The sequence below is a fragment of the Pseudomonas sp. EL_65y_Pfl2_R96 genome, from assembly GCF_963970905.1.
GTDB lineage: Bacteria > Pseudomonadota > Gammaproteobacteria > Pseudomonadales > Pseudomonadaceae > Aquipseudomonas.
In genome coordinates this window covers 1-56,066 of sequence record NZ_CAXAQH010000038.1, presented here as the reverse complement: position 1 = coordinate 56,066, position 56,066 = coordinate 1, and the positions used below count along the sequence as shown (strand labels likewise).

At 58.4% G+C, this 56,066-nt stretch carries 55 protein-coding genes and 4 pseudogenes (1 of these 59 running past the window's edge); 34 read left to right on the top strand and 25 right to left on the bottom strand.

The genetic code is table 11. From position 1 onward, the window contains the following. From AACY49_RS26580 to thpR, 4 genes are all read right to left on the bottom strand, one after another. A protein-coding gene (locus AACY49_RS26580; RefSeq protein WP_258696222.1) for a hypothetical protein crosses the window boundary here: on the bottom strand, window positions 1-175 show its start. The gene continues 335 nt to the left of window position 1, outside the view; 175 of the gene's 510 nt are visible here — the first part of the coding sequence; its start codon is at window positions 173-175; its stop codon lies beyond the left edge, outside the window. Between the two features lie 156 nt (window positions 176-331). After that, on the bottom strand, window positions 332-781 hold the full coding sequence (locus AACY49_RS26575; RefSeq protein WP_258696223.1) for a hypothetical protein: 450 nt from the start codon (window positions 779-781) through the stop codon (window positions 332-334). Window positions 782-1,148: 367 nt separating this feature from the next. Continuing rightward, a complete protein-coding gene (locus tag AACY49_RS26570; RefSeq protein ID WP_258696224.1) occupies window positions 1,149-1,697 on the bottom strand; it encodes a cupin domain-containing protein in 549 nt (182 codons plus the stop codon). A gap of 298 nt (window positions 1,698-1,995) precedes the next feature. Continuing rightward, window positions 1,996-2,535 carry an RNA 2',3'-cyclic phosphodiesterase gene (gene thpR, locus AACY49_RS26565; protein ID WP_258696225.1) on the bottom strand — a complete coding sequence of 180 codons (540 nt, stop codon included), beginning with the start codon at window positions 2,533-2,535 and terminating at the stop codon, window positions 1,996-1,998. Between the two features lie 125 nt (window positions 2,536-2,660). On the opposite strand from thpR, the gene AACY49_RS26560 reads away from it, so the two are divergent. Then, window positions 2,661-2,855 carry a hypothetical protein gene (locus AACY49_RS26560; protein ID WP_007938782.1) on the top strand — a complete coding sequence of 65 codons (195 nt, stop codon included), beginning with the start codon at window positions 2,661-2,663 and terminating at the stop codon, window positions 2,853-2,855. A gap of 13 nt (window positions 2,856-2,868) precedes the next feature. Here the strand turns inward: AACY49_RS26560 and AACY49_RS26555 are convergent, their stop codons facing one another. Both AACY49_RS26555 and AACY49_RS26550 read right to left on the bottom strand, forming a co-directional pair. Next, a complete protein-coding gene (locus AACY49_RS26555; RefSeq protein ID WP_258696226.1) occupies window positions 2,869-3,222 on the bottom strand; it encodes a DUF1428 domain-containing protein in 354 nt (117 codons plus the stop codon). 16 nt (window positions 3,223-3,238) lie between these two features. Then, the gene (locus tag AACY49_RS26550; protein WP_258696227.1) at window positions 3,239-4,315 is read right to left on the bottom strand and encodes a hypothetical protein; all 1,077 of its coding nucleotides are present in this window, start codon (window positions 4,313-4,315) and stop codon (window positions 3,239-3,241) included. Between the two features lie 527 nt (window positions 4,316-4,842). On the opposite strand from AACY49_RS26550, the gene AACY49_RS26545 reads away from it, so the two are divergent. Then, window positions 4,843-5,112 carry a hypothetical protein gene (locus tag AACY49_RS26545; protein ID WP_258696228.1) on the top strand — a complete coding sequence of 90 codons (270 nt, stop codon included), beginning with the start codon at window positions 4,843-4,845 and terminating at the stop codon, window positions 5,110-5,112. Window positions 5,113-5,141: 29 nt separating this feature from the next. On the opposite strand, the gene AACY49_RS26540 is transcribed toward AACY49_RS26545, so the two are convergent. The 5 genes and pseudogenes from AACY49_RS26540 to AACY49_RS26520 form a co-directional block, all read right to left on the bottom strand. After that, window positions 5,142-5,312 (bottom strand): hypothetical protein, encoded by a 171-nt coding sequence (locus AACY49_RS26540; RefSeq protein WP_339527343.1) that lies wholly within the window; start codon window positions 5,310-5,312, stop codon window positions 5,142-5,144. 271 nt (window positions 5,313-5,583) lie between these two features. Then, window positions 5,584-5,733 (bottom strand): annotated as a pseudogene (locus tag AACY49_RS26535) (glutamine cyclotransferase); the annotation flags it as partial. Window positions 5,734-5,786: 53 nt separating this feature from the next. Then, window positions 5,787-6,299 (bottom strand): hypothetical protein, encoded by a 513-nt coding sequence (locus tag AACY49_RS26530; RefSeq protein WP_339527342.1) that lies wholly within the window; start codon window positions 6,297-6,299, stop codon window positions 5,787-5,789. A gap of 144 nt (window positions 6,300-6,443) precedes the next feature. Then, entirely contained in the window at window positions 6,444-7,613 is a 1,170-nt protein-coding gene (locus AACY49_RS26525) for a Gfo/Idh/MocA family protein (protein WP_339527341.1), read from the bottom strand. Between the two features lie 26 nt (window positions 7,614-7,639). Continuing rightward, on the bottom strand, window positions 7,640-8,563 hold the full coding sequence (locus AACY49_RS26520) for a TIM barrel protein (protein ID WP_339527340.1): 924 nt from the start codon (window positions 8,561-8,563) through the stop codon (window positions 7,640-7,642). Between the two features lie 207 nt (window positions 8,564-8,770). Here AACY49_RS26520 and AACY49_RS26515 point away from each other — a divergent pair, with 207 nt between their 5' ends. After that, window positions 8,771-9,790, top strand: coding sequence for a LacI family DNA-binding transcriptional regulator (locus AACY49_RS26515; protein WP_339527345.1), 1,020 nt, complete (start codon window positions 8,771-8,773; stop codon window positions 9,788-9,790). A 468-nt stretch (window positions 9,791-10,258) separates the two neighbouring features. On the opposite strand, the gene AACY49_RS26510 is transcribed toward AACY49_RS26515, so the two are convergent. Continuing rightward, the gene (locus tag AACY49_RS26510) at window positions 10,259-10,672 is read right to left on the bottom strand and encodes a tautomerase family protein (protein WP_339527339.1); all 414 of its coding nucleotides are present in this window, start codon (window positions 10,670-10,672) and stop codon (window positions 10,259-10,261) included. A gap of 154 nt (window positions 10,673-10,826) precedes the next feature. Between AACY49_RS26510 and AACY49_RS26505 the strand changes: the two genes are divergently transcribed. Together AACY49_RS26505 and AACY49_RS26500 are read left to right on the top strand one after the other, a co-directional pair. Further along, window positions 10,827-11,768, top strand: a complete 942-nt coding sequence (locus tag AACY49_RS26505) for a LysR substrate-binding domain-containing protein (protein WP_339527338.1) — start codon at window positions 10,827-10,829, stop codon at window positions 11,766-11,768. Window positions 11,769-11,922: 154 nt separating this feature from the next. Next, a complete protein-coding gene (locus AACY49_RS26500; protein WP_339527337.1) occupies window positions 11,923-13,638 on the top strand; it encodes an amidase in 1,716 nt (571 codons plus the stop codon). Between the two features lie 52 nt (window positions 13,639-13,690). On the opposite strand, the gene AACY49_RS26495 is transcribed toward AACY49_RS26500, so the two are convergent. Both AACY49_RS26495 and AACY49_RS26490 read right to left on the bottom strand, forming a co-directional pair. Further along, window positions 13,691-14,632: a proline iminopeptidase-family hydrolase gene (locus AACY49_RS26495; protein ID WP_258696235.1), complete on the bottom strand. Its 942-nt coding sequence runs from the start codon at window positions 14,630-14,632 to the stop codon at window positions 13,691-13,693. Between the two features lie 92 nt (window positions 14,633-14,724). Next, on the bottom strand, window positions 14,725-15,486 hold the full coding sequence (locus AACY49_RS26490; RefSeq protein ID WP_320390949.1) for a LuxR family transcriptional regulator: 762 nt from the start codon (window positions 15,484-15,486) through the stop codon (window positions 14,725-14,727). A gap of 181 nt (window positions 15,487-15,667) precedes the next feature. Here AACY49_RS26490 and AACY49_RS26485 point away from each other — a divergent pair, with 181 nt between their 5' ends. The 6 genes from AACY49_RS26485 to AACY49_RS26460 are packed head-to-tail and all read left to right on the top strand — an operon-like array spanning window position 15,668 to window position 21,856. Next, window positions 15,668-16,555 carry a proline iminopeptidase-family hydrolase gene (locus AACY49_RS26485; RefSeq protein WP_258696237.1) on the top strand — a complete coding sequence of 296 codons (888 nt, stop codon included), beginning with the start codon at window positions 15,668-15,670 and terminating at the stop codon, window positions 16,553-16,555. A 3-nt stretch (window positions 16,556-16,558) separates the two neighbouring features. After that, entirely contained in the window at window positions 16,559-17,506 is a 948-nt protein-coding gene (locus AACY49_RS26480) for an ABC transporter permease (RefSeq protein WP_339527336.1), read from the top strand. Further along, a complete protein-coding gene (locus AACY49_RS26475) occupies window positions 17,503-18,357 on the top strand; it encodes an ABC transporter permease (protein WP_339527335.1) in 855 nt (284 codons plus the stop codon). The genes AACY49_RS26480 and AACY49_RS26475 overlap by 4 nt, the downstream gene beginning before the upstream one ends. Next, window positions 18,354-19,340 (top strand): ABC transporter ATP-binding protein, encoded by a 987-nt coding sequence (locus tag AACY49_RS26470; RefSeq protein ID WP_339527334.1) that lies wholly within the window; start codon window positions 18,354-18,356, stop codon window positions 19,338-19,340. Before AACY49_RS26475 ends, AACY49_RS26470 begins: the two co-directional genes overlap by 4 nt. Next, complete coding sequence (locus tag AACY49_RS26465) at window positions 19,337-20,308, top strand: ABC transporter ATP-binding protein (RefSeq protein ID WP_339527333.1); 972 nt, start codon at window positions 19,337-19,339, stop codon at window positions 20,306-20,308. Before AACY49_RS26470 ends, AACY49_RS26465 begins: the two co-directional genes overlap by 4 nt. A gap of 33 nt (window positions 20,309-20,341) precedes the next feature. Beyond that, on the top strand, window positions 20,342-21,856 hold the full coding sequence (locus AACY49_RS26460; protein ID WP_339527332.1) for an ABC transporter substrate-binding protein: 1,515 nt from the start codon (window positions 20,342-20,344) through the stop codon (window positions 21,854-21,856). Between the two features lie 42 nt (window positions 21,857-21,898). Here the strand turns inward: AACY49_RS26460 and AACY49_RS26455 are convergent, their stop codons facing one another. Then, entirely contained in the window at window positions 21,899-22,870 is a 972-nt protein-coding gene (locus tag AACY49_RS26455) for a bifunctional helix-turn-helix transcriptional regulator/GNAT family N-acetyltransferase (protein ID WP_339527331.1), read from the bottom strand. Window positions 22,871-23,107: 237 nt separating this feature from the next. Here AACY49_RS26455 and AACY49_RS26450 point away from each other — a divergent pair, with 237 nt between their 5' ends. The 4 genes from AACY49_RS26450 to AACY49_RS26435 all read left to right on the top strand — a co-directional run bounded on the left by AACY49_RS26450 (window position 23,108) and on the right by AACY49_RS26435 (window position 28,738). Next, complete coding sequence (locus AACY49_RS26450) at window positions 23,108-24,481, top strand: glutamine synthetase family protein (protein WP_258696244.1); 1,374 nt, start codon at window positions 23,108-23,110, stop codon at window positions 24,479-24,481. A gap of 7 nt (window positions 24,482-24,488) precedes the next feature. Then, window positions 24,489-25,880 carry an aldehyde dehydrogenase family protein gene (locus AACY49_RS26445; RefSeq protein ID WP_339527330.1) on the top strand — a complete coding sequence of 464 codons (1,392 nt, stop codon included), beginning with the start codon at window positions 24,489-24,491 and terminating at the stop codon, window positions 25,878-25,880. A gap of 3 nt (window positions 25,881-25,883) precedes the next feature. After that, window positions 25,884-27,044: an iron-containing alcohol dehydrogenase gene (locus AACY49_RS26440; RefSeq protein ID WP_339527329.1), complete on the top strand. Its 1,161-nt coding sequence runs from the start codon at window positions 25,884-25,886 to the stop codon at window positions 27,042-27,044. A 128-nt stretch (window positions 27,045-27,172) separates the two neighbouring features. Further along, the gene (locus tag AACY49_RS26435; protein WP_320390958.1) at window positions 27,173-28,738 is read left to right on the top strand and encodes an amino acid permease; all 1,566 of its coding nucleotides are present in this window, start codon (window positions 27,173-27,175) and stop codon (window positions 28,736-28,738) included. Window positions 28,739-28,796: 58 nt separating this feature from the next. Here the strand turns inward: AACY49_RS26435 and AACY49_RS26430 are convergent, their stop codons facing one another. After that, a complete protein-coding gene (locus tag AACY49_RS26430) occupies window positions 28,797-29,177 on the bottom strand; it encodes a RidA family protein (protein WP_258696248.1) in 381 nt (126 codons plus the stop codon). Window positions 29,178-29,855: 678 nt separating this feature from the next. Here AACY49_RS26430 and AACY49_RS26425 point away from each other — a divergent pair. The 3 genes from AACY49_RS26425 (at window position 29,856) to AACY49_RS26415 (ending at window position 32,712) form a co-directional block, all read left to right on the top strand. Continuing rightward, on the top strand, window positions 29,856-30,215 hold the full coding sequence (locus AACY49_RS26425; RefSeq protein WP_258696249.1) for a DUF6124 family protein: 360 nt from the start codon (window positions 29,856-29,858) through the stop codon (window positions 30,213-30,215). Window positions 30,216-30,418: 203 nt separating this feature from the next. After that, a complete protein-coding gene (locus AACY49_RS26420) occupies window positions 30,419-31,090 on the top strand; it encodes a class I SAM-dependent methyltransferase (protein WP_339527328.1) in 672 nt (223 codons plus the stop codon). Window positions 31,091-31,287: 197 nt separating this feature from the next. Continuing rightward, window positions 31,288-32,712 (top strand): hypothetical protein, encoded by a 1,425-nt coding sequence (locus tag AACY49_RS26415; RefSeq protein ID WP_258696251.1) that lies wholly within the window; start codon window positions 31,288-31,290, stop codon window positions 32,710-32,712. Between the two features lie 26 nt (window positions 32,713-32,738). On the opposite strand, the gene AACY49_RS26410 is transcribed toward AACY49_RS26415, so the two are convergent. Continuing rightward, on the bottom strand, window positions 32,739-33,284 hold the full coding sequence (locus tag AACY49_RS26410; protein ID WP_339527327.1) for a hypothetical protein: 546 nt from the start codon (window positions 33,282-33,284) through the stop codon (window positions 32,739-32,741). Window positions 33,285-33,693: 409 nt separating this feature from the next. On the opposite strand from AACY49_RS26410, the gene AACY49_RS26405 reads away from it, so the two are divergent. The 10 genes and pseudogenes from AACY49_RS26405 to AACY49_RS26360 all read left to right on the top strand — a co-directional run bounded on the left by AACY49_RS26405 (window position 33,694) and on the right by AACY49_RS26360 (window position 42,840). After that, on the top strand, window positions 33,694-34,545 hold the full coding sequence (locus AACY49_RS26405) for a putative selenate ABC transporter substrate-binding protein (protein ID WP_339527326.1): 852 nt from the start codon (window positions 33,694-33,696) through the stop codon (window positions 34,543-34,545). Continuing rightward, window positions 34,542-35,339: a phosphonate ABC transporter ATP-binding protein gene (locus tag AACY49_RS26400; RefSeq protein WP_339527325.1), complete on the top strand. Its 798-nt coding sequence runs from the start codon at window positions 34,542-34,544 to the stop codon at window positions 35,337-35,339. The genes AACY49_RS26405 and AACY49_RS26400 overlap by 4 nt, the downstream gene beginning before the upstream one ends. Beyond that, a complete protein-coding gene (locus tag AACY49_RS26395) occupies window positions 35,333-36,160 on the top strand; it encodes a PhnE/PtxC family ABC transporter permease (RefSeq protein WP_258696255.1) in 828 nt (275 codons plus the stop codon). The genes AACY49_RS26400 and AACY49_RS26395 overlap by 7 nt, the downstream gene beginning before the upstream one ends. Continuing rightward, entirely contained in the window at window positions 36,157-36,924 is a 768-nt protein-coding gene (gene phnE / locus AACY49_RS26390; RefSeq protein ID WP_320390965.1) for a phosphonate ABC transporter, permease protein PhnE, read from the top strand. Before AACY49_RS26395 ends, phnE begins: the two co-directional genes overlap by 4 nt. 116 nt (window positions 36,925-37,040) lie before the next feature. Further along, window positions 37,041-37,216, top strand: a pseudogene (locus tag AACY49_RS26385) (AAA family ATPase); the annotation flags it as partial. A 1,196-nt stretch (window positions 37,217-38,412) separates the two neighbouring features. After that, a complete protein-coding gene (locus AACY49_RS26380) occupies window positions 38,413-39,336 on the top strand; it encodes a hypothetical protein (protein WP_339527324.1) in 924 nt (307 codons plus the stop codon). Window positions 39,337-39,385: 49 nt separating this feature from the next. Continuing rightward, a complete protein-coding gene (locus tag AACY49_RS26375) occupies window positions 39,386-40,036 on the top strand; it encodes a LysE family translocator (protein ID WP_258696258.1) in 651 nt (216 codons plus the stop codon). 312 nt (window positions 40,037-40,348) lie between these two features. Beyond that, a complete protein-coding gene (locus tag AACY49_RS26370) occupies window positions 40,349-41,089 on the top strand; it encodes a Mut7-C ubiquitin/RNAse domain-containing protein (RefSeq protein ID WP_258696259.1) in 741 nt (246 codons plus the stop codon). Window positions 41,090-41,434: 345 nt separating this feature from the next. Next, a complete protein-coding gene (gene sseB / locus AACY49_RS26365; protein WP_339527323.1) occupies window positions 41,435-42,235 on the top strand; it encodes an enhanced serine sensitivity protein SseB in 801 nt (266 codons plus the stop codon). Continuing rightward, window positions 42,232-42,840, top strand: a complete 609-nt coding sequence (locus tag AACY49_RS26360; protein WP_339527322.1) for a hypothetical protein — start codon at window positions 42,232-42,234, stop codon at window positions 42,838-42,840. The genes sseB and AACY49_RS26360 overlap by 4 nt, the downstream gene beginning before the upstream one ends. A 383-nt stretch (window positions 42,841-43,223) precedes the next feature. Here AACY49_RS26360 and AACY49_RS26355 read toward each other — a convergent pair whose 3' ends face one another. From AACY49_RS26355 to AACY49_RS26345, 3 genes and pseudogenes are all read right to left on the bottom strand, one after another. Then, complete coding sequence (locus AACY49_RS26355) at window positions 43,224-44,477, bottom strand: arsenic transporter (RefSeq protein ID WP_339527321.1); 1,254 nt, start codon at window positions 44,475-44,477, stop codon at window positions 43,224-43,226. A 5-nt stretch (window positions 44,478-44,482) separates the two neighbouring features. Beyond that, window positions 44,483-45,784, bottom strand: a complete 1,302-nt coding sequence (locus AACY49_RS26350; protein WP_339527320.1) for an MFS transporter — start codon at window positions 45,782-45,784, stop codon at window positions 44,483-44,485. A gap of 11 nt (window positions 45,785-45,795) precedes the next feature. Next, window positions 45,796-45,966: pseudogene (locus tag AACY49_RS26345) on the bottom strand (diguanylate cyclase); the annotation flags it as partial. A 199-nt stretch (window positions 45,967-46,165) separates the two neighbouring features. Here AACY49_RS26345 and AACY49_RS26340 point away from each other — a divergent pair. Further along, complete coding sequence (locus AACY49_RS26340; protein WP_258696268.1) at window positions 46,166-46,654, top strand: AAA family ATPase; 489 nt, start codon at window positions 46,166-46,168, stop codon at window positions 46,652-46,654. Next, complete coding sequence (locus AACY49_RS26335; protein ID WP_339527319.1) at window positions 46,647-47,093, top strand: MarR family winged helix-turn-helix transcriptional regulator; 447 nt, start codon at window positions 46,647-46,649, stop codon at window positions 47,091-47,093. The genes AACY49_RS26340 and AACY49_RS26335 overlap by 8 nt, the downstream gene beginning before the upstream one ends. A gap of 559 nt (window positions 47,094-47,652) precedes the next feature. On the opposite strand, the gene AACY49_RS26325 is transcribed toward AACY49_RS26335, so the two are convergent. Beyond that, on the bottom strand, window positions 47,653-48,063 hold the full coding sequence (locus AACY49_RS26325; protein WP_339527318.1) for a DUF3224 domain-containing protein: 411 nt from the start codon (window positions 48,061-48,063) through the stop codon (window positions 47,653-47,655). A gap of 178 nt (window positions 48,064-48,241) precedes the next feature. Here AACY49_RS26325 and AACY49_RS26320 point away from each other — a divergent pair, with 178 nt between their 5' ends. Next, entirely contained in the window at window positions 48,242-49,090 is an 849-nt protein-coding gene (locus tag AACY49_RS26320) for an AraC family transcriptional regulator (RefSeq protein WP_339527317.1), read from the top strand. 23 nt (window positions 49,091-49,113) lie between these two features. On the opposite strand, the pseudogene AACY49_RS26315 reads toward AACY49_RS26320, so the two are convergent. Next, window positions 49,114-49,245: pseudogene (locus tag AACY49_RS26315) on the bottom strand (IS5/IS1182 family transposase); the annotation flags it as partial. 65 nt (window positions 49,246-49,310) lie between these two features. Further along, on the bottom strand, window positions 49,311-50,195 hold the full coding sequence (locus tag AACY49_RS26310) for a LysR family transcriptional regulator (protein ID WP_320390977.1): 885 nt from the start codon (window positions 50,193-50,195) through the stop codon (window positions 49,311-49,313). Window positions 50,196-50,308: 113 nt separating this feature from the next. Between AACY49_RS26310 and argC the strand changes: the two genes are divergently transcribed. After that, window positions 50,309-51,238, top strand: coding sequence for an N-acetyl-gamma-glutamyl-phosphate reductase (gene argC, locus AACY49_RS26305; RefSeq protein ID WP_339527316.1), 930 nt, complete (start codon window positions 50,309-50,311; stop codon window positions 51,236-51,238). A gap of 60 nt (window positions 51,239-51,298) precedes the next feature. On the opposite strand, the gene AACY49_RS26300 is transcribed toward argC, so the two are convergent. After that, window positions 51,299-52,090 (bottom strand): response regulator transcription factor, encoded by a 792-nt coding sequence (locus AACY49_RS26300; RefSeq protein WP_258696273.1) that lies wholly within the window; start codon window positions 52,088-52,090, stop codon window positions 51,299-51,301. Between the two features lie 138 nt (window positions 52,091-52,228). On the opposite strand from AACY49_RS26300, the gene AACY49_RS26295 reads away from it, so the two are divergent. Beyond that, complete coding sequence (locus tag AACY49_RS26295; RefSeq protein ID WP_258696274.1) at window positions 52,229-53,332, top strand: polyamine ABC transporter substrate-binding protein; 1,104 nt, start codon at window positions 52,229-52,231, stop codon at window positions 53,330-53,332. A 348-nt stretch (window positions 53,333-53,680) separates the two neighbouring features. After that, on the top strand, window positions 53,681-54,976 hold the full coding sequence (tssI, locus tag AACY49_RS26290; protein ID WP_339527315.1) for a type VI secretion system tip protein TssI/VgrG: 1,296 nt from the start codon (window positions 53,681-53,683) through the stop codon (window positions 54,974-54,976). A gap of 67 nt (window positions 54,977-55,043) precedes the next feature. On the opposite strand, the gene AACY49_RS26285 is transcribed toward tssI, so the two are convergent. Next, window positions 55,044-55,739 carry a tRNA (adenine(22)-N(1))-methyltransferase gene (locus AACY49_RS26285; protein WP_339527314.1) on the bottom strand — a complete coding sequence of 232 codons (696 nt, stop codon included), beginning with the start codon at window positions 55,737-55,739 and terminating at the stop codon, window positions 55,044-55,046. Window positions 55,740-56,066 lie beyond the last annotated feature (327 nt).

Below are 56,066 nucleotides of genomic sequence, written 5' to 3'. Positions count from 1 at the left end.
CTATCCAGGCACGCTTGGTAAAAGCAGGAACAACAAGGATTACACCAAGCAACCTATAACCGATTACTTCAGCAACATTGTTATACCAATGAGGAAGAAAGGGGCGAAGAAGGTATGAAATCAACCATATGGAAATTATCACTTTTACCGATATTACTACTACATCCCACCACATTTACGGCTCCTCAGCATACAGCCATAGACATAACAAAGCATAATGAAGAGGTGGCAGATCCGTACAAACCGATCCGCCCCTCACTTCACTCACCACAAATTCACTGATTTACACGAGTGCGAAAAACCCACTCCTCACACCCACCAAACTGCATAACTACTGAATAAAAGTCAGGTGATCTGAATCTTTTATTTTGTCAGTGCAAGGTGGTTCTAACGAAAAGCCCAACTGGACTTTTGCACCGTTCGAACCCTCGTAAAGCGGGAACTTCCACCCTTCGCACTCACCTTCTGTCACATTAAAAACCACATAGCGATTAAGCGTGACAGGTCCTTTAAAACCTGCATCTGTGTAGAAACCTTCGAACTGATAAGTTTTAAGCTCCGGCTTTTCACCTGATTCCGATGTGCCTTGCTCTTTAACATATAAGTGCCCCGAGTACTTCTCAGGCCCCAGCTTTCGTTCAAATACGTAGTATTTACCCTCACCCAAAAGGCTGACATCTACATCTTCGACCAGCGGTTGATGGATCGAGCCGTACAAAATGTAGCCCCCCGCAAGCAAAGCAACCACTGCTAAAGCAGCGCCAATACCAAATTTACTCATATAACCTCTCCTTGTTTGTGTACATCATTATCGTTAATTGCTGCCGAACGTGGCCAGCAGGGATGGCACTTATCATGTCGTCATCTATACACATGAGGGGCGTCGCAGTTTGCCCCCCACTCAGAACGTGTCGAAGAAAAGATGACAAGTCTACTTTTTAAGTAAATAGATCCACCCTCTTTTCGCCTACCTGTTTTTTGATGGGGTCGTAAGCTTCGTTGACCAGTATCTTTCCATCGTGACGGAAGACGCAGAGTGCGAGGGGGGGGGCGAATGCGTTGTGCGGTCATGAAGTAAAATCCATTTACTTTTAAGAACTCCTGTAGCAACTCCGAAGGCTGCTACAGGTTTACGTCTATTTCAGATATCAGAAGTTAGCCGGCGTATTCGCGCTGATAATCTCCGCCTCATTCGCCCCAATATTGCGAAACCGATGCGGCAGCGTCGTCGGAAAGTAATACCCATCCCCGGCATTCAACACACTGATCTGCCCATCCACCGTCAGTTCAACAGTGCCACGGGTTACGAGCCCGCACTCCTCCCCTTCCGCATGCACGATCGGCTCTTCACCAGAGCTGGCCCCAGGCGCGTACTGCTCGCGCAAAAGCCGCATCTGCCGACTCGGCACCGAAGCCCCGATCAACAACAGCCGCAACCCATGACGCCCCAGATCCGGCTGTTCATTAGCGCGGAACACGTATTGATGCTCGCGAGGCGGTTGGTCGAAGGTGAAGAAATCTGCCAAAGACATGGGTATGCCTTCGAGCAGTTTTTTGAGGGAGCTGACGGAGGGACTGACGCGATTCTGTTCGATCAGGGAGATGGTGGCATTGGTGACGCCGCTACGCCGGGCCAGCTCGCGCTGGGACAGCTTGTAGCTTTCGCGTACTAATTTGAGTCGTGAGCCCGTGTCCATGACAGCCTTATGTGAGAACGACTTAAGGGGTAATGGGGGGTGGGTGGCGGGCGACTGGTGGCCGCGGATCACGCCGTTTCCCGTCCAGGAACCGTGGAAGGCGGGTATTAAATCACGTTTGTTGGTGTTGCTCAGCAGGTTCGATAGGCGGCTGGATAAAACGGCCGTTGGCACTGGTCGTAGTGCTGAAACTGTGGGAGCGGGCTTGCTCGCGAAGAGGCCATCACATTCAACATCAACAGTGACTGACCCACCGCTGCACGGTCAAGCTGAGTTTCGGGCGCTTTTTTTTGTGGGCCTATGAAGAAACCAGCGGCCATTCGGCCAGCGCCCGATACCGGCCTTTATGGGATTCGAACAGCGTGAAACGATCAGCACGCAGAAAAAACTCTGGCGGCGTAGCGGATTCAGGAACCGGCGCCCGGTAGTCGCGCATCAGGGTCAAATGCGGACGAAATTCCCGGCGGCTGTCTTCAAAACCGAACGGCAACATCGCTTGCTCCAGCGCATACACCAACCGCAGCAACTCCGGTGCTGCCTGCGCGGGCGCCAGCAACAAAACCCCGGACCGACGCCAGACGTCCAGTCGATCAAGCATCACCGTCAACGGCACGCCAGACGTGCGGACATTGGCGGCGGCCTTGCAGATACCCGCTATCTGCGCCATACCCACCGCACCGAGAAACAGCAGGGTCAGATGAAAGTTTTCCGCTGGCACCGGGCGCCCGACATTCAGCCCCAGCGCGCTGCGCCATTGGGCGATGGCCCGGCGTTGTTCGGGGGCGCAGTTCAAGGCGAAGAACAGCCGCTTGAACGGCTCACGGGTTTCATCGCTCATGTCTGGCACCTCAAGGCTCGGGGACCCTTTGATTTTACAAAGGGATACCACGCCAGCAAGCGCATTTCTGGCAGCTGCCGGCATGCGCGTTATAGTTGAAGCAACCGAATCGACGGGAGGGCGCCATGCGTCAGGTCATCAGCAAAGAGCCATGGTGGGCCGTACCACCGAAGCCCGGCCAGGATGAGTCCGAGCTGGAATGGGGCTGGCTGGTTCATTACAACGAAGGCGAGCCGCGCTTCGAGTTCATCAAGGAGCGGCCGTCGGACAGCGAGATTCGCAACCGCAAAAGCTGCAGGACCACCCCGACGCCTGAGTGATCCTGCGGCGTCTTCAGGCTTTGACGAGCATATCGAAACCGCCAAAAATCGCCCGCTGGCCGTCGAACGGCATCGGATTGACGTCCGGCTGCATCCGCGGATCGCTCATGAATTTCGCCATGCCGGCATCTCGGGTGACCTTGTCCGGCCAGACGATCCAGGAAAACACCACGGTTTCGTCTTCCTTGAGTTTTACCGCCATGGGAAACGAGGTCACTTTGCCATCGGGCACGTCGTCGCCCCAGCATTCGGCGAGGCTGAGTGCGCCGCTTTCCTTGAAAATCGCGGCGGCGGACTCCGCGTGTTGCTTGAATTTTTCGCGGTTGGCTTTGGGTACTGCCGCGACGAAGCCATCAACGTAAGCCATGATCGTTCTCCTCGGGTTATGGGTTGATCTGCTGGGTAGTCGATTCGGCGTCGCTCCAATCGACAGATCCCGCACCCAGGCCGACCGATGGTTCGACGGGCTGTGCGACAGGCTGGGCCAGGCTGCCCTCGATTTTCCCGGCCATGTACAGCGTTCCGGCCATGACGCCAGTGGTGGGGTTTTGCACCAGCTTCAACCACGCCTTGTCGAATGAATCACCCAGACTACTGCGGATCAGCGCCTCGCTATCGGGCCGGTCGTTGGCCTGAATAATCGCGCGCACCCCCGCCACCCCCACGGAAATCAGCGCCCCGGCCAGTTTCCCCGCCGCTGCCGCCACGGCACTGGCCGCGCCGCGCGGGGCCATTTCGGCTTCCATTCGTTGGCTGGCGCGCTTGGCCACTGGCGCCATGCCGGCGTCCGTCGAGGCAATGCCCTTCTCACCGCCCGCCGCGTGGATCTTGTCGATCAGCGCCGCGTAGGCCGGCAGCGTACTCAGCGGCTCGCTGTGCACCACCTGATACAGCGAAGCGTCACGGGCAGGCGGCGGGCCCAACGCAATCGCCGGAACTTTCTGGACACGCGCGTTGAGCTGCGCCATCGGCACGCCATGACGCTGGGAGATGACCTGAAGTTGCTGGCCGAGCTGCTGCACGTAAAACGCTGTCGCCTGCCCGAGGATCTCGTCGGGATCGATCTCTACCGCCACCGGTTTCAGCACTTTCCGGTGATATTGTTCCAACAGATAGGCCGCCAGGCGTTTGGCCGAGGCATCCTGTTCGCCCCCGGCGCTGATGGCGTACCAGCTGACCTTCAACGATAGCCATTCCTGGGTCCAGTAGCTGCTGAACCACGGAATGAAGACTTCTTCGGTCTGTTCGTGAACCCGCGTGCGCCAGTGCTCCATGGACCCACGGGCGTAGACCCTGGCCTGTTCGGTGGCCTGCTGCGAAGCCGCGACAATTTCCTGGTCCACCTGCTGCCAGGTGCTCTGGGAAACTATCACCGGCGCCACGGCTACCGGGGCACGCGCAGACGTGACGCATCCCGCCAGTACCACCAACACAGCGACGATCAGCGAACGCAGGTTCAAGATCGCGGGGTCCTACAGTCTGCGTCGGACGGAGTGTTCGGCGCTCAAGAACGTACTGATTTGAGTATAGGTCGGGGACGGGGCCCGTCCGTCAGGAAGAGTGATGGCGCCCTCAAAAATTTCATTGCAGGCTCGAAGGCAAACATCGCACCTGTGGCGAGGGAGCTTGCTCCCGCTGGGGCGCGTAGCGCCCCCAAAACCTGCCACCGCGGTGATTCAGATAGATCGCAACAGTCCGTTTTGCGACTGCTTCGCAGCCGAGCGGGAGCAAGCTCCCTCGCCACAATGGATCACCAGAATCCCGATTTCTGTTGCCACCATCATCCACGTCGATATTCACCATCGCCGCGAATGCCTTCCGCAAAAAAACCGTCAGGCGCAGGATCAACCCATCGCCACTCACACCCCGCATCGGAGGGGCACACCATGTTGATCCATCTCCTGACTTGCCTGGCCCTGACGGCCGTGACCCTGACCCTGTTTTCCCGCTTCGTGCTGGATAGCGGTCAAACCGAGGAGTCGACATCATGATTTATTCCGTCAGCCTCGCGTTCAGCTTTCCGGTGTTCGGCAGCAACTACTATTCGCAGCAGGTCGTTTCTCGCAAAGCGCTCGCATTGGTATTCGACAAGCACTTCGAGACTTTGCTGATGCCGGCAGCGACCAACCACTTCAGTAACGAAGTGGTCGGGCTCAACGATCAATTCCGCTTTTTGAATGACGTGCTGGTTGAGCATCTGCTGGAGACTGAAATGACTCAGCGTCCGTCACGGTCGGCACAAGCGTTCACCTTCTGACAGGATGGGCAATGCGGGTTGATGGCGGGTCAGCGCGGGCCGCCACCGGGACCACCACCGAAACCTCCAGGATGGCCAAAACCACCACCACCACCACCACCACCACCACCACCACCCGGCGGGAAGAACATCCAGCAGCCGGACAGGGACGACAACAAGGCGACGACCACCGCCATTTTTACAACTTTGTTCAACATCATCACTTCACTCTCTGTTTAGGCGAGAAAAACAACCTTTCTCGCCCTTTCAGACAGTGTTTACCGGGCTTTGAGCACCGAACCAGTGTAAAGAATGGGTAATGGTTGTATCGGAAAGGACTCATATTCCACAGCGTTTTCAGGGGCCGGCCCTACAGGCGATTGCCGACCCTCCTTGCTGCGGCGCGGCCCCAAGCCTTTCTCAAACTGTGGCAGTCACGCTCGCTGCTTCTGCAAGAGTCTTGATACAACACCGTTTTATAGCCGCAGCCTTTCATTTAGGCCGGCGCACCGCCCTCACCTTCCCGCTATTGCCGCCGCCACAGAAAAACCGATCGTGGCCATCGAACTCAAGCCCCGACACCCCGACGCCCGCCGACATCTGCACACTCTCCAAGACCTCGCCCGTGGCCGGATCGACGCGCAACCGTGCGCGATGGGATTCATCCACGGGCTTCATTCGAAAGGCTCGCACAATCAGCATTTCTCTCGGCACGTCGACAGGCCATGCCTCACCCAACGCTCGGGCAAGCGCGAACAACGCCGGACGCCGGGTGAGTGATACCGACGAGCCGCCGGCGTGTCGAGGATGCGCGAGGCACTTTCGACCTCGGCGGTGAGTGCCGGGATGTCCGCGCGTTGCGCGGCACGCTCGGCCCGATCAGCGGCGTTGACCCAATCGCCGTGGGCCTGAAGTATCTCTCGCGCGGCGTCGAGCGATTTCGCCGGCCAGCCAAGGTCACGCGAGGCCAGCGCGATCTCGGCCTCGGCGACGACACACCGTGCCCGGGCCATGGCCTCCTTCGGACCAAAGGCTCGCGCTGCGCTACGCACCAGCGCCTTTGCTCGCACAAGGTCGCCCAGCTGCGCCATCGCGATGCCTCGAAGCGCGAGTGCAGGTGCGTCGTTGCGCAGGGCTGTGCGGTTCAGCGCGCCGAGGGGATCACCCGTCGCGAGCGCCTGCGCTGCTGCGGTGATCAGCGAATCCATGTGAATCGCGCCACCTGCCCCCCCCACCGTCCGATGTTCGCTGATCAGTCTATCTCACGACTGCGCAGCCGCACGCCGGTTTTAGGGCCGCTTCGCGACCCAACGGGGGCAAGCCCCCCCGCCACAGAGTTGTGCGTCCGTGACTCAGTAATCGACCCAGACCCCGCCAAGGTCCGCGGAATGGACACAGCGTTCGACCCAGCGCACACCTTCGACACCGGCATTGATATCCGGATAACGCAGCGTCGCCAGTTGTTCATGATCGCCGCGGTTGGCGGCATCCATGGCCAGGGCGAAGCGGTAATAGAGGTTGGCCCAGGCGTCGAACAGCCCTTCCGGGTGCCCGGCACCGATCCGGTCATCAAGCAACGCATGGGGATGCAGATAACCCATCCCGCGCTCCAGCACCTGAGCGGGTTGGCCCTGGACTTCGAATGACAACTGGTTTGGCCGCTCGTCCCACCATTCAAGGCTGGCCCTGGAGCCGATCACCCGAATTTTCTGGCCATGCATGGAGCCGGCGTTCACCGCGCTTGACCATAAACTACCCATGGCCCCGCCTTCGTATTCCATCAAGGTGTAGGCATTGTCCTCCAGCGGCGCGCGGCTTTTGACAAAGCTCTGACGCGAGCACAACAGCCGTTTGATCTTGAGGTCGGGCAGCATGACTTCCGACAGGTACAGCGGGTGAGTGCCTACGTCTCCCAGCACATAACTGGGGCCGGCGAAGCGCGGATCGACCCGCCATTTGGTCGCCTCGCTCTGCGCCTCGACCGCTTCACAGTGGAAACCATGGGCAAACTGCATGTGCACCATGCGCACCTCGCCCAAATCGCCCCGGGCGATCATTTCCCGCGCCTGCTCGACCAGCTGATGCCCGGCGTAGCCGTAGGTCACCCCTACCACCCGGTTTCGGGAAAATGCGATGTCCTTCAAGGTTCGCGCTTGCTCAAGGGTGAAGCACAACGGTTTTTCACAGACCACATGCAGCCCCGCTTCCAGAGCGGCCTTGGTGATTTCAAAGTGGGTGCCATTGGGCGTCGCCACGGAAATGGCCTGGATGCCATCCGCCCGCCCCGCTTCCCCTTCAATCAGACTGCGATAGTCGGCATAACACCGCTCGGGGTCGACCCCCAGCTGCACACCAAACTCCCGACCGCGTTGCGGGTCCAGGTCGAAGGCGCCGGCCACCAGTGCAAACGACTGGTCGCGCAGCGCCGCCGAACGATGGATGTAGCCGATCTGACTGTCACGCCCACCGCCCACCATCGCCCAGCGGATCGGTTGAGGAATACGCTTGCTGCCATTGATCATCGATAAGTCCTTCGCATGAGGGGAATTCAGAAACCTGCCCGAGACAGGTAGGCACGGCTGGCAGCCACATCGCACAGACTGCCATGGGCGTTACGTGGATCACGTTCTTGCTCGACGGTGATGTAGCCCTGGTAACCGATCTCGGTGATCAGCTCGCGCAAGGCGCCGTAGTCGATGACACCCTGGCCGATCGGGCACATCACGCCTTTTGCACACGCGGCGAAGAAGGTGATGTGTTCGCCCAGTACCTGATCGAACACGGCCTGATCGATGTCTTTGAAATGCAGGTAATCCAGGCGGTCCGCGTACTGACGCAGGGTCTGCACCGGGTCCATGCCGGCGTAGTACAGATGGCCGGTGTCCAGGCACAGGCCGGCCACTTCACAGGGGATGTCTTCGACCAGTTGGGCCAGTTCGTCAGCGAACTCGATGTAGCCCCCGGCGTGCGGATGAATCACCGTGCGAATGCCGTATTCCGTCCATGCCAGCTCAGCGATGGCGCGGATGTGGGCCATCATGCCGCGCCAGGTATCGGGCGCCAGACGCGGTGCGCGATCAGAATGCCCGGCGGTGTAATCGCGTTCCTCATGCCCCCAATCGATGACCACCAGACAAGGCATGGCAAAGCGTTGCCCCGGCTCCAATGGAATCGCCGGCAATTGCTTGAGCAACGCACAGATATTTCGGGTTTGATTCAGCAGGCTGGGCAGATTGGCGGGGTCGACCAGGTCGTCGAACACCGTGCCGGCCACCACGTGCAAGCCCTGTTCGGCCAGTACCGAGCCCACCGCCACAGCATCCAGTGGAAGGTAACCGTATGGCCCCAATTCGATGCCGCGATACCCCGCTTGCGCCGCTTCGCCAAGGACCTGTTGCCACGCCGGCAGATGAGGATTGTTGACGTCGTCTACGCCCCAGCAACAAGGCGCGGTGGAGATGTGGAGGGTCATGTCAGGCTCCGTTGATTATTGTTATGAGTGGCGTTGTTTCGCTCGCAGAAATCCTAAGGCGGGCAGGTCCACGGCTGCTATAGTCCTTCGGCGATACCTGTCAAAACCCATCAAAAGTTTCAGATAGGCTTTCATTTCATGTCAGAGCATTCTTCGTCAGAGCATTCCTTGTCAGAAGCCGGCAACCCGGTCGGCCGTCGTTCAACCATGGAAGACGTGGCCCTGGCCGCCGGGGTGAGCCTGTCCACCGTGGACCGGGTGATGAACCTGCGGGCCAATGTGCGTGCCGATACCGCGCAACGCATTGCCGAGGCCGCCGCTCGATTGGGCTTCTATGGGCGTAACGTGATCGAGCAACGGGTATTGCAGCAGCGCCCGACCGTGCGGTTGGGGTTTCTGCTGCAAAAGCGTGGCGTGGCGTTTTATCAGGGACTGGCCAAGGCCTTGGCCGATGCGGCGACGGCCAGTGTTCGGGCTCAGGTTCGGGTGATGATCCACTACATCGACGACCTGGCCCCGGCCGCCACCGCAGAACGCATCCTCAAACTGCAAGGTGAAGTCGATGCCCTGGGTGTGGTGGCCGCCGATCATCCGGCCGTACGCGAGGCCATGGCGCAGCTGCGAGCGGCCGGTATTCCCGTGGTCGCTCTTGTGTCCGAGCTGAGCGCCTCGGCCGGTGCCGGTTATGTCGGTGTCGACAACCGCGCCATGGGCCGTACCGCCGGCTGGTTCATCAAGCACCTGGCAGCGCAACCGGGGCCTGTGGCCGTGATGGTCGGCACTCAGCGCTTTCAGTGCCAGGAACTGTGCGAAATGAGTTGGCGTTCTTTCTTGTCGGAACAACCCCAGGATTGGGAATTGCTGGCGACACGCCTGACCCTGGAGGATGAGGAATTCGCCTATGCCGGCACGCTCGATCTTCTGACCAGCCAGCCTGATCTGGTCGGCCTGTATGTCGCTGGCGGCGGTATCGAGGGGGTCATCAACGCCCTGCGCGAACTGAAAACCCAGCACATCGCGCTGCCCGTGGTAGTGTGCCACGACTTGACCTCCATCACCCGGGCGGCCCTGCGTGACGGCATCGTTCAAGCCGTGCTGTCGCATCCTGTCGAGGCACTGGCGCAAACGGCGGTCAGGGCCATGGTGGACGCGGCGATAGACCCATCGTCGGACAGTGCAACGAAGTTCATGCTTTCGTTGCAGATTGATGTGGCTGAAAGTGTTTAGTGGCGGACTGTCGACAGCCCCCTTATTCCCAGGTACGACGTACTCTTTGTAGCAGCTGGCGAAGCCTGCGTTCGGCAGCTGCTACAAAGAATGCGTCGCGACTGAAATTGCTTAAGTGAGCAGCATTGCGCCAAACAGGCGGTTATCTACCTCAACTGCCGCAAAGGTACACAAATCGGTATGGCTTACTTCACCCTGTCAAGCGGGTCAGTAGCCCGCGTTGTCCAGTTCGGTTCATCAAGCTCCGCTCACCGAAACTTGCGCACAGCAACAGTAGGCTAAGCTTTCAGCAGCTCATTGCTCACGATGCTCGCGTCTGCAGGTTTTGGTTTTTTCTGGAGAGCGTCTGCAACAGCTATCTCAGACAGGTCCAGATCATTCATGCAGGACTGACGCGATGACCGAACCCCTCCTCAGTTTCGAAGCACTCCACCATAACGGGTGGAGTGGTGCCTTGCGTTAGCTGACTTACACGGCAGAGGTATTACCGAGCTGTTGCACTAACTCCATTGCAAACTTGCCCGAGCCCACCGACCAGTCTGAATAGTCGTTTTCATGCATGAAGATGAAAAGGTCTTGCGGGCGAACCTGTGCTCGAGCGCCAAGATTGTCCGCAATTTTTTTGTATAGCTCCCGCTTCATCGCATCGCTGCGACCTCTACGCATCGTTATTTCAATCACTATCAACTGGTCGGAACGCGCGACGCCATTAAAGGTACGGCTGTAAAAAAATTGCTCCGGATCGTAGTCCACCACCAGATTGAACAGTTCATCCTGGGGCATACCGATGCTATCCACCAGCGCTTGGTGTATGCCGTCGACGATGCGCTGGCGTTGCTGCGGGCCAGTGCCTTTGATGACGGCTGTTCGAACGAATGGCATGTGAGACTCTCTCAATTTATTTTGGATAGGCGCTTACCACCCCGACAACCCTGGACAGGTAACCAGGCATGCGGACAGTGAGGGGATTCTCCAAAACCGTGATGGGGTTGGAAATCGATTTATGCGCCCGAAGTAATTGAGTTAAAGTCACTTGATGAAACGTCGTCTCCCCCCATTGAATGCACTCCGCTCTTTCGAGGCCGCTGCCCGGCTGGGCAAAATGACGTTTGCCGCCGATGAGCTTTCTGTCACGCCCGGAGCAGTGAGTCGCCAGGTACGCCAGTTAGAGCTGAGTCTCGGGGTGGAACTGTTCGAGGGGCCGAAAAACAAACCGCAGCTCACCGCTGCCGGGAAAGAACTCCTGCCGGATTTGACGGCTGCGCTGGATCGGATCGAGGCCGCCGTAGGCCGAATCAGAGATACTGCGACGGGTATTCTGGACGTGTCTTGCTTCAGCACGTTTACGGTCAAGTGGTTGATACCCCGTCTTTTCGATTTCAATGCGAAGTACCCTGATATCAAGATTCGCTTGAATTCCTTTGTCCACACCACCGATCCTGACCGAGACCGATATGACGTGATGATCACTGCCGAGCAGGGGGCCGTTGAGGGTCAAAAGAATACCCTCCTGCTGTTTCCTGAAAGGTTGGGCATCGTGTTATCACCCGCGTTATCCGCGCGAATCCAACTCACCGAATTAGATTCCATTTTCTTGCATCCGCTGCTCCATACCAAGACTCGTCCGAATGCCTGGACCAGCTGGAGTGATGCGATTGGATATCAGGCTACCGCGCCGGCCGGTGCGGAGTTTGAGCACTACTATTTCACATTGGAGGCGGCGATTGCCGGCCTGGGGATTTGTGTCGCCCCTTGGCATCTGGTGGCCGACGACATTCGTCTTGGCCGTTTACTGGCACCGTTCGGTTTCCACCAAAGTCACTACGCCTATATTGCCAGGCGAAGTCCGGAACCCAACAAGAAGCTGGACCTGTTCTGCACCTGGCTGGCGTGCCAGGCCGAACAGGACAGTTTCCCAGGCTCTCTCTACGGTCAACCGCCTCATCAGTTTCAGAACGCAGAAGTGTTCGGCGAATGACAGAGGGCCATGGGTTCTCCGATACTGTCGCGTAATGCAGTGCAACGAGAACCGATATGAAACCCCATTTTGAGAGAAATGATGTCTCTGAGCCCAAAATCCAGCGTAATGGAAACATTCACCGCGCCCCCCATCAGCAGCCGGCGGTAACAGCATGATCGAAGTCACCGAGGTTTCCATTGCCCAACTGCGTGCTGCCCTCGAATCGGGCCAGACAACGGCGGTGGAGCTGGTCCAGGCATATCTCGCCCGGATCGATGCCTACGACGGACCCGACACGCCCACCGCCCTCAACGCGGTGGTGGTTCGCAACCCCGATGCGATCAAGGAAGCGCAGGCGGCCGATGCCCGTCGGGCCAGGGGCGAAACGTTGGGGCCGCTCGATGGCATCCCCTATACGGCCAAGGACAGTTATCTGGTGAAGGGGCTGACCGCTGCCTCTGGAAGTCCCGCCTTCGCCAGCCTGATTGCTTATCGCGATGCGTTCACCATCGAACGGCTTCGCGCCGCCGGCGCGATCTGCCTGGGCAAGACCAATATGCCGCCGATGGCCAACGGCGGCATGCAGCGCGGGGTATACGGCCGTGCCGAAAGCCCCTACAACGCCGGCTACCTCACTGCCCCTTTCGCATCGGGCTCATCGAACGGCGCCGGTACGGCAACCGCCGCCAGTTTCGCGGCATTCGGCCTGGCGGAAGAAACCTGGTCAAGCGGTCGCGGGCCTGCCTCGAACAATGGCCTGTGCGCCTATACGCCTTCGCGCGGGGTGATCTCGGTGCGCGGCAACTGGCCGTTGACGCCGACGATGGACGTTGTCGTGCCGTATGCCAGGACAATGGCGGACCTGCTCGAGGTGCTCGATGTGGTGGTGGCGGATGATCCCGACACACGGGGTGATCTGTGGCGGATGCAACCCTGGGTGCCCATTCCGAGTGTCGCTTCGGTGCGTCCCGCTTCCTACGGGTCGCTGGCCGCCAATACCGATGCGCTCGCAGGAAAGCGCTTCGGCGTTCCCCGCATGTACATCAATGCGGATCTCGATGCGGGCACCAGCGATGCGCCTGGCATCGGTGGGCCGACGGGCCAGCGAATCAACACCCGCCCCTCAGTGATCGGGCTATGGGAGGAGGCTCGCAAGGCACTCGAAGCGGCCGGTGCCGAAGTGGTCGAGGTCGACTTCCCGCTGGTCTCCAATTGCGAGGGGGATCGTCCTGGTGCACCGACGGTGTTTAACCGGGGCCTGGTGTCCAAAGAGTTCCTTCACCATGAATTGTGGGATCTGACGGCTTGGGCGTTCGACGATTTCCTGCGGGCCAACGGCGATCCAAAACTGAATCGCCTGGTCGACGTGAACGGGCCGCTGATTTTCCCGCACGATCCGGGGACTCTACCCAATCGCGAGGGCGAACTGGCCGCGGGTATGGACGAATATGTGCGGATGGCCGAACGCGGCATCACCCCTTGGGACCAGATCACCACGGTGCCTGACGGACTACGCGGCCTTGAACGGACGCGCCGAATCGATCTGGAGGAATGGATGGATCGGTTGGGGCTCGACGCGGTGATCTTCCCGGCAGTAGCCGACGTTGGGCCGGCGAATGCCGATGTCGATCCGAAGTCTGCGGATATCGCGTGGAGTAACGGCATCTGGGTCGCCAACGGCAATCTCGCCATCCGCCACCTGGGGGTACCCACGGTCACTGTGCCGATGGGCGTCATGCCAGACATCGGCATGCCCGTCGGGCTGACCTTTGCCGGGCGTGCCTATGACGATTCGACGCTGCTTCGCCTGGCTTCGGCGTTTGAGTCGACGGGGGCGAAGCGTTTGATCCCTCCTCGAACCCCATCATTGTCGGGCGGCAAAAAATAGAAATAGTGGGATTGGGGCAGCACACGCTCCAATCCCGCTCGGTAACGGCAAGTCAGAGCCGGGCGGCGGCAACAGGTGTTTGCCAGCCGTCCCCCTTCACGCACTCATCCAGAAACCTCACCACCGTCCCTATGCAGCCGACCCGCTCCTCGACATGAGGCATATGGCTGGAGTGCTCGAACAACGCCCAACGCACGTTCGGGACCTTCTCCAGATAGGGTTTGACCACCGTCGGTGTTGCTTCATCGTAGCGACCGGAAATCACCAACGTCGGTACGTTGATGTGCTGCAAGCGGTCGACAATGGTCCAGTCTTTCAGGCTGCCTATCACATGAAACTCCGTCGGCCCGCTCATGGCGTGGTAAACGGTGGGATCGGCATCGACCTGGGCAAAAGTACGCGCCACCTCATCGGGCCAGGGAATGACGCGACATACATGGTTGTCGTAAAAAACCCTTGAAGCTTCCTGATAGGCAGCCGCTTGAAAAGTCCCGGCCTGTTCGTGCTCCAGCAATGTTTCATGTACGCCGGCGGGCAGTAGCTTTCGTAAACGGTTGGCCTCCTGAACCCAGACACGCATGTCCGAAGGGGAATTGGCGGCGATCAAGGCCCGTAGCCCCGCAGGTTGCCGTACGGCGTGTTCGCTGGCGAGCATGCCGCCCCAGGATTGCCCCAGGAGCGCGTAATTGTCGCTGATTTCCAGATGATCCAGCAGGTTGTCCAGCTCCTCGAGAAACAGCGCTACGTTCCAGAATGAGGCGTCTTTTTCCGGTAGGTGGGTCGAGCGGCCGTTACCCAGTTGATCGTAATGAACCACTGGATACCCACTCGCGGCGATGTCCTTGAACGCGTCGACGTAATCATGCGTGCAGCCCGGACCGCCATGCAGAATCACCAGTGGCGTGCTCTTACCGTCGAAGTGACCCGTGACGCGATACCAGGTCTGATAAAGACCAAAAGGTGCGAAGCCTTCGCGTATTCCGATAGATTCCATTTCTGCGTGCCTTCCCTGAAAAACCGTACGGCACACGATAGCGGGATCAGACCTTCGACATAACTAGAGAAATAGATAGGTTTTGCCCTATTTCAGCTATCGAGCAACCGATAGTGGGTGGCCCGAACCACGGCCTGGACCCGGTTCTTGGCACCGAGTTTATGCATGGCCGAGGTCAGATGAAGGGTGATAGTGGCCAATGAGCGATTCAGTTGGTCGGCAATCTCTGCGCCGGTCAGGCCCTCAGCCGCCCATTTAAGGCACTCGCGTTCACGCTTGGTCAGGTGAATGGGAGGCGAATGAGCCTCCTTGCCCAGCAACGGATAGGCCGCTTCCTGCAAGGCGTGGGAAATCAGGCTGAAATCTGCCAGGGTCTGCCGGGCATCGCGCAGGACGCTGGCGCTGCTACCGATACGCAGCCCCGTCAAGGAAGCAAAACCGCCTCTGGGCAGATGAATCGGGACCGATACCCCACAGGTCATCTGCAAGTCTTCCAGATAGCTCACCACAGGTGCATGGGACTGACCGATGACCGGCTCCAGCAGGGTGTCAGTCCCGGGCTTGTAGGACCAGACAAAGGGTGAAACGCAATTGAGTGCCACCTGCTGAACAGGGTCGATCTGATAGTAACCCTCGGTACACCAACGCGTATGCCAATCGGCTGGAGTGTTGCGCAGCTTGAGCACCGAGGGCGTGATCAACTTGCCTTCGTGGTCCAGCGGCACCGGGCTGTAGTCGTACACCAAGGCATCAAAGCCCAGCTCGTTGGCCAAGAGCAAGGCGCTGTCCATCTGCTCATCCAGGCTCTTGCCCGATAACAGACGGGGATTGAGGTCTGATAGCTTGGTCTGCATCCATTGTGCTCCCTAAACAATTTCAATCCTGAAATTCAGCACGTAGAATGCCACGCCTCCGCGAGGGACTGCCAGATAAAACCTATAACAAATACTAGCTTTTGGGCTCATGACTTACCCAGTAAGGTTGAGCCATTTGGCCAGCATCCGAACCGGTCAGCATCATAAAGGGAGTATTGCGATGTGGCGTGAAGTCGAACCGGACCAGCAGTATAACGTCGAGGTCGACGGCCACAATCTGGTGGTCTACAGCTTTGGCGAGGGCGATGAAGTCCTGCTGTGCCTCAATGGCGGCCCGGGGCTTCCCTGCGATTATCTGCGTGACGCCCATGGCTGGCTCAAGGACAAGGGGCTGCGAGTTGTCGCCTTCGACCAGCTCGGTACTGGAGCGTCTGACAGACCCGAAGACCCGTCCCTCTGGGACATCACCCGTTATGTCGCTGAGGTGGAAACCGTCCGTCAGGCCCTCGACCTGGGCCGAGTGCATTTGATGGGGCACTCCTGGGGCGGCTGGCTGGCGATCGAATATGCCATTTACCACCCTCACGCACTCAAAACCCTGATTCTGGAAAACACCGTAGGCGATATCCCGCACCTGTCTCAGGAACTGGAGCGTCTGCGTGGCGCCCTGGGCAGCGAAACCGTGGCCATGATGCAACGCCATGAAGCCATGGGCACCCTCGATCACCCGCAATACCAAGCGGCTATTACCCTCCTCAACTACCGTCACGTCTGCCGCCTGGACGAATGGCCGGCACCCGTCACGCGCTCTCTGGGCGACTGGAACATGGGGCCCTACACGACCATGCAGGGGCCAAACGAGTTTCTCTACATCGGCAACCTGAAAAACTGGAACCGGCTCCAGGAAATGGCCGATTTCACGATGCCGGTGTTGATTACCACCGGCCAGCACGACGAACTGACGCCCGCCTGTGCAATGCGCATGAAAATGGCGCTCAAGGATGTCGAGTTGCATGTGTTCCCCAACAGCAGCCATATGCCGTTCTACGAAGAACCTCATGCCTACTTTCCGGTGTTGCTGGATTTCCTCCAGCGGCACCGAGGTTAGTCGATGAATCTGTCGCGTTACCGTTTCATCCTGTCACGGCCTCTGCAACTGCTGCCGGTGCTGTTCGGCATCAGCCTGATCACGTTTGTGCTGGTGCGTTCGATTCCAGGCGATCCGGCACGTGCCCTGCTCGGCTCTCGCAGTACGCCGGAGGGGCTGATCAGGATTCGCGCTCAGTTCGGCCTCGATCAGCCGCTGTGGATGCAGTATTTCTACTTTCTTGAAAATCTGTTCAAGGGCGATCTCGGCCAGTCGTTGCTGTACAAGGTCGACGCCTTGAAGCTGATCAGCACACGAATCGAGCCCACGCTGTTTCTGGTGCTCGGCAGCGTGCTGCTGGCGCTGTTGATCGCCGTACCGCTGGCCACCGTTGCGGCCCGTAACAAGGGCGGCTGGGGCGACAGTCTGATCCGCCTGTTCACCACCGCCGGCCTCGGCATGCCGGCGTTCTGGCTGGGGATCATGTTGATCCTGCTGTTCAGCGTGCAGCTGGGCTGGTTCCCGGTTTCCGGCTACGGCCGCAGCTGGCCGGACAAACTGCACCACATGCTCCTGCCCTGCCTGACCATTGCGCTGGCATTGTCGGCAGTGTTGGTGCGCAATCTGCGGGCGAGCATGCTGATGGAGTTGCAAGCCGACCACGTCACGGCGGCCCGAGCTCGCGGCCTGTCTGAAGACGCGGTGTTTCGTCGACACGTGCTGCCCAACTCGCTGGTTCCCGCGGTCAACTTGCTGGCGGTGAACATCGGCTGGCTGATCAGCGGCACGGTGGTCATCGAGAGCCTGTTCGCCATTCCCGGAATCGGCCAGTTACTGGTCCGTGGCATCTTCACCCGTGACTATATGGTGGTCCAGGGCGTGGCGATGGTGCTGGCCTGCGCCACCGTCGCAGTGAATTTTCTCGCCGATGTGGTCACGGTAGCGATCGATCCCCGGGTGAACATCCGATGAGCAGTCAGGCTACGATTGCCCCCCGCCTGAACCTCGGCTTGGGTTTACACAACCGTCGTTTGGCAATGGGCCTGGGGTTGGCAATCCTGCTCGGCTGGCTGCTGCTGGCGATCTTCGCACCCTGGATCGCGCCCTTCGATCCAATCGCCCAGAACACTGATATCCGCCTGCTGGGGCCCAGCCTGGCCCACCCGTTTGGGACCGACAATTTTGGCCGTGACGTATTGTCTCGAGTGATCTGGGCGGCCCGCGTCGACTTGCAGCTGGCGGTCATCGGGGTGATCTTCCCGTTTTTGATCGGCACCTGTGTCGGGGCTTTGTCCGGCTACATCGGCGGGCGTTTCGACACCGTCTGCATGCGCCTGATCGATATCATCCTGGCCTTCCCGTTCCTGGTGTTGATGCTGGCGATCATGGCGATCCTCGGCCCCGGCCTGATGAGTTTCTATATCGCCATGGCACTGGTGGGCTGGGTGTCCTACGCACGGTTGATCCGCTCGCAGATCCTGATCCTCAAGGAAAGCGATTTTGCCCTGGCCGCCAAAAGCCTGGGTTTCGGCCATGGGCGCATTCTGTTTCGTCACTTGCTGCCGAACGCGATGTTCGGCTCGATCGTGTTTTCCATGTCCGATGCGGTGCTGGTGCTGCTCAACGGCGCGGCGGTCAGCTACCTCGGCCTCGGGGTTCAACCACCGACGGCCGAATGGGGCACGATGGTCGCCGAAGGCCAGAGTTTCATCACCTCCGCCTGGTGGATCTGCACCTTCCCGGGGTTGGCGATCGTCACCCTGGCCATGGGCTTCAGCCTGCTGGCCGACGCTGTCGCCGAGCACCTGGGTGAACACTCATGAGTACGCCGGTGCTGAAGGTCGAGGAACTGAGCGTCATTGCCCGTAACGGCGAACACGAGGTGACGCTGGTGGATCGCTTGTCATTCGACCTGGCCGAGGGTGAAATCCTCGGGTTGGTGGGTGAAAGCGGCTCCGGCAAAACCCTGGCCTGTCGCGGTTTGATGAGGCTGTTGCCGTCGCCGAATCTACGAGTGGAAGGCACAGCCGTGCAGCTGGCCGGGGAAAATCTGTTGCGTCTGGACGAAGCCGGCATGCGCCGCATGCGTGGGCGTCAATTGGGGATGGTTTTCCAGAACCCCAATAGCCATCTCGATCCGTTGATGCGCATCGGCGAGCAGATTGGCGAAGGTATTCGTCTGCATCAGGGCGCCAGCAAGCCTGAAGCCCGCGCCCTGGCCATCGACGTGCTTCGGCAAGTGGGCATTCCCGATCCGCAGCGGCGGGTCGACAGTTACCCTCACGAATTTTCCGGTGGCATGCGTCAGCGGGCGATGATCGCCGTGGCCTTGGGTTGCAATCCGAACGTGCTGATCGCCGACGAACCGACCACCGCTCTCGACGTCACGGTGCAAGCGCAGATCCTGCGCCTGCTGCTCGATCTGCGCGACCAGCGTGGCCTGTCGATCATCATGATCACCCATGACCTGGGCGTCGTTGCCCAAACCTGCGACTCGATTGCAGTGATGTACGCCGGACGCTTGTGCGAGCACGGCAACAAACACGAGGTACTGGCCCATCCTCGCCATCCTTACACCGCTGGATTGATCGACTGTCAGCCGGCCACCAGTCACGGTCACGCATTGCTCAAAACCATTTCCGGGCAACCGCCCCTGCTCGATGCCCTGCCCCATGGGTGTCGCTTCAATCCGCGCTGCCAGCAAACCGGCAGTCGATGCGTGTCACTGATGCCGGACCTGCAAGCCGTTACTTGCGTACATCGCATCGCTTGCCATTACCCCTTGGCCGTCGGAGGCCGCTCATGACGCTGCTCAACGTCAAGGATCTGCATGTGCGCTTCGCCGCGCCTGGCACTGGCCTGCTGGGCATGAACCGGCAATGGCTGACAGCGGTCAATGGCGTTTCGCTGACCCTCGCGGCCGGTGAAACCCTCGGGCTGGTCGGCGAGTCGGGCAGCGGTAAAAGCAGCCTGGGTCGGGCGATTCTGCACCTCAATGAGATTTTCGCCGGACAGGTGTTGTTCGATGGCGTCGACATGGCCCACGCCGGAAAAATCGACATCGAGAAGCTGCGTCATGAGACAGCGATGGTTTTTCAGGACCCTTACGCTGCCCTAAACCCACGCCTGAGCATCGGCCAGACCCTGGCGGAGGTGCTCCGGGTACAACGCAAGGTGCCAGAACCGCTGATTGCCGCACGAGTCGATGAGTTGCTGACCCTGGTCGGTCTGCGCCCCGAGTTGGCCAACCGCAAACCGCGTGCCTTGAGTGGTGGCCAGTGCCAGCGTGTCGGGATCGCTCGGGCGCTGGCCGTGGAACCGCGTCTGATCGTCGCCGATGAATGCGTGGCCGCGCTGGACGTGTCCATCCAGGGGCAGATCATCAACCTGCTGCTGGAGCTGCGCCAGCGCATGAACCTGGCGATTGTGTTCATCGCCCACGATCTGGCGATCGTTCGCCGGCTCTGTGATCGGGTGGCGGTGATGTACCTGGGCAAGATCGTCGAAGAAGGCCCGGTGGAAGAAGTATTCCGCTCCCCACGGCATCCTTATACCGCCGCACTGATCCAGTCGATTCCGGAAATCGACCCAACCCGGACGCTACCCAGCGACCCTCTGCCCGGTGAACCGCCCAGCCCTTTGCAACTGCCATCCGGATGCGCCTTTCACCCGCGCTGTCGCTACGTTCGTCCCACTTGTAGCCAGGTGGCGCCTCCTACACGTCAACTCGAAGCTCGCCGTTACGACTGCGTGCTCGAGGAGCCGCTGCTTTAAAAAACAACCCACTCATCAAGAAGGAGTTTGACCATGAGATCCAGGCATTTGAAATTGCTCGCCGCGGCCACGTTGACCGCTTGCACTCTAGCCAGCGGTATTGCTCAGGCGGCGGGTGTACTCACCATCGGTTGCCGTGAAGAAAGCACCACGTTCGACCCGATCAAGAGCGCGCAAAACCGCGATACCTGGGTGTTTTCCAATGTCTACGACACACTGGTCCGGGTAAACAAGGCCGGCAGCAAGATGGAGCCCGGTCTGGCTGAAAGCTGGAGAGTCTCCGACGACGGCCTGACCTACACATTCAAACTGCGCTCGGCGAAATTCTCCGACGGCTCGCCGATTACAGCCGATGATGCAGCGTTCAGCCTGCTGCGTATTCGCGATAACAAGGCCTCGCTGTGGAGCGATGCCTACAAGCTGATCGACACGGCGAAAGCCGCCGATCCGCAGACTCTGGTGGTCACCCTGACCACCCCGTCGGTGCCGTTCCTCTCGCAACTGGCCTCGCCGACCGTGTCGATTCTCTCGCAAAAGGCCATGACCCGCATGGGCGAGGATGCCTATGCTCAGGAGCCTGTGGTGTCAGGGGCATTTTTTGTCAAAGAGTGGCTGCGTGGCGATCGCGTGAAGCTGGAGAAGAACCCGCACTTCTGGCAGGCCGACAAGGTCAACCTGGATGGCGTGGAGTGGATCTCCATTCCAGACGACAATACCCGGATGCTCAAGGTGCAGGCAGGCGAGCTGGACTCAGCGATTTTCGTACCGTTTTCGCGGGTCGATGCGCTGCGCAAGGATCCCAACCTGACCATCCACTCCGACCCTTCCACTCGGGAAGATCACCTGTTGATCAACCATGAACACGGATTGCTGGCCAAGCCTGAAGTACGTCAGGCACTGGACATGGCTATCAACAAGAAGTCGGTGGTCGATACCGTCACCTTCGGTCATGGTCAGGAGGCTTACTCCTACATCCCCAAGGGCTCGCTTTACCATTATGCAGACAACCTGAAGCGTCCGTTTGACCCGGCCAAAGCCAAGCAGATGCTGACCGATGCCGGCGCAGCGGGCATGAAGCTGAACTACGTGGTCAACGCCGGTAACGAAGCTGACGAGCAGATTGCCGTGCTGGTTCAACAGCAACTGGCAGCCGTCGGTGTGACCGCGACCCTGCAAAAGGTCGACCCGACCCAGAGCTGGCAGATGCTGGTCGACGGTGATTACGACCTGTCCGTGATGTACTGGACCAACGACATCCTCGACCCGGATCAGAAGACCACGTTCGTTCTGGGCCACGATACCAACATGAACTACATGACCCGCTACAAGAACGACAAGGTCAAGAATCTGGTGTCGGCTGCCCGGGTAGAAGCAGACCCGATCAAGCGTGAACAGGTCTATGTCGACTTGCAGAAGATAGCCAAACAGGACGTCAACTGGATCGACCTTTATTACAGCCCGTACATCAACATTTCGCGCAAGAACATCGAACACTTCCAGCAAAATCCACTGGGGCGTTTCTCTCTCGAGGAGACTGTAAAGAACTAAGGAGCGTTGCGCTGGAGCAAGCAGCTCCAGCGCAATCAGTGATTACCCATTCGAGCTCACGATTTTTTCAGCAGGTCGTACAAAACACTGCTCGATAACCGTTGCCCCCCACTGCTGCCCCTCTTGCTCCTGCTCCAATCTAAAACCAAAGTCTTCATACAGTTTACGAGCCACATCAAGGCCTTTGAACGTCCAAAGCCGCGTCGCGCAAAAGCCGTGTTCGTCACAGAACTTTATGGCTTCAGCCAACAAGCGTTTGCCTGCGCCCTTGCCTCGCGCCGAGTCATCAAGAATGAAACAGCGCAGAATCGCTTCGCCGCCCTCTCCTTCGCCGTCTATCGCGATGGAGCCGACCATTCGCTGGCCGTCCAAAGCCACCCAAACCTCGTTGCGTGGATTGTGCAAACGCCCCATCAACTCCGCCATGTCCGATGCAACCAGGCTCTCGAACGGCTGGCCGAAGTTCGAATGCCTTGCGTAGTAGTCGGCATGCATTTGCACAATGCGGCCGATGATTCCGGGTCGGTAGCCCCGAGCGATGTCCAGCTGCATCGGCGGTGGCGGCGCTGTACCGAGTCTGTGGGATTGCAGGGCGACGGCATAGTTGGCGATGCCCTCATTCACGGCCTGCTGTTGCTCGCTCGTCAGGTACGTCATGGCCGCGCCCACCTGCTCCCTGGCGAACGAATCAATCGCTCGCAGGGTCTTCTTGCCCTGCACCGTGAGTCGCAGTTTCTTTGAGCGCGCATCCTCCTCGTGTGGAATTTCTTCGATCTCGCCGGCCTCAATGAGCTTGCGCACCATCCGGCTCACGGAGGACTTTTCCAGGCCGAGAAGCGCCACAAGTTCCCCTGCCGTCAGCGAGTCCCGTTCCCCAATCTCCACGATGGTGTGAACGGATGAAGGCGGATAGTCCGTCGCAGCCAGCGTGGCCTTCATGAACCCCAACTCTCGCACCAATAGACGCGACGCCGAACGGACTTGGTTAATCAGGTCTGATTGAGAATGGATCATGGAAATCACCCCGAACGAAACGACCACTTAGTTGTATAGCACAACTAAATACTCGTCAATTGAGGCCGGTCCCTTTCTCGGTTTCGAGTCGCCAAAACTTGCACACAGCAGCAGTAGGCTAAGCTTTCAGCAGCTCATTGCTCACGATGCTCGCGTCTGCAGGTCTTGGTTTTTTCTGGAGAGCGTCTGCAACAGCTATCTCAGACAGGCCCAAACCTTTCATGCAGGACTGACGTGATGACCGAGCCTCTCCTCAGTTTCGAAGCACTCAAGCGCGCCGCTGCCGCCGGCGAAATCGATACCGTGCTGGTCTGCATGGTCGATATGCAGGGGCGACTGGTCGGCAAGCGATTCCAGGTCGAATTTTTCATCGACAGCGGTCATGAAGAAACCCACTGCTGCAATTACCTGCTGGCCGACGACATCGACATGGAACCGGTGCCGGGTTACGCCGCTGCCAGTTGGAGCAAAGGCTATGGCGATTTTGTGCTCAAACCCGACATGGCCACGTTGCGTCGCGTGCCGTGGCTGGAATGCACGGCGCTGGTGCTCTGCGACGTGCTCGATCATCACCACAGAAAAGACCTGCCCCACAGCCCGCGGGCGATCCTGAAAAAACAAGTCGAGCGACTGCGCGAGCGCGGCTATACCGGCATGTTCGCCTCTGAACTGGAGTTCTATCTGTTCGACGAAAGTTACCAGGCAATCCACGAGCGCAACTACCACCAGCCGAAGACCGCCGGCCACTACATCGAGGATTACAACATCCTGCAGACCACCCGCGAGGAGCCGGTGCTGCGGGCGATTCGCAAACATCTGCAAGCATCCGGCATTCCGGTGGAAAACTCCAAGGGCGAATGGGGGCCGGGTCAGGAAGAAATCAACATCCGTTACGCCGATGCCATGACCATGGCCGACCATCACGTCATCATCAAACACGCCTGCAAAGAGATCGCGCAACTGCAGGGCAAGGCAATTACGTTCATGGCCAAGTGGCGCTATGACGCCGCCGGCTCCAGCAGCCATATCCACAATTCGCTGTGGGACAAGAATGCCAAGAAGCCGCTGTTCTTCGACCCCAAGGCTGAGTTCGGCATGTCGAAACTGATGCGTTCGTGGGTGGCCGGGCAGCTCAAATACGCCAACGACATCACCTGTTTTCTCGCGCCCTATATCAATTCGTACAAGCGCTTTCAGGCCGGCACCTTCGCGCCGACGCGGGCAGTCTGGAGCCGGGACAATCGCACCGCGGGCTTTCGTTTGTGCGCCGAAGGCAGCAAGGCCATCCGCATCGAATGCCGCATCGGCGGTGCCGACCTCAACCCCTACCTGGCCTTCGCCGCCCTGATCGCCGCGGGCCTGGCCGGCATCGACGAGAAGCTCGAGCTCGCGCCACCCTTCGAGGGCGATGCCTACGTCGATGAGCAGTTGCCTGAGGTGTCGAAAACCCTGCGCGAGGCCTGCGCCGCCCTCAAAGCTTCGAGCATGTTGCGCGAGGCGTTCGGCGATGAAGTGATCGACCACTACGTGCACACCGCCGACTGGGAACAGAAAGAGTACGACCGACGGATAACCGACTGGGAACTGCAGCGCGGCTTCGAGCGCTATTGAGTACGCTATGACTGCGACAGTGCAACTCATCTCACCGGTCGATGGCCGGGTCTACGCCGAACGCCAGTGTGCCAATGCGGTACAGATCGAGCAGGCGCTGGTGGCGGCCGCAACCGCCCAGGCGCAATGGAAACGCCGGCCACTGAGCGAACGTGCCGCCTTTTGCAACGCTGCCGTGGACGCGATGCTGGCGATGCAGGCCGAGATCGTGCCGGAACTGGCCTGGCAAATGGGCCGCCCGGTTCGCTTTGGCGCCGGCGAATTGCGCGGGTTTGAAGAACGTGCCCGGCACATGATCGCCATCGCGCCTGAAGCTTTAGCAACGCTGGAGCCCGCGCCTGTTGCGGGTTTTCAGCGCTATATCAAACGCGAACCGCTGGGTACGGTGCTGGTCGTCGCACCGTGGAATTACCCCTATCTGACGGCGGTGAATACGATCATCCCGGCGCTGATGGCCGGCAACAGCGTGATCCTCAAACACGCTACACAAACGCTGCTGGTCGGTGAGCGTTTCGCCGAGGCCTTTCGCCGCGCCCATCTGCCTGAAGGGCTGTTCCATAACCTGGTGCTCAGTCATGTCTATACCGCGGCGATCATTACCTCCGGACGCGTGCAGCAGGTGAACTTCACCGGCTCTGTCGATGGCGGCACGGCCATGGAACACGCGGCCGTCGGAGGCTTCCTCGGCATGGGGCTGGAGCTTGGCGGCAAAGACCCGGCCTACGTCCGGGCAGACGCCAACCTTGAGCATGCGGTGGAGAATCTGGTGGACGGCAGCTTCTTCAACTCCGGGCAGAGCTGCTGCGCCGTCGAACGTATTTATGTCGATAAAAAAATCTACCCGGCGTTTGTCGAGCGCTTCGCCGCCTTGACCCGCCAATACGTGCTGGGCAACCCACTGGACGAAGCCACCACGCTCGGCCCGCTGGTCACACCGGGTGCCGCTGAGTTCGTTCGCAGGCAGATCGCCGATGCACTGGCACAAGGGGCCAGGGCACTGATCGATCCCAAGGACTTTCCCGCCGACGCACCGGGCAGCGCCTACCTCGCACCGCAGGTATTGGTGGACGTCACCCATCAAATGGCGGTGATGCGCGAGGAAAGCTTCGGCCCGGTGGTCGGCATCATGCCGGTGGCCAGCGACGGCGAAGCCATCGCCTTGATGAACGACAGTGAGTTCGGGCTCAGCGCCTCGATCTGGACCCAGGATCTGACCGCCGCCGAACGGATCGGCAACGAGATCGCCACCGGCACCGTGTTCATGAACCGCTGCGATTACCTGGACCCGGCCCTGGCCTGGACCGGAGTGAAGAACAGCGGGCGCGGCATAACGCTGTCGCGCCTTGGCTATGAACACCTGACCCGCGCGAAATCCTTTCATCTGCGCCACGAGATCTGAGCCATGAGCCTGACCGCGAACTGGAACTACCCCACGAGCATCCGCTTCGGTGTCGGCCGCATCGCCGAGCTGGCCGAGGTCTGCCGCAGTCAAAATATCCAGCGACCGCTGCTGGTCACCGACAGTGGCCTGGCGCGTGCGCCGATCACCACGGCGGCGCTGGAATCCTTGCGCGCTGCCGGCCTCGGTGTAGCGCTGTTTTCTGACCTCAAGCCCAATCCGGTTGAAGCCAACCTCGCGGGAGGGCTCGACGCCTGGCGCGCCGGCCAACACGATGGCGTGGTCGCCTTTGGCGGTGGCAGCGGCCTGGACATGGGCAAGCTCATTGCCTTCATGAGCGGCCAGACCCGACCGGTCTGGGATTTCGAAGACATCGGCGACTACTGGACACGCGCCGACGAAGGCAACATCGCCCCGATCATTGCGGTGCCAACCACCGCGGGCACCGGTTCCGAGGTGGGCCGTGCAGCGGTGATCATCGACGAGCGTACACACACCAAACGCATCATTTTCCATCCGAAGATGATGCCGCGTGTGGTCATCAGCGACCCGGCCCTCACCATCGGCATGCCGGCAAAGGTCACCGCCGGCACCGGCATGGATGCGTTTTCCCATTGCCTGGAATCGTACTGCGCTCCCGGTTTTCATCCCATGGCTGAAGGTATCGCGGTGGAAGGCATGCGGCTGGTAGCCAATGCCCTGGTACGGGCGGTACACACCCCCTCCGACCTCGACGCGCGCGCGCAAATGCTGGCGGCGGCCGCGATGGGTGCCACCGCTTTCCAGAAAGGCCTGGGGGGAATGCACGCCCTCTCGCATCCGGTGGGCGCCCTGTACGACACCCACCACGGCATGACCAATGCCACCTTCATGCCCTATGTGCTGAAGTTCAATCGCCCGGCCATCGAGGAACGCATTACCCGTCTGGCGGCTTATCTGCGCTTGCCCTCCCCGGGCTTCGACAGCTTCCTGGCCTTCGTCCTCAAGCTGCGCAAGGACATCGGCGTACCCCATACGTTATTTGAGCTAGGGGTGGATGATCAGCAGGCCGATCTGATCGCGGACATGGCGATTGTCGACCCCTGCGCCGGCGGCAATCCGCTGCCGTTGACACGAAATGGCGCGGCAGAAATTTTCGCAGCGGCTTATCACGGTCGTCTTTAGAACGGCCACCGCATGGATGGTTTTTATCCATTAGACGCAGGAGCAGTAAGACAGGGGGTTGAAGACAGTCCCATTCGGCAACGCATAACGCGGATGGCTATGTATCGAAACCTGACAAGGCACACATTATGAGTCCTGTAAGCCAACCCGGCGCCACCGCGCCACAAGACGACGACCTCAAGGTGTTGCACAGCATGGGCTATGCCCAGCAACTCTCGCGACGCATGGGCGTTTTCTCCAACTTCGCCATTTCCTTTTCGATCATCTGCATCCTCTCGGGTGGCATCAACTCGCTGGCACAGGGCACTTCGGGTGCAGGCGGTGCGGCCATCGGCATCGGCTGGCCACTGGGGTGCCTGATCTCCGGGGTTTTCGCCATGGCCATGGCGCAGATCTCCTCGGCCTACCCAACCGCTGGCGGCCTCTATCACTGGGGCTCGATTCTCGGTAACCGCTTCACCGGCTGGCTGACGGCCTGGTTCAACCTGTTGGGATTGATCACGGTGCTCGGCGCGATCAACGTCGGCACTTATTACTTCTTTTTCGGAGCCTTCGGACCGGCCCTGGGCATGCAAGACACGATCACCACACGGGTCATTTTCCTGGCGATCCTGACCGGCATCCAGGCCTTGTGTAACCACTTCGGCATCGGCCTGACCGCCAAGCTCACCGACTTCTCGGGCTATTTGATCTTCGCCACGGCAACCGCGCTGACCATCGTCTGCCTGATCGCCGCGCCCAGCTATGAGTTCGTCCGCCTGGTGACCTTCAGCAACTACTCCGGCGCGGCCGGCGGCAACGTCTGGCCACAAGTGTCGAACGGCTGGATTTTCATGCTCGGCCTGCTCCTGCCGATCTACACCATCACCGGCTATGACGCCTCCGCGCATACTTCTGAAGAGACCCACAAGGCTGCCGTGTCGGTCCCGCTCGGGATGGTCACGTCGGTGGCCTGGTCGTTGCTGTTCGGCTGGGTCATGCTCTGCTCGTTTGTACTGATGTTGCCGAGCATGGATGAGGCCGCCAAGCAGGGCTGGAATGTATTCTTCTGGGCGATGGACAGCCAGGTGAACCCGGCTATCAAAATGGCGCTTTATGTGGCGATTTTCATCTCGCAGTTTCTCTGCGGGCTGGCGACCGTGACCTCGGTCTCACGCATGATCTTCGCCTTCTCCCGTGACGGCGGCCTGCCCTTCTCCAAAGCACTGGCCACGGTCTCACCGAGCCATCGCAGCCCGGTGGCGGCAATCTGGACCGGTGCCACGCTCGCGGTGCTGTTCGTCTGGGGATCGTCGCTGGTATCGATCGGCGAAACGCCGGTGTACACGATCGTGGTCTCTTGTACGGTGATCTTCCTGTTCTTCTCTTTCATCATTCCCATCGTGCTGGGGCTGTTTACCTACGGGACTGCGAAGTGGCCGACCATGGGACCATGGAACATGGGGCGCGCGTTGTACTCGTTGTTCGCCATCCTCTCGATCCTCTCGATGGTGCTGATCTTTGCCATCGGCATTCAGCCGCCGAACGATTGGGCGCTGTACATCACGCTCGGTTTTCTGATTCTGACGGCAATCATCTGGTTCGCCTTTGAAGCCCGACGCTTCCAGGGCCCGCCCGTGGGCGAGATGATCATCAAGCGTCAGGCAGAAATTGCCGCGGTTGAAGAGGCGTTGAATAAACAAGCGGGAAGCTGATCGCGACAGCCATGCAAAGCAGGGCCGCTGAGCAGGGCCGCCGGATAGGTCCACGGACTCAGCCCTTGGCCGCCATCGCGGTGACTTCCACGCGCATGCCTTCGACTGCCAGGGCAGCCACGCCAACGGCGGCGCGAACCGGCCAGGGCTTGGCGAAAAAGCGCTGGTAGACCTCGTTGAAGGCAGCGCGGTCGGCCATGTCGGTGAGGTAGATGGTCAGATGCAGAACCCGGTCCATGGAACTGCCGGCACGCTCCAGCGCTACCTTGAGCGCCTGCAGGGTGCACTCGCTCTGCAGGGCGATGTCGCCCAGCTCCAGGCTGCCGTCGGCGCGGGTGGGGATCTGGGTGGAGACCAGCAGGCCGCCGAAACCGGCGACGTCGGAGGAGATGGATTCCGCATCCGGATCGGGGAGGAAAGTGAGGTCGTGGTTAGCCATGGGGGTCTCTCGCTTGAGGTGGTAAAGGGACGGTCGCGGGCCCGGTCAGCCAAGCCCGCTGAAGCCTTCAATGAGGCAACGCTTTTTTGCGCGGCCAGTTTACAACTCCATCGTCGGGCCGTTCGTGAATTAGCTCGAAAACCTGGAAGGCAAGCAGACGAGCAGTACGATAGCCATTACAGAAACTGACGATAGAAACGGGTCAGTTTCTCGCCGGCGGGCCCCACGTATCGTGACTTGTCGTACACATGCCTTGCACAACCTGGATGACGAAGGAGATTTCCCTGTAGGAGCAGCCTTCGGCAGCTCCTACAGGGGGATTTCGGGTGTATGGGAGAGCGTGTTTAATCAGTGTCAGTGTTACTTCCTGCAAGCTACAGCGTCTTGCGCCGTTGCCTACAACTACGCCAGAATCCGCCGGCTTGTGCGCCTTGGCCCTGGCCTCTATCGTTTCCCTGCCACTGCCCATCAGTGGTCGGGTTTAGTCGCCCGTTGATGTCAAGATGCACATGCTTCTATCAGTCAGGTATCCCATCCCTGCACTTGATGGTGGCTGTGCGCAGGGCGCTTCGGCGCGCCGATTTCTTGGCTCATCGGTCGACTAACCTGTGCACAGCTGCCTCCATTTCGTTTAGTCGCGAACTGGTTGCGGCCTCACTCATATAGAGGTTGGAGCCAATGTTCAAAGTAACACCCAATCCACCGGACACCGATCCGGCATCCCCATACGAATCCACCCATTCAAAAAAGCTCAACGAAGCCGCTGAACGCGCGCTCGATCATTACCTCAAGCCCCCCAAAGAACCCGCCGCGGCCCGTAAACCGAGCACAATGTTTATCGTCGCGCCCGGTGTCGATTCGGAAAGCCTGCTGGCCCACGCCTGTGAGTCGTTGGCATCGGCGAGTGTCATGGCCAGTGATATCGCGGGTCTGCTGGAAGGGCCGCAACGCAACACGATGCTGGCGCTGCAACAGGTCATCATGCTGGGCGAACTGGCAGTGAACCGGGTTCTGGACAATATCGATCCGCAGGCTTAATAGCTTCGTCTGTTGAAAAAACGGCCTTAACCAAGGCCGTTTTTTTATGGAACGCCCATTAGCCGGCATCGCAAGCTTGTTGACGTTTGCCAGGGCGCCTTCGCACCGTTCGTGCGCCGTTTACAGGTAAAACGTCACCGACAAGCTCCGCTCCACCAGCACTTGTCCTATCCTTCCATCCAACCCCCACTCCGGACATCGAAATGCCTGCCTCCGAATCCAACCTCCTCCAAAGCTGGCACCACAACGCCCAATCCTGGATCGAAGCCATTCGCACCGGCACTATCGAAAGCCGCCTCAAGGTCACCGACCAGGCAATCCTGCTGGCGGTGCTAGGCCGCCAACCCGAGCGCGTGCTCGACCTGGGCTGCGGCGAGGGCTGGCTGTTGCGCGCGCTGGCTGAACGGGCCATCAACGCGGTGGGTGTGGATGGCGATGCGACGCTGGTTGAGGCGGCGCGGGCGGCGGGCTCTTCGCGGGTGCATTTGGCGAGCTATGAAGCGTTGGTGGCGGCGAAGGTGGACATCGGCAGCGACTACGACCTGATCTGCGCCAACTTCGCCCTGCTGCACCAGGACATCATCCCTCTGCTCGCCGCCATGAACGCCCTGCTCGCCCCTGGCGGCGCGCTGGTGATCCAGACGCTGCATCCGTGGACCGCGGCAGCGGGCGACTATCAGGATGGTTGGCGCAAAGAGACCTTCGCTGGGTTCAAGGGGCAGTGGCAACCCATGCCGTGGTACTTCCGCACCCTGTCCAGTTGGCTCAATGCGCTGGGCTTGGCCGGTTTTCGACTGGCCGGCTTGCAGGAGCCGCAGCACCCGCAAAGCCCTGTGCCGCAGTCGTTACTGTTGGTGGCCGAGCGACGGGGGTGAGCCCCACGCCTGGTTTAGTGGCGTGGCTGTTGAAGGGCCAAAGTTACAGTTCGCCACAAGCGGACACTTGAACACGCCTGCAAGGGTGGGCGACTCAAAGCGCCCCCTCCACGCTCAGGTGTCGAATCCGTGGACCCTAGCAAGTCGCCAAATAGTAGCTGATCTTCACCTGCCCTCCCCTGCAAAGGACTGCAATCATGAGCCGGCTTGAGCTACTGAGCAGAAATATCGGTCTCGCCATTCTGCTCGCCACGGCATCACTGGTAGCGCATGCACAATGCACTTTTCCTCCTTCGGCAAGTTCCGCTTACGATCCAGACGCAAACGCAGGTGCAGGCGCCATTCATTTGCCTTGGCGTACGGACTTGCCAAGCGCTCCTGGAACTTCCGTATTTGCCTGGCAAGGGGTGAGGTTCGAATCTGACTGGCGCGACTATATGGCTGCGTTTCTTAAAGAGATTCGGGCCAGCGGCATCCACATCGACCAGCGCCGACTGACGATGAATCCAAATGCAGAGTGGTGGATCGTGCCGTGGATGGACTACAGCCTCAATGGTCGTGAACGTCTCAACGGCCTGACCGCAGAGCGCGGCCCGGACCCTGGGGATCTTTCGAAAACCTCAGGCGATGGCATCCAGACGTGGGCGGTGGGTTGGTACAACCGCCCGGGCGCGTACGCAATCGGTCAAATTTTCAAGGATCCTTGCAACCCCCAAGCCCCAGCGACTTTTGCTTTTCCCGCTCAGTCCGCTTCATTCAAATTCCTCTTCACCACTGCGGATGTCGGGCAAGTGCCGTACCTCGAAGGCTCACCTGAGATCGACGCCTACATAAACCCCGAGGGTGACCCGCGTGGTGAAAAGGCTGGAGTCGATGGCCGAGAACCGAGGCCAATGCGATTGCTGCAAGTCGACATCGCAGTAAAAGACCCGAACGCGAAGGACACCGGGTGGGTAATGGGGACTTTTGTTTGGCGCAAACCCTTGAGCCCCGACGGTTTCAAAGGAGATTGGCTGCTCGACAACCTGGTTCCCGTCGGTCTCATGTGGGGGAATGATCCAGGTGCCCTGGATCCGGCCTGGAACAAAACGACCACCCTCAGCCAGAGCAAAATCAACCAGGAGCTGCGCGGTGTGGTTTGGTCAGCATCCGAGGCCGATTGGCCGCAGCGACCCTATCCGGGTTTTCAGGGGCGTCTGAATGGCCCGGCGGATAATCCTCGCTCGTCATGCCTTGCGTGCCACGCGGCCGCCCAGTGGCGTCGCGACCAGCCTTTGGTGGACTCGTTCAAGCTGGATTCAAGTTTTACGCCGGAAAAAGTCCGAGCCCACGTCAGCAAGTTTTTCATGAATACCCAAGGCGGAACACGCCATCCGGGTTCAATGGTGGGTAACCCCCTCGACTACTCACTGCAACTCGAAGCGGCATTCGATCGCATTTGCCGGGCCTGCAGCGATCAGAAACTCCAGGCCAGGACCCCGGATATTTGCAAAGTACCGCAGGTGCGTAACCGCGGCACAATCGTGACACGAGACACTTGTGAGGCATCACCGGTAGTCAATTTTTTCAAGACATTCGTAAAACCCGAGGCGCTTAGCGAGACGCCCTACCCGCGACAGTAAGATCAGCACCGCACTGGAATCTGAAATCAATCGGTCGGAACATTGGCCACAACGTACTGGATCACCTCTTCAAGCGTGTCTATGTCTGGAGCATTGCTCACTAACGCTTCCGGACAGCACCATGGGTAATCCAGATGCGATACCCACTCCATGATGCAGTCCAGATCAGTCGCTGGCAGGGTTTTCATGTGCTCAATGGTGATAGTGAGCCTCTGGACAAGTCCCGACTCGGGGCTGAACTGCCATTCATACAGACCGCAACCGACCCGGGCTTCACCGGAGTGCTTGTCGGACATGCCGACCAGCCATTTGCACTGGAATGTTTTGGCCTGCGGTTCAGGTTGGCCTCCCAGGCAAAAGGTATAGACGTTTTCGAAGGTCTGCCCGAATCGGCTGACCAGCACATCACCGATAGGTCCAAGGCCTTCAACGTGGGGTGGAAACGAGATGGATCCGGTGTGCACGACCATGTCCAATATCGCGTCTGACGCAAAGGCCTTGCGCAATAAATGTGGACGGTTGCCGTCCTTGGCTTTTATGTACTGTCGAATCGATAGTTGAGCAGTGTTCATTGTTTGTCCGTCGCATCCATACTTGGTTGAGAGCCGCCTCATACGAGGCTCACATGACTATTCCATGTGACCCTGTACGCCTTTACAAAGCACTATTCCATAAATCCGTCACCTGCATGGAGGGTGTCTCAGATTTTGTGTAAACGGAATTTCTGTTAAACCGCACCGCCGCTCCCACAGGATTTTCGTCGCGCCTTTAAGTCCACTGTGTTACGCAGGCGAGCTGGAGCAAGCTCCCTCGCCACATGTATAGTGTTCGGCTCGTCATTTGCTGCCCTTCGCAATAAACAGCAATAGCCCAAAAGCAGTCAATTTCGCTCCATTTCGGCTACCCTCACAAAGCGCCACGCAGCAATCAGATTGTGCCAGGCGCCTCGACATTCTTCCGTAAATACACCGGAGATCTTCCATGCTCAAGCGTATCCTGGCAGTGGCCGTCGGCTTGATCCTGTCTTTTGGCACCCTGCTGGCGCAAGCCGCCGACACCCTGAAAGTCAGCGCGATTCCCGATGAAGCCCCGACCGAACTGCTGCGCAAGTTCAAGCCACTTGGCGCCTATCTGGAACAACAATTGGGCATGAAGGTCGAGTTCGTGCCCGTGAGCGACTATCCGGCCGTGGTCGAGGCGCTGGCCACCGACCGCATCGACCTGGCCTGGCTGGGCGGCTTCACGTTCGTGCAGGCACGCCTGAAAACCGGCAATGCCATTCCGCTGGTACAGCGCGAACAGGACGCCCAATTCACCAGCAAATTCATCACCGCCGACCCGGCCGTCAAGTCCCTCGCCGATCTCAAGGGCAAGACCTTTGCATTCGGTTCGGTGTCCTCCACGTCCGGCAGTCTGATGCCGCGCTATTTCATGCTCAAGGAGGGCATCAAGCCGGAAAGCTACTTCAGTCGCGTAGGCTATTCCGGTGCCCATGACGCCACTGTCGCCTGGGTCCAGGCCGGCAAGGTGGACGCCGGGGTGCTCAACGCCAGCGTGTGGGAAAAACTGGTCGCCGCCGGCAAGGTCGATACCACCAAGGTCAAAGTGTTTTCGACCACCCCAGCGTACTTCGACTACAACTGGACGGTGCGCGGAACCCTCGACCCGGCGCTGGCGGCCAAGATAAAGGCTGCGTTCCTGGCGCTCGATCCGGCGAACCCGAAAGACAAGGAAATTCTGGATCTGCAGGCCGCCAGCCGGTTCATCGAAACCAAGCCTGAGAACTACAAGGGCATCGAGGAAGCCGCACGCGCCGCCGAACTGCTCAAATGACATTGCATCTGACCCAAGTCAGCCTTACCCACGCCAACGGCGTCCAGGCGCTGCGTGGCGTGGACCTGCACATCGGGGCACGCGAACAGGTCGCCATCATTGGTCCGTCCGGTGCGGGCAAATCGAGCTTGCTCCATCTGCTGGCCACCGCCCTGCGTCCGGGCAAAGGCGAGCTGCAGGTGCTCGGCGAGCGCGTCTGGCAGCTTTCTGCCCGTCAGCGTCAGCGGCTGCGTGCTCGCATCGGCCTGATCCATCAGGCGCCTCCCCTGCCCCCGCGCCAGCGCGTGGTCACCGCGGTTCTGGCCGGCAAGCTGGGTCAGTGGGGGCTGGGCAAGAGCCTGCTGAACCTGCTGCATCCGCTGGATATTCCGGGCGCACGCGCGGCATTGACCAGGCTGGACCTGAGTGACAAGTTGTTCGCGCATTGCCAACAACTGTCCGGTGGACAGCTACAGCGCGTGGGCATTGCCCGCGTGTTGTATCAAGCACCCGAGGTGTTGCTCGCCGATGAGCCGGTATCGGCCATGGACCCGGTGTTGGCCCAGCACACGCTTTCGGTGCTCTGTCGCCATGCCCGGCAGCACGACGTCACCCTGGTCGCCAGCCTGCATGCGGTGGAGCTGGCCCTGGCGCACTTCTCGCGCATCATCGGCTTGCGTGATGGACAGATCCTGTTCGACCTTCCGGCCAGCGAAGTCGATCACGAGTTGCTCGACAAGCTCTACGCCAACGAACAACTGCAATCCCCACCGATTGCCTCGCCGCCCTTGAGTGTGCAGATTCCCCGATGCTGACGTCTGGCACTCGCGATCCGGCCGCCCTGCCCCGTCTGCTGCTCAGCCTGCTGGCCCTTGCCCTGTTGTGGCCCGGCATCCGCTTCAGCGAGTTGGACCTCAGTGTGCTGGTGGCGAGTGACAGTCAGAGTGAGATGGGCCGGTTTGTATCCGCCTTCTGGCCACCGGCCCATGGCGAGGCGTTCATCCAGCTGTTGTTGCAAGCCACCCTGCAGACCCTGGCCATCGCCACGGCCGGCATGGCCCTGGCGTTGCTGGTGGCAGTCCCCGCCAGCCTGCTCGCCAGTCGTGCTCTGTCGCTGTCCGCTGCCTCCCGGGCCGGCCACCCGAGCTATTGGGGCCAACTGCTGCGTTGGCCCATACGCGGTTTACTGATCTTTCTGCGCAGCGTGCCGGAAATCGTCTGGGCCCTGCTGTTCGTGCGCGCCGTCGGCCTCGGCCCGACGGCCGGGGTTCTGGCCATTGCCATCACCTACAGCGGCATGCTGGGCAAGGTCTACGCGGAAATTTTCGAGTCGGTCGACCAGCGTCCGGTCCACGCGCTACTGCAGTCCGGCAGCGGTCGGCTCGCAGCCTTTTGTTACGGAATCCTGCCCAATGTCGCTGCGGAGTTGCTGTCGTACACGGTGTATCGCTGGGAATGCGCAATCCGCGCCTCGGTGGTGATGGGCTTCGTCGGTGCCGGCGGCCTGGGCCAGCAAATGGATCTGTCGTTGCGCATGTTCGCCGGTGGTGAAGTGGCCAGTCTGTTGCTGACGTTCCTCGTCCTGGTGCTGCTCGCCGATCAACTCAGCCGCCTGCTGCGCTGGAGGCTGACATGAATCGTTTGTTCAACCTGGCACTGCTCCTGTGTATTGGCACAGCGGTCGTCACCTCGTTCATCTATCTGGGCATCGACCTCGGCGAACTCGGCGGCACCGGCAACCTGAAGCAAATGGGCGCTTATGCCCAGCGTTTTCTCAGCCCGGACCTGAGCTTGGGGCATCTGCAAGCCATCGGCCACGGCGCCCTGGAAACCCTTGCCATGTCTGCCCTTGGCACCCTGCTCGCGGCGGTATTCGGCCTGCTATTGGCATTGCCCGCGGCCGGACGCTACGGCTGGCCTTTGCAGAGCGCGTCACGTCTGGTGCTCAACGCCTTGCGCGCAGTGCCGGAACTGGTGTGGGCCGCGTTGATGGTCCTGGCCGCCGGGCTCGGCCCCAACGCCGGCACCCTGGCATTAGCCCTGCACACCACCGGCGTGCTCGGCCGGTTGTTCGCCGAAGCACTGGAAAACACCCCACCCGAACCCGCCGACGCCATCCGTTTGCAAGGTGCCAATGCCGTATGGGCTTTCTGTTACGGCACGCTACCCAACCTGTTGCCACAGCTTCTGGCCTACATTCTGTATCGCTGGGAAAACAATATCCGCATGGCCAGTGTGCTCGGCTTCGTCGGCGCCGGTGGTTTGGGGCAAATGCTCTATGTCAGCCTCAGCCTGTTCCAGGAAGCTCAAGCGAGCACGGTTATTCTGGCCATGCTGTTGCTGGTATTGGCTGTCGATACATTGAGCAGCTGGAGCCGTCAGCGTTGGGTCAAGGCTTGAGTGCAGCGCCGTAGCAACACAAAATTCGTTCCCGCGGTGCGGCGGTCGCCCATCAGCCTTTAACTGGACATCCAAAAGCTGCACAATCGCCGGCTTTTTTCGCGGCAGGAAGTCCCCTGCAACGGATTGTGATTCTGGGCAATGCCGGTAACGGCAAATCTACCCTCGCCCGCGCCCTCGGCAAGCGCCTGAGCCTACCCGTGGTCATCTGGACACGCTGTTCTGGGAGCCTGGCTGGGTCGAGCCCGACGCTGAACAGTTCCGCGCTTTCGCCATCCCGGCAGTCGATCCGCGCGTTTAGCATTAGCACATGCAAGTTTCAGATAGATCCCCGAACATGAAAAAACTAACCCGACTCCCGACTTTAGCCCTCAGTGCGCTCGTGTTCTGCGCGGGATAATGGGCCATTTCACAGTGGTGGGAAAAGGCTCTGGCGAAGCCCGTCGGCGCCGCCAGGATCAGCCCCAACGGCTGCTACCGAGTTCAGGAGTTCAAACCTTTCCGGGTACTGCCCGACTTCCTTCACCCCCAGTCGCCCCCGGACGAGCCGGACCAGCTAGAGTGGTTTTTCAGCTGGGAACTTCCGGCCTTTTTTCGCTTATACGATAATCGCAACGGCCAGCTGATTGGCGAAAGCGCGATCTACGACCTGGTGAACTATGGGGGACCTCTGTCTTGGGGCTTCAGCAGCGTCCCCAGAGTTTCCGCCGGCATGATCGAGATTGGCCCCAACTTGCCTGACTGCATAGGTGATCAGCAGGGCTAGCGGGGTCAGGGTGAATTGCCTCCGCGTTTGTATAAACACATGAGAAATGTCTACTTCTGGCTGATAACTGCCGGTGTCGACCGCCAACTTTGGGTCGCGAGCCACCCTTACTGACAGGCAGCAATCGACCGACTCTGTTGAAAACAGTCAGTCCGCCCAAACTGCCTGATCATTGACTGGTGTAAACGCCTTTCTGCACGCTGCTACGTGAAATCCGAGTCCGGAAGCCTCTGCCCAAAGGTCTTTCTCCCCCCTTTTTTGACGCTGAACCAGAAGCCTGATTTTGCGAGGATTGCTTTCACCGCAGGGTTGCTCACGCTTGCTTGATCTCGATGTCCAAAGCGGGTGGTGGGGGACCGTTGGGGCGGTGAACACTTATTTTAGCTAGTACGCAGATTGCGTTTGCGAGTCTCTGGTGAATCTTATATTCAGAAAATGTTTACAAAGCGTTTTTAGCACATTAGGCTTTCCTTCAATGAGAAGAGGATCTTCTCATTGAAGGAGCTGTATCAGTGAAAGGAATGACATCTTATATGCTAATTGCCGCTATTCAGACACCCTAGAATTCGGGCAATAAAATCTCCCACCTGATTTTTTTATATCCCGCCCCCCCCACAATGGGCACTTTACAGTGCACGGCGCCTGGGGCATGGAAATTAGTCGGATTTAATAGCACACGAAAATGTTCTGCACCACATCAGCCAATAAAACATGGAGTTATAATGATCAACGAAAAGTTTCAAGTAACCGAAGATCAGGTGATGAAGTTTCGCAGGCAGGGCTTTCTTTTTCTCAAAGGTTTTTACAATAGAGATATAACCGGTTATTTGACATCAACCATTGGCGACCGTATCTCCACGCCTACTGACAAGTATCAGAGCGGCTTCAGCCGTTTGGCATATGATATGTATGATGGCGATCCGATGATTGCCAGCGTTATTCAAGATGACCACTTCAAACATGTCATGAAAACGTTGACGGGTAAAAACATGTTTTTTGCCCAAGCTCTTTCCTTCGAGCTTGAAAAGATGAAAAACAAGGGCTTCCCCTGGCATATCGGTACGCAAAGTTTCGGCTATCACCAAGCGGAAGACTATGGCTGCACAATCTGGGCTCCTTTGGTCAAAATCGACCCCAAAGGGCAACGAGGCGGTATGGCGTATGTCCCAAAAGACGCCGTATCGGGTGCGTTCATGTATGAACACGTCGATCCTTCGATTTTCCAACTCCTATCGAAACGTATTGAGCGAGGCGAGGAGACCACCATCGATGAGTTCGTGCACCTTCGTGATGGTCCTTTGAATGACCCAGCGATTAAAAAGCTACTGGATCACTTTGCCGTCGAGGACGAATTCGAGGTGGGTGATGCGCTCATTTTCGACAAGAATGTCATTCACCGAAGCATCATGCTGGAGGAAGGCCCCGTAAGCTCGCGCGCAGCGTTTGTCATGCGCTTCTTCTGCGACACCAGTACCTATGACTATCGTCGCGCTCATGACCTTGAAATTCCCCGCGAACATTTCAAATACTCGGGGCCGACGCGCTTTCACTTAGAAGTCGCAAAGGAACATGGCGAACTTCTTGTTGACAGCCCGTTCTTTGAAGGTCAAGAGTACCGTTCGTTAAAAATTTCAAAAACAAGTTGAATAATCAGAAGGGCTTATGCCCTTCTTTTGTTTTGCGTGGAGACAAACAGTGGAAGAATATCTTTTTTACGTGACGATATCATGCTTGACGATCGCCAGCCCGGGGCCTGGGGTGTTACTGACATTAACAAACTCACTCACCTATGGACTGAAGAATGCTTTGCCTGGAATCCTTGGCGTGACCCTCGGCATGGGGGGGATCTCTATCATTGCGGCAAGCAGTGTGGGAGCGATTATTTCCAGCTCTGCCTGGATGATGAACGTCGTTAAACTAATGGGTGCGGCTTACCTCATCTACCTTGGATTAAAGCTCCTGCGATCCAAACCAAAACTTCAAAACAACCTCAATGAAATAACACACTCTGAATACACCCCCAGTGTGATAGCCAGATTCAGGCAGGGTTTTTTCATTTCGATGCTTAACCCCAAGCCAATCGTTTTCTTCATGGCTCTTTTTCCGCAATTCATAAAGGCAGACCAACCGTTCGTTCCTCAATTCACACTGTTGGCGTCCACGTTCTGCGCACTGGTATTCTTGATTCACTTCACCTATGGCTATATCGCCACCTCAGCACGACAAAAAGTTTCTCTTGGCAGGGGCTTTTTGATCGTCAATAGAATTGGGGGTGTTGTGTTTATCTGCTTCTCGGCAGCCCTTATTTTCTCCATCAACTTTAGCTTAATGATCGACAGCGTGTGAAATCCTCGAATTTTGTCTGCTCCGACATATAAATTTCTGATCTCATTTAGGTGACTTTTTTATCTCGCAACAGAGAGAAACGGATCAGAACAATACACGCTTTATATCACCTGGTTACGGCATTCACTGCGTACCAGGTTTTTCTATATTTCTCAGGCGGATAGGCACACCAAAAAAGCCGCCAAACGCCTATTACGGGATAGGTGCGCCTGCACGAAGCAAAAAACTCAAACTAACCCATTAACAGGAATCCACAGTCGAAAGCTGCCGCACTGGACTCGCTCATCCCGCAGCCCTGCCATACTGTTCAACATGACCCGTGCAACCTTCCGCTTCTACGAGGAGCTCAACGATTTCCTGCCGGCCGAACGGCGGCGGCAGTCCTTCACTTGCGAGTGCGCGCGAGGGGCGACGGTCAAGCACATGATCGAGGCGCTCGGGATACCGCACACCGAGGTCGAGCTGGTGCTGCTCAACGGCGAGTCGGTGGGTTTCGAGCGGGTGATCTTCGACGGTGACCGGCTGGCGGTGTATCCCAAGTTCGAAGCACTGGACATCAGCCCACTGCTCAAGGTTCGTGCGCAACCTTTACGGGTGCTGCGCTTCGTCGCTGATGCGCACCTTGGCGGGCTGGCCAGCCTGCTGCGCATGAGCGGCTTCGACACCCTGTACGACAATGGCTTCGAGGATGCCGAGATCGCCGAGATCGCTGCGCAGCAAGGACGCATCGTGCTAACCCGCGACCGCGAACTGCTCAAGCGGCGAATCATCAGCCACGGCTGTTACGTGCACGCCCTGAAACCGTCGCTGCAGCTGCGCGAATTGTACGAGCGCCTCGACCTGGCGCGTAGCGCGCGCCCATTCAGCCTGTGCCTTCATTGCAACCTGCCGCTGCACGAGATCAGCCCGGAACTGGCCCGGCCGCAGGTACCGCCACGCGTTGGCGTCCTCTATTCGCACTTCCTGCGCTGCGACGCCTGCCAACGGATTTACTGGGAGGGTTCGCACTGGCGCGGCATGTGTGCACTGCTGGCACCTCTACTGAACCGATAGCCGAGTGCATCGGGCGTTTTGCGCCCATCCACAGCCCAGTGGTAATGCCAAAAAGCACCAGGCTGATGACAAACACTCGCTTGCGCCCATACCGATCCGCCAGTGTGCCGGTGGTCATCAGTACCCGTGGTGCAGGCGATGGTGCAGAAGCAGCCCTTCGAGGCGAACCGCATTGGGCTCTTCATCCACCACTGATATGGAGGAGCTCTCCTTGGAAAACCGTTCAGGGTGACTCTCCGTATGCTTCAGATTTATTAGCCTGCTGTTCTTCCTGTTTTCACAGTCGCGTGAAAAACTGCGCGCTCTTTGCCGCTCACTTTTTTGTCTGTTTTGATGGAACTGCCGATGGACATCATGGATACCAAGCAAGAAAACGCCCTCGAAAAATCACTCAGGCTGGCGGCGGATGAACCGGCCCATCGACCTGACTTTTTCAAGACTCTGTTGAATTCCACTATCTACGTCCTTGGCACTGCCGGCACTGGCGAAGGTCAAGTCAACCTCGAGGCTGGTAGCAACATCAGCATCGCGCATTGGCAAAAGCCTGACGGCTCCGCTGTCATCCCGTTTTTTTCTTCGCTGCAAACACTACAAAGATCCATAGATAGCGAAGAGTCCTACGTAGAGATCCCGGCCAGATCGCTGTTTGAAATCACACTGGGCACCCCTCTTTTCCTCAATCCAAAGTCTCCTTACGGGAAAGAGTTTTTCCCGGAGGAAGTACGCCATCTGCTCTCCGACGAGATCGGCCAAAAGCCGGTGCAGCGCACGGTCGAAAAAGACACCAAAGTGCTGCTCGGACAGCCGTCGCAATATCCGTCGAAGATGGTCAACTCGCTCACACAATTACTCGCCAAACATCGCAACGTAAAGCGTGCGTTTCTGGCGTTGATGCATGACGCATCGTCTGATCAAAAGCCTCATCTGATCATTGGTATTGAAGCGGACGGAGATATTGAACTGGTCATGCGCGAAGCCGGTAACGTTGCCGGGGATACCGCTCCAGATGGCGAACCCGTTGACCTCTATCGCGTTCACGAAGGGGAATCAGGCCTTAGCGATTACTTCCTCAAGCAAACCGCACCCTTCTATGAACGGAAGTCGGCAGGTTGGCTGCGTTCATTGTTTGGTTTTGGCAAAGCGTGACAGAGATCAACTCCGTGCTAACCGCCGAGCATGCCTGCGAAATCGTGCTTGGCCTGTTTGACGGCGTCATGAGAGATGGCAAACCTGAGCGTTTTGTCATTCAGTCATGTGAGCTTTCCGCCAACGGTGATTACTGGGTTATTCGCAGTAACAGTGAGGATTACGTCGTCCACGGCATAACGGAGTTCTGCTACGTCGGTGTTAACGCGCACTTGATCAACGTCATGACAGGCGAGCGTGAGACGGTCGTCAGTTGCATGAGTATCGATGAGTATCTGCAAGACAAATACGATCTGGAGGCGGTGTCGGGCAACCAGTATGTACTGACCCCGGCAATTGACCGAGGCGACAAACCGGCGCTGGTCAATTTGCGTCGAAAACTGCATTGCACCTACCCGCAAACCCTTGCGTTGCTGACGGGCAAACAACGACTTTGGCTCACAGGCAAACGCAGGCTTCTTGAAGACACGCAGCGACTGCTTCTCGAACAAGGCATAACCACCCAAATCGAGTTAGTGCTTGATGCCTGCGAAGCAGTCGCCATCGACGTCGAAACCTGGCACATCGAAGCGGTGTTGAGGGCTGTGCGCGAGAGGTTGTGCTGAGCCGACGCTAAGGTCATATAAAATGCCCTGACCCACCATCAATAGATACGGCCGACGCCATGCCCCAAGCCCACAAGTCACCTATTTGCTTATGTAAGGAAAATCAGCGATTTCCGGCCTGACGTTACCGCTATCGTGCTTTTCGGCCTAAAGGCCGAAGACGATGACCTGGTGTATCTGGAGATACGCTTTAAGGACTACAGAGAACTCCAAATTGGAACATGCGTTTAGTGATTTGACCGCTTTGGGTCGACTGCTGCCCCTCGTGACAGGCAGCAAGCGGCCAAAAGCAATGGACGTTCCACTGACCAGGTTGAGGTAGTTAGGCTGGAGTCTTTCGTGAGAGCAGCAAACTATCGCGTCGTTACCGAAAAACACCAGCCTCATAGATGAAGCAACCACAGCGCCCCGATCAGGGCGGGAGGCATTACCAGCACCCCCAGGCGCAGGAAGTCCAAGGCACCGACGTGTTCGCCTTCACGGCGAATGGCAACCAACCAGAGCAAAGTGGCCAGGGAGCCGGTAATCGACAGGTTCGGCCCGAGGTCGACGCCAATCAGCAGCGCCGCAGTAGTTCGCGCTGGCAAATCGACAATATGACCAACGGAGCCGGCGATCAGGCCGGTCGGCAGATTGTTCATCAGGTTGCCGGCGATGGCAGCGACCACGCCGGCGCTCCAGCTCGCCTGGACCTCGGAGCTGCGCGCCAGCGCGGCCAAACCATGGGCCAGGTGGTCGATCACACCCGTCTGTGCCGCCGCTTCCACCAGCACGAACAGGCCCGCGACCAGCGGCAACACGCCCCATGACACGCCTTTGAGCACCGGCATCGGGTTACGCCGCTGACGCAAATGGATCAGCCCGGCCGTGGCGATGCCGGCGCAGAAGGTGGGTAAGCCGAGCTGCCGGTCCAAGGCGGAGGTCGCCAGCAACAGCACGCCTGTCAGCACGATACCCAGCGCGCACAGGCGTGCACCGCTGGACAGCGGTTGCACGTCGATGGCCGTCGCCAGGGGCTGGCGGATCTGCTTGCGCTGGGCCAGACGCAGCACCAGGTAGGTCAGGACAATGGCGGCCAGCGACGGCAAGGTGAATTGCCGCAGCCACTCCAGCAACGGCGGCATCTGGCTGCCGAACACCACCAGGTTGGCCGGGTTGGAGATGGGCAGCACAAAACTGGCGGCATTGGAGATGAAGGCGCAGATGAACAGATAAGGCAGCGGCTCGGCCTTGGCCGCCTTGCACGCGGCGTACACCGCTGGGGTCAGCACTACGGCCGTGGCATCGTTGGAGAGGAACACCGTGACCAGTGTCCCCACCAGGAACACTAGGTCAAACAGGCGCTGGCCCGAGCCCCTGGCGTGCTGCACCGCGTACATGGCCAGCCAGTCGAACAGCCCTTCCTGGCGCGCCAGTTCGGCCAGCACCATCATGCCGATCAGAAACAGGTACACATCGCCACCCTCGGCGACGGCGGCGAGTGCAGTTTGCAGCGGCACCAGGCCAAACACGGTCAGCAGTACAGCGGCGCTGACCGCCCAGACATACTCCGGCACGCGCCAAGGGCGCAGGATTACCCCTCCGGTCGCAACGGCGGCCACGGTCCAGATGAGCGAGGGTGGATCAAATACAGGCATGCAGTTTACTCAGGTGAATGCAAGACTCGGCGCGGCATGATCAGTTGACGGCCGTGGGGGGTGATGGCGAGCTCCGAGGTGTCAATCTTGTCGCCCGAGCTATTACGGGTTTCCGGCATGGCCAGCCACAGCAGGAAGAAAGCCGCGCCAGCAATCGCGGCCAGGGTCACGAACGCGGCATCGTAGCCCGCTGCCTGTACCACCAGCCCCGCTACGCCGGGGCTGAGGGCCGCGCCCAGGCCAAATACCGCAGACAGCGCGCCTAAGCTGACATTGAAGCGCCCAGTACCCTGCGTCAGGTCTTTGACTACTACGGGAAACAAGGCGCCGAAGATTCCGGCGCCGATACCGTCGAGCAACTGCACGGCCACCAGCCAGTACGGGTCGTCGGACACCACGTAAAGCAGGCCGCGCAGCGGCAGGATCAGGAAACCGGCCAGCAGCAATGGCTTGCGCCCCCACAGGTCAGCCTTGACGCCGACCAGCAGGGCCATCGGTACCATCACTAACTGCGCGGCGACGATGCAGGCGGAGGTCAACGGCGTGGCCAACTGCAGATTGACCTGGGACAACTTCTGGCTAACCAGTGGCAGCATGGCCGCGTTCGCAAGATGGAACAGCGAGCAGCACACGGCGAACAGCAGAAGCGGCCGGTTGGCCAGCAACACCCTCACTCCGGACGGATGCGCATGGCCGCCCGCCGGGGTGGAGGCAAAACCGCGCGCGACCTCATGATCGATGGCCTTGGCCGAAACCAGGCTGACAGCGATCACGCTGCCCAGTGCCATCACCGCCATCAGGTAGAACACCACCACCGGGCCGAACAGATAGGCGAATCCGCCGGCCAGCAATGCGGCGCAGGCATTGCCTGCATGGTTGAAGGTTTCGTTGCGTCCGGTGCGGCGGGTGAAGGCTCGGGGGCCGGTGATGCCCAGCGAGATCGCGGCGATGGCCGGGGCGAACACGGAGCCGGCGATGGCACTGACGGTTTGCGTCAGCGCCACCAGACCGAACGAGGTCACCCACGGCAGCAGCAGGCAGCTACCGGTTACCAGCAGCGCGGCGACTACCACTACCGCCCGTTTCGCCGAAGTCCGGTCGATCAACGCACCGGCTGGGGTCTGCATGAGCAGCGCGGCGACTCCGGCCAGTGTCATCACTAGACCGATGCTCGCCGGCTCCCAGTTATGCACGGCCAGCAGATAGATCGCCAGATAAGGCCCCAGTCCATCGCGCACATCGGCGAGGAAGAAGTTAAGCCAGTCCAGGGACAGTTCGTTGCTGCGCTCTCTACGGCGGGTATCCAATTACGCGGTCTCGTTAGGCCTAACTGTCGCATCAGGGGCTGTTGACGGCTGACGAGCATACTTAACCGCCGGATCTGCGCGGGTCCACTGCCCTCGGTTTCCAGGCGCTCGACGAGCCCGAGCAAGAGTAGCAAGCTCTGCCGGACGATGCCTTCGGAATAGGTAGAGCGCGCCCCCAAAAGCAGCCTTTATGATCCTCGCTACACATTGCGCCGATCTCAAAGGTGCCAATCATCTAAGGTGTGGGGCAGCGTCTGGTCGAATCACTGTTCACTTACCACTTTGCAGGAAAGCAGTTTTTTCAAAACGTTCTGTGGATTGACAACGCCAGTCTGACGTCTAGATACTGTATAGGTAAATTACCTAGAAACAAGGTGGCAGATGAGCGCCGTACACATTATTTTCGGCCCTCTCGGGGCCGGTAAGTCGACACTAGCTCGGCAGATAACGGCCCAGCTAAACGCTGTCAGCTTCTCGATTGATGAATGGATGCAGCGTCTATACGGCCCAGATCTGCCTCAGCCCCTTAGCCTGGAATGGGTGCTTCCCCGTGTTAGACGTTGCGAGTCGCAAATATGGGAAACGTGCGTGCAGGTTCTAGCGTCGGGCAAGGACGTGGTGCTGGATCAAGGCTTTATGACGAAAGCAGACCGCACTCAAATCCGACTGCAGGCCCACAACGCGGGCTATGAGGTGCTTAGCCACTTCGTAAATGCCGATAAGCCGCTACGCCGTGAGCGCGTACTGCAACGAAACCTAGAAAAAGGTGCGACCTATTCGTTCGAAATAACGGCCCAAATGTTCGAGGCCATGGACGCACGCTTTGAACACCCATCCCCATCCGAACTGAAGGAGTGTTGCAATGTCTGACTACGCACCGGGTGCGGAAGGCACTTCGCCCTCAACACTTGAACGCTATATCCGCATATCCCGGGCATACACTGCCGCCACTCGGCGTATCGACGCCAAACTCTCCGCCGTGCATGGGTTGAGCTTTAGCGACTTCATGATTCTGCATCATCTTAAGCAAGCCCACGGCGGCAGGCTTCGTCGTGCAGATTTGGCAGAGTGCATGGGCTTAACCGCGTCAGCCGTAACCAAGTCCCTCCTGCCCTTGGAAAAAATAGGTTGGGTATCTCGCCAAAGCGATCCCCGCGATGCGCGCGTTGGTTATGCATGCTTAACCCCCGCGGGCGCGCAGCTCGTTGACGACGCGCTACTGACTGCAGAGAGTTCGTGCCAGGAGGCCTACCAAGCCATCTTCGGCGAGATGACCTTCACCCTTGAGCCAACCGCCGCGAGCGAGTGATAGGTCGCTAAGACAAGTTACGCATATGCACTCGGGTAACCGAAAAGCATCCGACGGCATATAGGCGGTTTGAGCACCACTTTTCCCGCTTCAAGGTCCGCTTTTGGCCGATTCTGTTGAAAAAGTCGGATTTTCAGATCGCCTGAACTCAGGCACGACCACCACCGGAGAACCTACTCACCACATTGAGTGGTTCATCGTATGCGAGCTCTGGCTCGACGGAAGCCATTTGCAATTTTCCTTCGGGCCGAGGTCTGCCAGCCATCGGTGAATCCGATACCCAATCTGCCTTTGCGCGAGTGAAGTTGCCAGCGTCGCGCCCAGTATCCAGAGTGGATTGTTCAGCAACGGTCATTTCTGCTTCACGGCGCCTTTGAGTCTCCTCTTCCAGCCCCTTCTGGGAAGGCCGGATCAGTTCGTGAGCCAGATAAAACGCTTCCAGCCGCGAGGGGCGACGATCAAAACAACATCACCAACTGCGGCTGCCGCGCGCTGTCCAAGTCCAAAGGATCCAGCACGGCAGCTGGTAACGTCAATACGGTGATGGCCGACATCAGGATTATGCGTTTGAGCTTCGCGTTGGCATGAGTTCATAGTTGAACAGATAGTAATGCTGCCCATCACGAACATCTATTTCCATCGTGCCGCTGAGCCCCTCCAACTCGCCAGTACCCGAGTCAGGTACGACCTGAATGGTCAGTGTTCGCTGGCCTCTGTCCATAGTTCCAAAATGCATCAACACAAAGCTGCCTGGCCTTCCCGCCAGATCACCCTCAACCCGCTCCATCGCCACATAGCCGGCAGATCCCGGGATTGTCGAGAGGGAGGCAAGCATCTCTCCCAGACTATTGGCTTCCAAACCTCCCTGAAATGTTTTGTGTATGGCCTTTCTGCTCAGTTGAGCGGCCTCGGTACCGGGCGCAACAGAGTGGACGGGTAGTTGGACGTCGAATGTTCCCTTGGCTTGCATGCTGTCATCTCCATCAAAAATCCAGATAATGTCGTACGGTCTAAACCAGACGCAGTTGTTGTCGACGCTAATCCCTCGACTGTTTAGAGTCCGTCTATGCCGAGATCAGTGGCCTATTTGACCGGTCCACACAGTCGGACCTGTCCCTGATTTGCATTGGAGCAGATGGCGACCGAAGATGATTGGAAAAACACGACCAGGCTCTACTGTTATCCTGCAGCCCGCACGAGGCGTCCTTAATCAGCGATTGAAGGGCCCGCAGTTCACTCACATTCGCGAGGTGCCCTCAGTCCAGTTGGCGGCATGGGTAGAACATTATTGGCATGTCAGCTGGAATCTCAGTGATCAGCCTGTACAGCAACAGGAAACCCTGCCTCACCCCAATGTGCATCTCGTTGTGGAAAGGGGTCAGGTCCATGTGTGGGGCCCCCGTCGTTCCCGCTTCAGCAAGACGCTGTCTGGCAACAGCTGGGCGTTTGGAATCAAGTTTCGTCCCGCCGCATTCCAGCCATTTCTGGGCGGACCTGTCAGCCGGTTGGCCAACCGATCGATCCCGGCCTCTGAGGTTTTTGGGACGGTGGTCGACAGGTTGGCCGAGCACATCGAATGTCCGGGGATGGCGAACCTGTGCGAGCAATCAGAAGCGTTGCTGTGTCACTGCTTGCCGCAATCCGATGAGCGTGTACAACTGCTCAATGACCTCATCGCCCAAATCGCGTCAGACAACAGACTGACAACAGTGGCACAACTCAGTGAGTTGTCCAGTGTTAGTGAGCGGCAGTTACAACGCCTCTTTGCCCATTACGTTGGCGTAAGTCCGAAGTGGGTGATTGCCCGATACCGGTTACATGAAGCACTGGCCCTGCTGCAGAGCGGCGAAGCCAGGCCGGGGACGGATCTCGCGCTCGAGCTGGGTTATTTTGATCAGGCACACTTCATCAGGGACTTCACTCGGATGGTCGGTCTGGCACCCGCAAAATATGTCCAGACGCAAACGGCTCTGTTGCAGAACTCTGATGCGAGGTGAGTCTCCCCTTCCTCCAGGCGGACTTATCTCACTCGCACCGTCATCGGTACTCCAAGTGCAGTGATTCGATTCAGGATCACTGCCTGCACCTGCAACTCTGCAACCTGATGATCAAAGCCCCGTGCCATTACATCTTGTCCAAGGCGCCGACAGCATCAAGTCGTACCCATCCTCTGAATCAGTACTTCGCCAGTTCTGCGCCGAGTGCGACAAAATCCCCCTACCCCGCACTCAATTCCCACAACACATCCAGCACATGTTGCGTAGGCCGTTCGATGTCCCGACTACGGTGGGCAATACCCAGTTGCCGCCACAACAAGGGCTGCAATGGTCGCATGACGATCCTGGTATCGGGCAATGGCGTGGAGGCCTCATGCGGCAACAACGTCGCACCATAGCCAGCCGCCACGAGGCTTTTGATCGCATCGTTGTAGTTCAGTTGAATACGCGGCGCAGGCTGCCGTCCGCCGCTGGCGAACCACTCCGAAGTCAAGCGTGAAAGACGAGTGGTGTTGTCATTCAGAATCAATGGCTGAGCGGACAGCCAGTCGGGGGTCACAACCTCCGGGGATTCCCAGCGAGCCGGCAAGAAGGCCATGACCGGGTCCCGTCGCCACGGCTCGATCCGCAAGCCCTTCACCGGAGGCTGCGGCAGCGCGACCAAACCGATCTCCAAAGAGCCCTCGGCAAGCTTCTTCAAAGTTTCCTGCGACGTGAGCACCGCGACCTGCACATCGATAGCGGGATGACGCTGACTCAACGTCTCCAAAGCTTGTGGCATCAACTGTGCGATGGCCCCTGTGGAGGCACCTAGCCGCACACGCCCGGCCAATCCCTGTACCTGACGTTCCACCTCCTCAAGCGCCTGCTCCGCATCCGCCAACAGCCGTCGCGCACGCTCCACCAGTGTGTTCCCGATCGCTGAAGGCTGAACGCGCCCACGCGTGCGCGACAACAGCTTGCCACCCACGCGCGACTCCAGGTCGGCGATATGCAAACTGACCGTGGGTGGCGCAAGGTGCAGCACACGGGCCGCCTCGGCAAACGAACCCAGATCGGCAATCGCCACCAACGTACGCAGACGGTCCAGGCTGATTTCGCGCATGAGTCACTCCTTATTCAGAAAAGCTGAATCTCATCGTCTGGAAATTCAACTTTTCCTATCTTAACGCTTCGCTGAAGATTGGACTCCTGATTACCTGTATCCGAGAGCATTCCATGGCAAGTTCCCTTGTATTCATCGACGGCGACCAAGGCACCACCGGGCTGCAAATTCATCAACGCTTACGCGACCGGAGCGATCTGCGGCTTATCACACTCAGCCCCGAATATCGCAAGGACCCGCAACGTCGCGCCGAAGCCATCAATAACTGCGACATCGCGATTCTCTGCTTGCCCGACCAAGCCGCGCGCGACGCTGTAGCGACCATCGAAAACCCCGCCGTTCGGGTGATCGATGCGAGTTCGGCGCACCGCACCCACCCAGACTGGACCTATGGCTTCGCAGAGATGAGTCCGCAGCACGCCCAACGCATCGCCGTCGCGCGACGGGTCAGCAATCCCGGTTGCTATCCAACGGGGGCGATAGGGTTGCTGCGCCCATTACTGGAGGCCGGATTACTGCCCAGGGATTACCCGATGAACATTCATGCCGTGTCGGGTTATTCCGGGAAAGGCCGTGTCGGAGTTGAAGAGCATGAGGGAGAAGGCGCAGCACAGGCGTCGGCATTTCAGGTCTATGGGCTGGGGCTGGCACACAAACATATTCCAGAGATTCAGCAGCAAAGCGGTCTGACGGAGCGGCCGATATTTGTGCCGGCCTATGGCGCTTTTCGGCAGGGGATCGTACTGACCATCCCCTTGCAAACCCGGTTGTTGGCGCCAGGTGTGAGTGCGGTGCAGTTGCATGGGTGTCTGATGCGGCACTACGTCGATGCGAGCCATGTACAGGTGATGTCGATGCAGGAGGCTAAAGCGTTGACGTCTCTTGATCCTCAGGCACTTAACGAGACTGATGGTTTGCGATTGTCAGTGTTTGAGAATGATGAGACGGGGCAGGTTTTGTTGGCTGCGGTGTTTGACAATCTTGGGAAGGGAGCAGCTGGAGCGGCGGTGCAGAATCTGGATTTGATGCTTGCAGGAACATGACTCCGATTACCGCGCAAATCAGCGTGATGTCCTCGCAATGTCCAGACTAAAACGCTGATTTCAACTTACAGGGAAAACATCCTGTTTCGGCATAAAAAATCGAGCAAACAGTTCGGATTGTGACTTGATACTTAACTTGGCGTAAATATTGCGACGGTGAACTTTTATTGTTTCCACCGAGAGGGAAAGCTTTCCGGCTATCTCCTTATTAGAGAAGCCACTAAGCAACAATCTGAGCACATCACTTTCGCGCGCTGTTATTTGCGTACCCAGCTGGGTAATCGTTTCTGGCCATAGCGGTGGCTCGGTGAGATTTTTCTCTACGTCAAGTTCAAAACACATGCGCTGATGCATCAATGCAGTCACCCATGGCTTGATAATATCAAGCATTGTTATTTGTTCTTGACTAAAACGAACTTCACTGCCAACGGAAATGCATAACGTTCTATCGGCGTCGAGCTGGACATTGTACTGAGCCTCATCCACAGAGATGTATTGTGCAAAATATTGATGGTAATACTCAGTTTCAAGAAAGTACTCCGGCGCAATATCCAGCAGATGAAAGAAACCGCTCTGTGGATTTTCCCGATTAGCGATATAAAATGGATCCAGCAGATAAAGCCCCTTCACATAGCGATGAGTGAACGCGTCTACCTCCTCCGCATCTGCTATCTCAGGAAGACTAACAACTTGCACTTGCTGACTGCTAAAGATCAATACAACCCAATTATCGATTTGGACATATTCATTCAATATACGAACAAGTGAACTCCAGAATTCTGGACGGTTCAACTGCATGATCAGCTTCCCAATCGAGCGGTGCCAAGCCAGGCTATGAAGGTCGAACGGCATTTTCTACCCCTTTAGGGTTAGGGATTCGTAGATCAGAGGTAAGTATTCGTAGGTATTTACTATTCGGTAATGCCCGGTATATTCACTTTCAGGGTTTACGATGGCCATGAGGGCACATCGTCTTGACAAGGATGTTGCATGAGAAAATCACATTTGCGAACCATTTTTTCAGCCTCGCTTCTCTGTGCAGGGATAAGCACATCAGTAGGGGCTGTAGAGCCTGGGATGTATCTGTATAACTGGTTCGGGTTTATCGCTCCGGAGACCCCAAAGGAGTTCGAGCAGGAAACCGGCACCAGAGTGCATATGGATGCGTTCGACAGCGCCGAAATCATGCAGAGCAAGGTAATGGCTGGGCGCACGGGGTATGACGTGATTGTCGCTACCTCCAATGTGTTGCCAAGCCTGATCCAGGCGGGAGTGCTTCAGCCGCTGGATCGTGATCAACTGAGCAATTTGTCACATATCGATCCTGATATCTTGTCCCAGGTCGCGGTCAATGATCCTGGCAATCGCTACGCTGTGCCCTATTTATGGGGCACCACCGGCATTGGCTATGACGTTGATAAAGTCAAAGCGGCATTGGGTGATAATGCTCCGGTGAATAGCTGGGATTTGATCTTCAAAGAAGAAAACATCAGCAAGCTCCAGTCGTGTGGCGTGGCAATGCTCGACTCTCCAAGTGAGATCATTTCGATTGCTCTGCATTACCTTGGGCTCCCCAGCAACAGTAGGAACCCGGATGATTACCAGAAAGCTCAAGCCCTGCTGTTAAAAATCCGTCCCTACGTCCGCTATTTCGATTCATCCAAAATCGACGCTGACCTGGCTGACGGCAATATTTGTGCAGTTGTGGGATGGGCTAATGGTGCCCTTGCTGCGCAGGCCATAAACGAGAAGGCCAACACTGGACGCAAGATTACTTACAGCCTTCCTCGCGAAGGGGCGCTGGTCTGGTCGGAAAATCTGGTTCTGCTAAAAGACGCGCCCCACCCGAAGGAAGGCATGGCGTTTATTAATTATATGTTGCAACCAAAAATCATTGCCAAGACCTCAAACCACACTCTGTATCCTAACGCCAATAAAGATGCCACTGAGTTTGTCGAACAGAAGCTGCGAGACAATCCCTGGATTTATCCAGACAAAAAGACCATTGCTACATTTGTTCCACTTGAGTCACTACCATTGAAGCTGGAGCGAATCCGTACACGGATTTGGACCAAAGTGAAGAGTGGCGTGTGATTTGACTTGATTTGTCGCCTGTTGCTAGATGCCAGTCTTTATTTAATACGTGGGCGTGGGGCGAGCAGCAGGTTGAGGCTATTCATGTCCGGAAAGTAAGACGCAAACGCCGATATCCAGGGGGCACTGAGCGAGTGGGTTAGTGCCTGTTACTCCATTTAGTCCGGTATTACCCAGGACGCTCTCCGGTCCATTGTTTAAACGCCCGGTGAAACGCACTCACCTCGCGCAATCGTTTGTAAAACTGACTGCTGAAGGTTCTTGCCTTGGGCTGGATTTACCCGGCTTCCTGACATTGCTGTCTGCGACAGCGTCAATTCAACACCTTATGTAAGAAGAGAACAGCGGATGTTCAGCCCAGCCAATCAGACGCCTTTCAGTTTGACAATCGACGGTTTTGAGCACGATTTTCAAGTGCTCGCATTCACCGGAGAGGAGGCGATCAGCAGGCCTTACCTCTTCAACGTGGAGCTTGTTAGCGAGCGGTCTGACCTGGATCTCGAAAGCCTCTTCGACATAGAGGCTTTTCTGACATTCGACACGAAGGGCAACGGCATTCATGGACGGGTCTATCACATCGCTCAAAGCGGTAATGATCAGCGTTTGACGCGCTACAGCCTGGCCCTCGTACCGCACCTGTCCTACTTGCGCCACCGCATCAACCACAGGATCTATCAACAGTTCTCGGTGCCGAAAATCGTCGCCTTGATACTGGAAGAGCACGGGATCCTGGGCGACGCTTGTCGGTTTCATCTGGGGTCGACCTACCCCGAGCGTGACTACTGTACTCAGTACGACGAAACGGATTTGCACTTTATTCAGCGCTTGTGCGAAGAAGAAGGTATTCACTTCCACTTCCAACACAGCGCTCAAGGCCACGTGCTGGTCTTTGGCGATGATCAGGCGGTTTTTCCCAAGATCGGGCAACCCACTGCTTATAGACAAGAGAGCGATAGGGTGGCCGACGAGCCACTGATCAAGCGCTTCAACCTTCGACTGGGGAGGAACGAGCAACAGCTAGACATGGAATACGATGACAAGCTGGAGCGTTTCGCAGGTCATGAGCACGGCAAGCAGATGCGTCTGCGTGCCATGGAGCGCCGCCACGCGGCTTATCGTCAAGCTGAAGGGCAAGGTGACCAGACCCGGTTAGTCAGTGGCCATGTTCTGGAAATCTCAGACCACCCGCGCCAAGAGTGGAACGACCTATGGCTACTGACCCAGGTCATCCACGAAGGCAAGCAACCACAGGTATTGAGTGAGGACGTCGCCAGTGGCAACACTGACAACGAGGATGACTTTCATCAGGGTTACCGCAACCGCTTTATGGTTCTTCCGTGGGACGTGTTCTATCGTCCGCCTTTGGCTCACAGGAAACCTCAGGTGCCAAGCAACCAGACCGCTGTGGTCATCGCTCTGGAAGACGAGGAGATCCAGTGTGATCAGCGCCTCGGACGGGTCAAGGTCAAGTTCCCCTGGGACCGCGAAGATAGATTTGACGACAAGAGTAGTTGTTGGCTGAGGGGGGCCTCCAATTGGAGTTGTGAAATGACGCCCCCCCGAACGGGAATGGAAGTCATGGTCACATTTCTCGAAAGCGACCCCGATCAACCACTGATAAGCAGTTGCCAGTGTTGTCGCTAACCGCAAACCCTATCAGGGCAGCAACAGCCAGGTTGAAATTTACCCGTGCAATTACTCAGTCAAGGGCTCAAGCCAGCAGCTCGGTGATCCACCGTGCCTGCCGGGCCACGTCCTGCACCTTCTCCTCGGGCACGGCCTGCCGCGCCCGGGCGAAGTTACTCAGGGTCCGCTGCTTCTCGCGCAGCACGCGCTGCCACTTGACCAGGAACGCCGGGCTGCGGGCCTGCATCTGCAGCGGGCCGAAGTACAACTCCTCGGCGGTGTACATCACCGGCCCGGCACGCTCGGCGACGATGATTTCGTAGTCGAAGCGGTTTTCCCGCAGCACTTCCTCGCAGAGGATGCGGTAACCATTTTCCATCAGCCATTGGCGCAGTGGCTGCTCGCCGCCGTTGGGCTGCAGGATCAGGCGCTCCTGGCCGCTCAAACGCGCCTTGCCGCTGTCGAGGATGTCGCGGATTGTCTCGCCACCCATGCCGCAGATGCTGATCGCCGTGATCCTGTCTCCCGGCTCGATCGCCGCCAGGCCATTGGCCAGGCGCACGGCAATCCGCTGGTCCAGGCCGTTCTCCCGCACAGTGCGTTCGGCCGAGTGAAACGGCGTCAATGCCACCTCGCCGGCCACCGCCGCCGCGATGGCGTCACGGCGCATCAACGCCACAGGCAGGTAGCCGTGATCCGAGCCGATATCGGCCAGGCGCGCACCTGCTGGCACATGCGCCGCCACGCGCTCCAGGCGCATGGACAGTGTCTGTTCGTTCAACTGCTGCCCCTTTTCACCACGAACGTCCGGCACCTTTGGCCAGATCCGGGCGCGATTCTGTCGAGCAACGCCGTGCATTTCAAATTTATGCGATCAGGGCCATGGCTCGACTCGTCCCTACCGCTTGCGTATCGGCCCAAAGCGAACCCTGGTTATGGGCCGCTTTTGGTCGACCGTTGCGCAGGCTGAGAGACTGCAATGGGTCCAGGCTGTGTGAAAACCCGCTAAATACGTCGAAAACTGAGAGGCGCGAGGATTGCCTGTGAAATCAGCGGGCGAAAGCGCGAATTACCTTAGTCAGCTACATAGACGTTCGTAATGCCGTTC

Excerpts from the sequence above, each read along its gene's own strand:
- sseB (WP_339527323.1), top strand. The coding sequence starts at position 41,435 with ATGGACATCATGGATACCAAGCAAGAAAACGCCCTCGAAAAATCACTC.
- AACY49_RS26525 (WP_339527341.1), bottom strand. The coding sequence starts at position 7,613 with ATGATCAATGGCAGCAAGCGTATTCCTCAACCGATCCGCTGGGCGATG.
- AACY49_RS26570 (WP_258696224.1), bottom strand. The coding sequence starts at position 1,697 with ATGGACACGGGCTCACGACTCAAATTAGTACGCGAAAGCTACAAGCTG.
- thpR (WP_258696225.1), bottom strand. The coding sequence starts at position 2,535 with ATGAGCGATGAAACCCGTGAGCCGTTCAAGCGGCTGTTCTTCGCCTTG.
- AACY49_RS26355 (WP_339527321.1), bottom strand. The coding sequence starts at position 44,477 with ATGCCTGTATTTGATCCACCCTCGCTCATCTGGACCGTGGCCGCCGTT.
- AACY49_RS26300 (WP_258696273.1), bottom strand. The coding sequence starts at position 52,090 with ATGCCGTTCGACCTTCATAGCCTGGCTTGGCACCGCTCGATTGGGAAG.
- AACY49_RS26450 (WP_258696244.1), top strand. The coding sequence starts at position 23,108 with ATGACCGAGCCTCTCCTCAGTTTCGAAGCACTCAAGCGCGCCGCTGCC.
- AACY49_RS26555 (WP_258696226.1), bottom strand. The coding sequence starts at position 3,222 with ATGGCTTACGTTGATGGCTTCGTCGCGGCAGTACCCAAAGCCAACCGC.
- AACY49_RS26435 (WP_320390958.1), top strand. The coding sequence starts at position 27,173 with ATGAGTCCTGTAAGCCAACCCGGCGCCACCGCGCCACAAGACGACGAC.
- AACY49_RS26485 (WP_258696237.1), top strand. The coding sequence starts at position 15,668 with ATGTGGCGTGAAGTCGAACCGGACCAGCAGTATAACGTCGAGGTCGAC.
- AACY49_RS26425 (WP_258696249.1), top strand. The coding sequence starts at position 29,856 with ATGTTCAAAGTAACACCCAATCCACCGGACACCGATCCGGCATCCCCA.
- AACY49_RS26500 (WP_339527337.1), top strand. The coding sequence starts at position 11,923 with ATGATCGAAGTCACCGAGGTTTCCATTGCCCAACTGCGTGCTGCCCTC.
- AACY49_RS26515 (WP_339527345.1), top strand. The coding sequence starts at position 8,771 with ATGGAAGACGTGGCCCTGGCCGCCGGGGTGAGCCTGTCCACCGTGGAC.
- AACY49_RS26475 (WP_339527335.1), top strand. The coding sequence starts at position 17,503 with ATGAGCAGTCAGGCTACGATTGCCCCCCGCCTGAACCTCGGCTTGGGT.
- AACY49_RS26370 (WP_258696259.1), top strand. The coding sequence starts at position 40,349 with ATGACCCGTGCAACCTTCCGCTTCTACGAGGAGCTCAACGATTTCCTG.
- tssI (WP_339527315.1), top strand. The coding sequence starts at position 53,681 with ATGTTCAGCCCAGCCAATCAGACGCCTTTCAGTTTGACAATCGACGGT.
- AACY49_RS26460 (WP_339527332.1), top strand. The coding sequence starts at position 20,342 with ATGAGATCCAGGCATTTGAAATTGCTCGCCGCGGCCACGTTGACCGCT.
- AACY49_RS26545 (WP_258696228.1), top strand. The coding sequence starts at position 4,843 with ATGATTTATTCCGTCAGCCTCGCGTTCAGCTTTCCGGTGTTCGGCAGC.
- AACY49_RS26320 (WP_339527317.1), top strand. The coding sequence starts at position 48,242 with ATGATTGGAAAAACACGACCAGGCTCTACTGTTATCCTGCAGCCCGCA.
- AACY49_RS26520 (WP_339527340.1), bottom strand. The coding sequence starts at position 8,563 with ATGACCCTCCACATCTCCACCGCGCCTTGTTGCTGGGGCGTAGACGAC.
- AACY49_RS26495 (WP_258696235.1), bottom strand. The coding sequence starts at position 14,632 with ATGGAATCTATCGGAATACGCGAAGGCTTCGCACCTTTTGGTCTTTAT.
- AACY49_RS26295 (WP_258696274.1), top strand. The coding sequence starts at position 52,229 with ATGAGAAAATCACATTTGCGAACCATTTTTTCAGCCTCGCTTCTCTGT.
- AACY49_RS26505 (WP_339527338.1), top strand. The coding sequence starts at position 10,827 with ATGAAACGTCGTCTCCCCCCATTGAATGCACTCCGCTCTTTCGAGGCC.
- AACY49_RS26510 (WP_339527339.1), bottom strand. The coding sequence starts at position 10,672 with ATGCCATTCGTTCGAACAGCCGTCATCAAAGGCACTGGCCCGCAGCAA.
- AACY49_RS26340 (WP_258696268.1), top strand. The coding sequence starts at position 46,166 with ATGAGCGCCGTACACATTATTTTCGGCCCTCTCGGGGCCGGTAAGTCG.
- AACY49_RS26575 (WP_258696223.1), bottom strand. The coding sequence starts at position 781 with ATGAGTAAATTTGGTATTGGCGCTGCTTTAGCAGTGGTTGCTTTGCTT.
- AACY49_RS26395 (WP_258696255.1), top strand. The coding sequence starts at position 35,333 with ATGCTGACGTCTGGCACTCGCGATCCGGCCGCCCTGCCCCGTCTGCTG.
- AACY49_RS26540 (WP_339527343.1), bottom strand. The coding sequence starts at position 5,312 with ATGATGTTGAACAAAGTTGTAAAAATGGCGGTGGTCGTCGCCTTGTTG.
- AACY49_RS26420 (WP_339527328.1), top strand. The coding sequence starts at position 30,419 with ATGCCTGCCTCCGAATCCAACCTCCTCCAAAGCTGGCACCACAACGCC.
- AACY49_RS26465 (WP_339527333.1), top strand. The coding sequence starts at position 19,337 with ATGACGCTGCTCAACGTCAAGGATCTGCATGTGCGCTTCGCCGCGCCT.
- AACY49_RS26480 (WP_339527336.1), top strand. The coding sequence starts at position 16,559 with ATGAATCTGTCGCGTTACCGTTTCATCCTGTCACGGCCTCTGCAACTG.
- phnE (WP_320390965.1), top strand. The coding sequence starts at position 36,157 with ATGAATCGTTTGTTCAACCTGGCACTGCTCCTGTGTATTGGCACAGCG.
- argC (WP_339527316.1), top strand. The coding sequence starts at position 50,309 with ATGGCAAGTTCCCTTGTATTCATCGACGGCGACCAAGGCACCACCGGG.
- AACY49_RS26440 (WP_339527329.1), top strand. The coding sequence starts at position 25,884 with ATGAGCCTGACCGCGAACTGGAACTACCCCACGAGCATCCGCTTCGGT.
- AACY49_RS26415 (WP_258696251.1), top strand. The coding sequence starts at position 31,288 with ATGAGCCGGCTTGAGCTACTGAGCAGAAATATCGGTCTCGCCATTCTG.
- AACY49_RS26380 (WP_339527324.1), top strand. The coding sequence starts at position 38,413 with ATGATCAACGAAAAGTTTCAAGTAACCGAAGATCAGGTGATGAAGTTT.
- AACY49_RS26445 (WP_339527330.1), top strand. The coding sequence starts at position 24,489 with ATGACTGCGACAGTGCAACTCATCTCACCGGTCGATGGCCGGGTCTAC.
- AACY49_RS26400 (WP_339527325.1), top strand. The coding sequence starts at position 34,542 with ATGACATTGCATCTGACCCAAGTCAGCCTTACCCACGCCAACGGCGTC.
- AACY49_RS26310 (WP_320390977.1), bottom strand. The coding sequence starts at position 50,195 with ATGCGCGAAATCAGCCTGGACCGTCTGCGTACGTTGGTGGCGATTGCC.
- AACY49_RS26560 (WP_007938782.1), top strand. The coding sequence starts at position 2,661 with ATGCGTCAGGTCATCAGCAAAGAGCCATGGTGGGCCGTACCACCGAAG.
- AACY49_RS26430 (WP_258696248.1), bottom strand. The coding sequence starts at position 29,177 with ATGGCTAACCACGACCTCACTTTCCTCCCCGATCCGGATGCGGAATCC.
- AACY49_RS26455 (WP_339527331.1), bottom strand. The coding sequence starts at position 22,870 with ATGATCCATTCTCAATCAGACCTGATTAACCAAGTCCGTTCGGCGTCG.
- AACY49_RS26335 (WP_339527319.1), top strand. The coding sequence starts at position 46,647 with ATGTCTGACTACGCACCGGGTGCGGAAGGCACTTCGCCCTCAACACTT.
- AACY49_RS26405 (WP_339527326.1), top strand. The coding sequence starts at position 33,694 with ATGCTCAAGCGTATCCTGGCAGTGGCCGTCGGCTTGATCCTGTCTTTT.
- AACY49_RS26325 (WP_339527318.1), bottom strand. The coding sequence starts at position 48,063 with ATGCAAGCCAAGGGAACATTCGACGTCCAACTACCCGTCCACTCTGTT.
- AACY49_RS26490 (WP_320390949.1), bottom strand. The coding sequence starts at position 15,486 with ATGCAGACCAAGCTATCAGACCTCAATCCCCGTCTGTTATCGGGCAAG.
- AACY49_RS26470 (WP_339527334.1), top strand. The coding sequence starts at position 18,354 with ATGAGTACGCCGGTGCTGAAGGTCGAGGAACTGAGCGTCATTGCCCGT.
- AACY49_RS26410 (WP_339527327.1), bottom strand. The coding sequence starts at position 33,284 with ATGAACACTGCTCAACTATCGATTCGACAGTACATAAAAGCCAAGGAC.
- AACY49_RS26530 (WP_339527342.1), bottom strand. The coding sequence starts at position 6,299 with ATGGATTCGCTGATCACCGCAGCAGCGCAGGCGCTCGCGACGGGTGAT.